Annotated in this window: 59 protein-coding genes and 1 pseudogene (1 of these 60 only partly in view); 23 read left to right on the top strand and 37 right to left on the bottom strand. The window is 70.3% G+C overall.

The genetic code is table 11. From position 1 onward, the window contains the following. Positions 1 to 365: the end of a class A beta-lactamase gene (gene bla, locus IFT45_RS12485; RefSeq protein ID WP_192128494.1), read on the top strand. 652 nt of this gene lie to the left of the window's left edge; the window shows 365 of its 1,017 coding nt (coding positions 653-1,017); its start codon lies beyond the left edge, outside the window; it ends in the stop codon at positions 363 to 365. Between the two features lie 232 nt (positions 366 to 597). On the opposite strand, the gene IFT45_RS12480 is transcribed toward bla, so the two are convergent. Beyond that, positions 598 to 1,566, bottom strand: a complete 969-nt coding sequence (locus tag IFT45_RS12480; protein WP_192128492.1) for a nuclease-related domain-containing protein — start codon at positions 1,564 to 1,566, stop codon at positions 598 to 600. A 223-nt stretch (positions 1,567 to 1,789) separates the two neighbouring features. Here IFT45_RS12480 and IFT45_RS12475 point away from each other — a divergent pair, with 223 nt between their 5' ends. Next, positions 1,790 to 2,143: a hypothetical protein gene (locus tag IFT45_RS12475; protein WP_167257974.1), complete on the top strand. Its 354-nt coding sequence runs from the start codon at positions 1,790 to 1,792 to the stop codon at positions 2,141 to 2,143. Between the two features lie 109 nt (positions 2,144 to 2,252). On the opposite strand, the gene IFT45_RS12470 is transcribed toward IFT45_RS12475, so the two are convergent. After that, positions 2,253 to 5,753, bottom strand: coding sequence for a TIM-barrel domain-containing protein (locus IFT45_RS12470; protein ID WP_197982424.1), 3,501 nt, complete (start codon positions 5,751 to 5,753; stop codon positions 2,253 to 2,255). A gap of 270 nt (positions 5,754 to 6,023) precedes the next feature. Between IFT45_RS12470 and IFT45_RS12465 the strand changes: the two genes are divergently transcribed. Then, on the top strand, positions 6,024 to 6,167 hold the full coding sequence (locus tag IFT45_RS12465; RefSeq protein ID WP_156369870.1) for a hypothetical protein: 144 nt from the start codon (positions 6,024 to 6,026) through the stop codon (positions 6,165 to 6,167). A 141-nt stretch (positions 6,168 to 6,308) separates the two neighbouring features. Here the strand turns inward: IFT45_RS12465 and IFT45_RS12460 are convergent, their stop codons facing one another. Continuing rightward, positions 6,309 to 6,788 (bottom strand): nucleoside deaminase, encoded by a 480-nt coding sequence (locus tag IFT45_RS12460; protein WP_192046641.1) that lies wholly within the window; start codon positions 6,786 to 6,788, stop codon positions 6,309 to 6,311. 104 nt (positions 6,789 to 6,892) lie between these two features. Here IFT45_RS12460 and IFT45_RS12455 point away from each other — a divergent pair, with 104 nt between their 5' ends. Both IFT45_RS12455 and IFT45_RS12450 read left to right on the top strand, forming a co-directional pair. After that, entirely contained in the window at positions 6,893 to 7,282 is a 390-nt protein-coding gene (locus IFT45_RS12455) for a hypothetical protein (protein WP_192128491.1), read from the top strand. Positions 7,283 to 7,385: 103 nt separating this feature from the next. Continuing rightward, entirely contained in the window at positions 7,386 to 8,615 is a 1,230-nt protein-coding gene (locus tag IFT45_RS12450) for an AAA family ATPase (protein ID WP_192128490.1), read from the top strand. Here the strand turns inward: IFT45_RS12450 and IFT45_RS12445 are convergent. Beyond that, positions 8,585 to 9,649 carry a GlxA family transcriptional regulator gene (locus IFT45_RS12445; protein ID WP_197982423.1) on the bottom strand — a complete coding sequence of 355 codons (1,065 nt, stop codon included), beginning with the start codon at positions 9,647 to 9,649 and terminating at the stop codon, positions 8,585 to 8,587. The genes IFT45_RS12450 and IFT45_RS12445 overlap by 31 nt on opposite strands. A gap of 114 nt (positions 9,650 to 9,763) precedes the next feature. On the opposite strand from IFT45_RS12445, the gene IFT45_RS12440 reads away from it, so the two are divergent. The 3 genes from IFT45_RS12440 (at position 9,764) to IFT45_RS12430 (ending at position 10,863) form a co-directional block, all read left to right on the top strand. Beyond that, complete coding sequence (locus tag IFT45_RS12440) at positions 9,764 to 10,399, top strand: isochorismatase family protein (RefSeq protein ID WP_192128489.1); 636 nt, start codon at positions 9,764 to 9,766, stop codon at positions 10,397 to 10,399. Between the two features lie 5 nt (positions 10,400 to 10,404). Then, the gene (locus IFT45_RS12435) at positions 10,405 to 10,614 is read left to right on the top strand and encodes a hypothetical protein (RefSeq protein WP_192128488.1); all 210 of its coding nucleotides are present in this window, start codon (positions 10,405 to 10,407) and stop codon (positions 10,612 to 10,614) included. 78 nt (positions 10,615 to 10,692) lie between these two features. Further along, entirely contained in the window at positions 10,693 to 10,863 is a 171-nt protein-coding gene (locus tag IFT45_RS12430; RefSeq protein ID WP_192128486.1) for a hypothetical protein, read from the top strand. 33 nt (positions 10,864 to 10,896) lie between these two features. Here the strand turns inward: IFT45_RS12430 and IFT45_RS12425 are convergent, their stop codons facing one another. Next, positions 10,897 to 11,313 carry a hypothetical protein gene (locus IFT45_RS12425; RefSeq protein ID WP_192128484.1) on the bottom strand — a complete coding sequence of 139 codons (417 nt, stop codon included), beginning with the start codon at positions 11,311 to 11,313 and terminating at the stop codon, positions 10,897 to 10,899. 185 nt (positions 11,314 to 11,498) lie between these two features. Here IFT45_RS12425 and IFT45_RS12420 point away from each other — a divergent pair, with 185 nt between their 5' ends. Next, entirely contained in the window at positions 11,499 to 11,672 is a 174-nt protein-coding gene (locus IFT45_RS12420) for a hypothetical protein (protein WP_192128481.1), read from the top strand. A gap of 20 nt (positions 11,673 to 11,692) precedes the next feature. Here IFT45_RS12420 and IFT45_RS12415 read toward each other — a convergent pair whose 3' ends face one another. Next, positions 11,693 to 12,067: a hypothetical protein gene (locus tag IFT45_RS12415; RefSeq protein ID WP_192128479.1), complete on the bottom strand. Its 375-nt coding sequence runs from the start codon at positions 12,065 to 12,067 to the stop codon at positions 11,693 to 11,695. Positions 12,068 to 12,261: 194 nt separating this feature from the next. Here IFT45_RS12415 and IFT45_RS12410 point away from each other — a divergent pair, with 194 nt between their 5' ends. After that, complete coding sequence (locus IFT45_RS12410) at positions 12,262 to 12,807, top strand: heme-binding protein (protein WP_192128477.1); 546 nt, start codon at positions 12,262 to 12,264, stop codon at positions 12,805 to 12,807. A gap of 36 nt (positions 12,808 to 12,843) precedes the next feature. Here the strand turns inward: IFT45_RS12410 and IFT45_RS12405 are convergent, their stop codons facing one another. The 22 genes from IFT45_RS12405 to IFT45_RS12300 all read right to left on the bottom strand — a co-directional run bounded on the left by IFT45_RS12405 (position 12,844) and on the right by IFT45_RS12300 (position 36,897). Next, the gene (locus tag IFT45_RS12405) at positions 12,844 to 13,458 is read right to left on the bottom strand and encodes a response regulator (RefSeq protein ID WP_192128475.1); all 615 of its coding nucleotides are present in this window, start codon (positions 13,456 to 13,458) and stop codon (positions 12,844 to 12,846) included. Further along, positions 13,455 to 14,630, bottom strand: a complete 1,176-nt coding sequence (locus IFT45_RS17890) for an ATP-binding protein (protein ID WP_192128473.1) — start codon at positions 14,628 to 14,630, stop codon at positions 13,455 to 13,457. Before IFT45_RS17890 ends, IFT45_RS12405 begins: the two co-directional genes overlap by 4 nt. Positions 14,631 to 15,346: 716 nt before the next feature. Continuing rightward, positions 15,347 to 16,405, bottom strand: a complete 1,059-nt coding sequence (locus IFT45_RS12395; RefSeq protein WP_192128470.1) for an ABC transporter permease — start codon at positions 16,403 to 16,405, stop codon at positions 15,347 to 15,349. Next, positions 16,402 to 17,493 carry an ABC transporter permease gene (locus IFT45_RS12390; RefSeq protein WP_192128469.1) on the bottom strand — a complete coding sequence of 364 codons (1,092 nt, stop codon included), beginning with the start codon at positions 17,491 to 17,493 and terminating at the stop codon, positions 16,402 to 16,404. The genes IFT45_RS12395 and IFT45_RS12390 overlap by 4 nt, the downstream gene beginning before the upstream one ends. Then, positions 17,490 to 19,064 carry a sugar ABC transporter ATP-binding protein gene (locus tag IFT45_RS12385; protein ID WP_192128468.1) on the bottom strand — a complete coding sequence of 525 codons (1,575 nt, stop codon included), beginning with the start codon at positions 19,062 to 19,064 and terminating at the stop codon, positions 17,490 to 17,492. Before IFT45_RS12385 ends, IFT45_RS12390 begins: the two co-directional genes overlap by 4 nt. 117 nt (positions 19,065 to 19,181) lie before the next feature. Further along, complete coding sequence (locus IFT45_RS12380) at positions 19,182 to 20,165, bottom strand: ABC transporter substrate-binding protein (RefSeq protein WP_192128467.1); 984 nt, start codon at positions 20,163 to 20,165, stop codon at positions 19,182 to 19,184. Positions 20,166 to 20,344: 179 nt separating this feature from the next. After that, a complete protein-coding gene (locus IFT45_RS12375) occupies positions 20,345 to 21,904 on the bottom strand; it encodes a sugar ABC transporter ATP-binding protein (RefSeq protein ID WP_244637982.1) in 1,560 nt (519 codons plus the stop codon). A gap of 238 nt (positions 21,905 to 22,142) precedes the next feature. After that, on the bottom strand, positions 22,143 to 23,162 hold the full coding sequence (locus IFT45_RS12370) for a substrate-binding domain-containing protein (RefSeq protein ID WP_192042493.1): 1,020 nt from the start codon (positions 23,160 to 23,162) through the stop codon (positions 22,143 to 22,145). A gap of 146 nt (positions 23,163 to 23,308) precedes the next feature. After that, positions 23,309 to 25,330: a serine hydrolase domain-containing protein gene (locus IFT45_RS12365; RefSeq protein WP_192128466.1), complete on the bottom strand. Its 2,022-nt coding sequence runs from the start codon at positions 25,328 to 25,330 to the stop codon at positions 23,309 to 23,311. A 204-nt stretch (positions 25,331 to 25,534) separates the two neighbouring features. Continuing rightward, positions 25,535 to 26,281, bottom strand: a complete 747-nt coding sequence (locus IFT45_RS12360; RefSeq protein ID WP_192128464.1) for a TIGR03943 family protein — start codon at positions 26,279 to 26,281, stop codon at positions 25,535 to 25,537. Then, a complete protein-coding gene (locus IFT45_RS12355; protein WP_192128462.1) occupies positions 26,274 to 27,305 on the bottom strand; it encodes a permease in 1,032 nt (343 codons plus the stop codon). Before IFT45_RS12355 ends, IFT45_RS12360 begins: the two co-directional genes overlap by 8 nt. Positions 27,306 to 27,338: 33 nt before the next feature. Beyond that, the gene (locus tag IFT45_RS12350; RefSeq protein ID WP_192128460.1) at positions 27,339 to 27,986 is read right to left on the bottom strand and encodes a thioredoxin domain-containing protein; all 648 of its coding nucleotides are present in this window, start codon (positions 27,984 to 27,986) and stop codon (positions 27,339 to 27,341) included. Positions 27,987 to 28,042: 56 nt separating this feature from the next. After that, positions 28,043 to 28,723 carry a cation diffusion facilitator family transporter gene (locus tag IFT45_RS12345; RefSeq protein WP_371810997.1) on the bottom strand — a complete coding sequence of 227 codons (681 nt, stop codon included), beginning with the start codon at positions 28,721 to 28,723 and terminating at the stop codon, positions 28,043 to 28,045. Next, complete coding sequence (locus IFT45_RS12340; RefSeq protein ID WP_192042488.1) at positions 28,720 to 29,073, bottom strand: helix-turn-helix transcriptional regulator; 354 nt, start codon at positions 29,071 to 29,073, stop codon at positions 28,720 to 28,722. The genes IFT45_RS12345 and IFT45_RS12340 overlap by 4 nt, the downstream gene beginning before the upstream one ends. 413 nt (positions 29,074 to 29,486) lie before the next feature. After that, complete coding sequence (locus IFT45_RS12335) at positions 29,487 to 29,888, bottom strand: DJ-1/PfpI family protein (RefSeq protein WP_213016693.1); 402 nt, start codon at positions 29,886 to 29,888, stop codon at positions 29,487 to 29,489. A 195-nt stretch (positions 29,889 to 30,083) separates the two neighbouring features. After that, a complete protein-coding gene (locus IFT45_RS12330) occupies positions 30,084 to 30,884 on the bottom strand; it encodes an ABC transporter ATP-binding protein (RefSeq protein ID WP_197982421.1) in 801 nt (266 codons plus the stop codon). After that, positions 30,851 to 31,891 (bottom strand): FecCD family ABC transporter permease, encoded by a 1,041-nt coding sequence (locus IFT45_RS12325; protein ID WP_371810995.1) that lies wholly within the window; start codon positions 31,889 to 31,891, stop codon positions 30,851 to 30,853. Before IFT45_RS12325 ends, IFT45_RS12330 begins: the two co-directional genes overlap by 34 nt. A 13-nt stretch (positions 31,892 to 31,904) precedes the next feature. Continuing rightward, entirely contained in the window at positions 31,905 to 32,999 is a 1,095-nt protein-coding gene (locus tag IFT45_RS12320) for an ABC transporter substrate-binding protein (protein ID WP_192128451.1), read from the bottom strand. A gap of 118 nt (positions 33,000 to 33,117) precedes the next feature. Continuing rightward, complete coding sequence (locus tag IFT45_RS12315) at positions 33,118 to 33,963, bottom strand: DJ-1/PfpI family protein (RefSeq protein ID WP_192128449.1); 846 nt, start codon at positions 33,961 to 33,963, stop codon at positions 33,118 to 33,120. 47 nt (positions 33,964 to 34,010) lie between these two features. Next, complete coding sequence (locus tag IFT45_RS12310; protein WP_371810993.1) at positions 34,011 to 34,712, bottom strand: ABC transporter ATP-binding protein; 702 nt, start codon at positions 34,710 to 34,712, stop codon at positions 34,011 to 34,013. Positions 34,713 to 34,786: 74 nt separating this feature from the next. After that, positions 34,787 to 35,794, bottom strand: a complete 1,008-nt coding sequence (locus tag IFT45_RS12305; protein ID WP_197982420.1) for an iron ABC transporter permease — start codon at positions 35,792 to 35,794, stop codon at positions 34,787 to 34,789. Positions 35,795 to 35,850: 56 nt separating this feature from the next. Further along, positions 35,851 to 36,897: an ABC transporter substrate-binding protein gene (locus IFT45_RS12300; RefSeq protein WP_192128443.1), complete on the bottom strand. Its 1,047-nt coding sequence runs from the start codon at positions 36,895 to 36,897 to the stop codon at positions 35,851 to 35,853. A gap of 133 nt (positions 36,898 to 37,030) precedes the next feature. Here IFT45_RS12300 and IFT45_RS12295 point away from each other — a divergent pair, with 133 nt between their 5' ends. Next, positions 37,031 to 37,264, top strand: coding sequence for a hypothetical protein (locus tag IFT45_RS12295; RefSeq protein ID WP_192128441.1), 234 nt, complete (start codon positions 37,031 to 37,033; stop codon positions 37,262 to 37,264). A gap of 89 nt (positions 37,265 to 37,353) precedes the next feature. Continuing rightward, positions 37,354 to 38,298: a PDR/VanB family oxidoreductase gene (locus tag IFT45_RS17885; protein WP_192128439.1), complete on the top strand. Its 945-nt coding sequence runs from the start codon at positions 37,354 to 37,356 to the stop codon at positions 38,296 to 38,298. A gap of 57 nt (positions 38,299 to 38,355) precedes the next feature. Here the strand turns inward: IFT45_RS17885 and IFT45_RS12285 are convergent, their stop codons facing one another. Continuing rightward, positions 38,356 to 38,967 (bottom strand): DUF5134 domain-containing protein, encoded by a 612-nt coding sequence (locus IFT45_RS12285; protein WP_192128437.1) that lies wholly within the window; start codon positions 38,965 to 38,967, stop codon positions 38,356 to 38,358. A 77-nt stretch (positions 38,968 to 39,044) separates the two neighbouring features. Here IFT45_RS12285 and IFT45_RS12280 point away from each other — a divergent pair, with 77 nt between their 5' ends. The 5 genes from IFT45_RS12280 (at position 39,045) to IFT45_RS12260 (ending at position 45,474) form a co-directional block, all read left to right on the top strand. Beyond that, entirely contained in the window at positions 39,045 to 40,496 is a 1,452-nt protein-coding gene (locus IFT45_RS12280; RefSeq protein WP_192128435.1) for a PepSY domain-containing protein, read from the top strand. A gap of 91 nt (positions 40,497 to 40,587) precedes the next feature. Next, complete coding sequence (locus IFT45_RS12275) at positions 40,588 to 40,806, top strand: heavy-metal-associated domain-containing protein (RefSeq protein ID WP_244637981.1); 219 nt, start codon at positions 40,588 to 40,590, stop codon at positions 40,804 to 40,806. A gap of 108 nt (positions 40,807 to 40,914) precedes the next feature. Continuing rightward, positions 40,915 to 41,121, top strand: a complete 207-nt coding sequence (locus tag IFT45_RS12270) for a heavy-metal-associated domain-containing protein (RefSeq protein WP_192128433.1) — start codon at positions 40,915 to 40,917, stop codon at positions 41,119 to 41,121. Further along, positions 41,114 to 43,177, top strand: coding sequence for a cytochrome c oxidase assembly protein (locus tag IFT45_RS12265; RefSeq protein WP_192128431.1), 2,064 nt, complete (start codon positions 41,114 to 41,116; stop codon positions 43,175 to 43,177). The genes IFT45_RS12270 and IFT45_RS12265 overlap by 8 nt, the downstream gene beginning before the upstream one ends. After that, entirely contained in the window at positions 43,174 to 45,474 is a 2,301-nt protein-coding gene (locus IFT45_RS12260; protein WP_371741067.1) for a heavy metal translocating P-type ATPase, read from the top strand. Before IFT45_RS12265 ends, IFT45_RS12260 begins: the two co-directional genes overlap by 4 nt. 20 nt (positions 45,475 to 45,494) lie before the next feature. Here the strand turns inward: IFT45_RS12260 and IFT45_RS17880 are convergent, their stop codons facing one another. The 5 genes from IFT45_RS17880 to IFT45_RS12235 form a co-directional block, all read right to left on the bottom strand. Then, a complete protein-coding gene (locus tag IFT45_RS17880; protein WP_192128429.1) occupies positions 45,495 to 46,337 on the bottom strand; it encodes a M56 family metallopeptidase in 843 nt (280 codons plus the stop codon). A 50-nt stretch (positions 46,338 to 46,387) separates the two neighbouring features. Then, entirely contained in the window at positions 46,388 to 46,768 is a 381-nt protein-coding gene (locus IFT45_RS12250) for a BlaI/MecI/CopY family transcriptional regulator (RefSeq protein WP_192128427.1), read from the bottom strand. 63 nt (positions 46,769 to 46,831) lie between these two features. After that, the gene (locus IFT45_RS12245; RefSeq protein WP_192128425.1) at positions 46,832 to 47,713 is read right to left on the bottom strand and encodes a thioredoxin domain-containing protein; all 882 of its coding nucleotides are present in this window, start codon (positions 47,711 to 47,713) and stop codon (positions 46,832 to 46,834) included. Between the two features lie 189 nt (positions 47,714 to 47,902). After that, positions 47,903 to 48,415, bottom strand: coding sequence for a hypothetical protein (locus tag IFT45_RS12240; protein ID WP_192128423.1), 513 nt, complete (start codon positions 48,413 to 48,415; stop codon positions 47,903 to 47,905). Positions 48,416 to 48,553: 138 nt separating this feature from the next. Then, positions 48,554 to 48,937, bottom strand: a complete 384-nt coding sequence (locus tag IFT45_RS12235; RefSeq protein ID WP_192042472.1) for a helix-turn-helix domain-containing protein — start codon at positions 48,935 to 48,937, stop codon at positions 48,554 to 48,556. Positions 48,938 to 49,002: 65 nt separating this feature from the next. Between IFT45_RS12235 and IFT45_RS12230 the strand changes: the two genes are divergently transcribed. Both IFT45_RS12230 and IFT45_RS12225 read left to right on the top strand, forming a co-directional pair. Then, on the top strand, positions 49,003 to 49,851 hold the full coding sequence (locus IFT45_RS12230; RefSeq protein WP_192128421.1) for an SDR family oxidoreductase: 849 nt from the start codon (positions 49,003 to 49,005) through the stop codon (positions 49,849 to 49,851). A 46-nt stretch (positions 49,852 to 49,897) separates the two neighbouring features. Then, positions 49,898 to 50,410 (top strand): GNAT family N-acetyltransferase, encoded by a 513-nt coding sequence (locus IFT45_RS12225; RefSeq protein WP_244637980.1) that lies wholly within the window; start codon positions 49,898 to 49,900, stop codon positions 50,408 to 50,410. A gap of 77 nt (positions 50,411 to 50,487) precedes the next feature. Here the strand turns inward: IFT45_RS12225 and IFT45_RS12220 are convergent, their stop codons facing one another. Both IFT45_RS12220 and IFT45_RS12215 read right to left on the bottom strand, forming a co-directional pair. Then, entirely contained in the window at positions 50,488 to 51,156 is a 669-nt protein-coding gene (locus IFT45_RS12220) for an HAD hydrolase-like protein (protein WP_192042470.1), read from the bottom strand. Positions 51,157 to 51,225: 69 nt separating this feature from the next. Continuing rightward, on the bottom strand, positions 51,226 to 52,173 hold the full coding sequence (locus tag IFT45_RS12215) for a helix-turn-helix domain-containing protein (protein WP_192128419.1): 948 nt from the start codon (positions 52,171 to 52,173) through the stop codon (positions 51,226 to 51,228). 119 nt (positions 52,174 to 52,292) lie between these two features. Between IFT45_RS12215 and IFT45_RS12210 the strand changes: the two genes are divergently transcribed. The 3 genes from IFT45_RS12210 to IFT45_RS12200 all read left to right on the top strand — a co-directional run bounded on the left by IFT45_RS12210 (position 52,293) and on the right by IFT45_RS12200 (position 53,874). Further along, entirely contained in the window at positions 52,293 to 52,928 is a 636-nt protein-coding gene (locus IFT45_RS12210; protein ID WP_192128417.1) for an isochorismatase family protein, read from the top strand. A gap of 225 nt (positions 52,929 to 53,153) precedes the next feature. After that, entirely contained in the window at positions 53,154 to 53,612 is a 459-nt protein-coding gene (locus IFT45_RS12205; protein ID WP_192128415.1) for a hypothetical protein, read from the top strand. Positions 53,613 to 53,736: 124 nt separating this feature from the next. Beyond that, the gene (locus IFT45_RS12200; protein ID WP_192128413.1) at positions 53,737 to 53,874 is read left to right on the top strand and encodes a hypothetical protein; all 138 of its coding nucleotides are present in this window, start codon (positions 53,737 to 53,739) and stop codon (positions 53,872 to 53,874) included. 134 nt (positions 53,875 to 54,008) lie between these two features. On the opposite strand, the gene IFT45_RS17540 is transcribed toward IFT45_RS12200, so the two are convergent. Further along, positions 54,009 to 54,410, bottom strand: a complete 402-nt coding sequence (locus IFT45_RS17540) for a MerR family transcriptional regulator (protein ID WP_192128411.1) — start codon at positions 54,408 to 54,410, stop codon at positions 54,009 to 54,011. 95 nt (positions 54,411 to 54,505) lie between these two features. On the opposite strand from IFT45_RS17540, the pseudogene IFT45_RS12190 reads away from it, so the two are divergent. After that, a pseudogene (locus tag IFT45_RS12190) lies at positions 54,506 to 55,062 on the top strand (arsenic resistance protein); the annotation flags it as partial.

Genomic DNA, 55,062 nt, shown 5'->3' with positions numbered 1-55,062 from the left:
ACCGCCCGACGGCCGGGAGCACGGCCGACACCACCACGCCCGCCGCCGTCCGGGGCCTCCTGGCCGGGGTGGTCGCGGGCGAGTGGCTCGACGAGGACGACCGCGCCCAGCTGCTCGACTGGATGTCGGGCAACGCGACGGGCGACGCGCTCGTCCGGGCCGGGGCGCCCGAGGGCTGGGCCGTGGCCGACAAGTCCGGAGGCGCGGGGCCGGTCCGCAACGACGTCGCGGTCGTGACGCGGCCGGGTGGTGACCCCGTGGTGATCGCCGTGCTGACGACGCGCACCGGCCCGGCGGCGGCGTACGACGACGCGCTCGTCGCGGCGGCGGCGCGGGCGGCGTTCGAGGCCGTGCAGCGCGGCTAGCGGCGGCGGGCGTGCCTGCCGGGCCCCGGGCGGGCGCCGGGCCAGGCTGTCTCGGGAAAGCGAGAGAGATCCGGGCTGCCGACCCGCGACTCCCCCAGTTCTTGGCCCGTGTCGAGCCGATCGCTCTCAAATTTGAGCGTGATCGGGCCCGGAGGCAGCGGCGGCGATGCGGGGAAGGGCGCCGCGGGCGAGAGGCTGGGGCCGAGGGGCGGGCCGCGCCAGCCCGGGACGGCTAGCGCCCCTCCGGCACCGCCATCGCGCCGAAGCGACGCACGTCGGCGCCGTGCCGGGCGAAGAGCTCGGCGAGCTCGTCGATCCGGGTGGGCGCGAGGGTGCGCGGCCGGTCGCCGACCCGCTCGAGGAAGCTGCGCAGCTGACGCCCGCCCGCGACGATCGTCGTCGTGACGCCGGCCTCGGTGGCGTCGGTCTCGGCCGCCCAGACCTCCGCGTCGGGGTGCGAGTAGAAGACGGCGGTGTCGAACCACTGGGTGCGGCTCGTCTCGGCCCCGACGAGGTCGGAGACGCGCTGCGCCTGCCGCCGCACCTGCGCGGCCGGCGACTCGCGGCCCTCGTGGCTCGTGATGCGGAACGACGTCGGCGACTCGCGCGAGACCTGCACCGCGAACGGCGGCTCGAAGGTCGCGTCGCCGAAGAGGGTGCCGATCGACGAGTGCACGTCGCGCGGCTGGACGCCGTCGAGCACGACGCCCTTCCAGCCCTTGTTCTCGATGACGACGGCCGCGGAGCTCAGCAGCAGCACGTGGTCGACCTGCGCGACGAAGCGACGGGTGCGCGGTGCGTCGACCGGCACGAAGACGACGTTCGTGACGAGCACGCCGTCGAGCCCGAGCTCGGTGCAGGCGTCGACGACGGCCCGCTGCGAGGGCTCGTCCCAGCGCATGCTGCGGGTGGCGAACTCCTGGCTCTGCTCGGCGCGCTCCTCCGCGTCGCGGCGGCGGGCGTCGAGCTCGTCACGCTCCCGGGCGTGCTGCGCCTCGAGGCTGCTGACGCCCTCGTCGTGCGAGGCCGAGACTCGCTCGAGCTCCTGGCGGTGGGCCGCCTCGGCGGCCTCGACCCGCGCCGTCGCCGCCGCGGCCGCGGCCCGGCTGCGTCGACGCCCCACGACGATCGCGACCACGGCCCCCACGAGCGCCAGCACCAGCAGGGCGACCAGCACCCACGTCGTCGTCTCCTGATCCATGTGCCCAGCACAGCACACGCGAGCGGCGACCCCGGGGAGGCGCCCCCGCCCGGCGACGGACGCGCGCGCCCGGGCCGGCACAGCACGACACTGCACCGGACGGCACGGCACGACACAGCACCGCGCCCCGCGACCCGACGAGCCTCCGCCGACGGGCTACCCCCTGCCCCCGCCTCCGTCAACCCTCGGTCGCGCCCGGCGTCGCCTGCCTAGCGTGGTCCGCATGAAGCACATCACCTTCGCCGACAAGGACTTCCTCGTGGGGGACGCGATCGCCGACGCCGTGCTCGAGTACGCCGCGATGCTCGGCGAGACGGGCTCCGCCGACTCCATCGACCTCACCGCCTACGGCGCCGACGGCGACGTGGTCTCGGCCACGCTGTTCCTGTCGGCCGGGGTCGCCCTCGTCGCCGAGAGCACGAACAGCCCGCTGCCCGAGCCCGACAACGCCGAGACGGTCGCCTACATCGAGGGGCGCCTCGCGCAGCGCATCGCCCCGCACGACGTGCAGCCGTCGGCGCTCCCCGCCGAGGGCGCCGACTTCGACATCGACGACTGGGTGAGCACGCAGGAGTGACCCGGGCCCGGCGGTGCCGAGGGGCATCGACGTCGCCGGGCCCGGGGCACGCACGACGGAGGCGCGGTGCAGGTCGACCTGCACCGCGCCTCCGTCGTCCCTCCGGCTGTCAGCCCTCCCGACGTGCCCGTCGGCGCGACGCCCGCGTCACCAGCAGGCCCGTGCCCACGAGGGCGGCCGCGACCAGGGCGAGCACCCCGGCGACGTCCGAGCCCGTGAAGGCGAGGGGCCCGCGGTCGCCCGCGGTGCCGGCGGCCTGCCCGGGGGCGGTCCCGTCACCGGGAGCCGCCACGGGAGGCACGGGCGTCGGGTCGCCACCGGGTGCGCCCGGGTCGACGGGGGCGCCCGGCCCGGCGCCGGGGTCGCCCGGCTGGCCCGGGTCGACGACCGCGGTCGTGGAGAACGACACCGACGTGGCCTGCGCCACGGGACGGCTCGCGACCGGCACCGTGAGGCGACGCGTGGCCTCGTCCCAGCTCCAGGCCTCGGCGGCGACGGGCGTGCCGTCGACCCGGACGACCGCGGGGCGCTCGGCGTCGGTGAAGACCGCCGTCAGGGCGCGGTCGGAGACCTGCCCGTCGAAGCTGCCGTCGACCGCGGCGACGTCGAGCACGCCCCCGTCGGCCTGCTCCGTGTACGTCACGGCCGTGCGGGCCGAGGCGGTGAGGTCGGCGCTGACGCCGTCGTCCTCGTAGAGCGAGAAGGCGCCGTCGCTGCCGGTCGCCGCCGTGAGCGTGAGCTCGGTCAGCGGGGTCGCGTCGTTCGCGACGTCGGTGCTCCGCGTCGCGACGACGCCGCCCGAGCGGACGAACACCGGCATGGCGTCGAGGCCGGTCGTGACGTCGGCGGTGGTGCCGCCGGCGTGCGTCTCGCCCGTGAACCAGTCCGTCCAGGTGCTGCCCTCGGGGAACCACACGCGGGTCGTGGCGGTCTCGCCGGGCGTCACCGCCGGGGCGACGAGCACGTCGGGGCCGAACAGGTACTCGCTGCCGGCCATGGCGTAGGCCTCCTGCTGCTCGGGGTACTGCACGTAGAGCGGCCGGACGACGGGCACGCCGGTGCGCGTGGCCTCCGCCGACAGCGTGTAGGTGAGCGGCATCAGCGCCTCGCGCAGGTTCAGGAACGACGTCGCGGAGGCGTCGGCCGCCGCGCCGTACTGCCAGGGCAGCCGGTCGCTGTGGTTGCTGTGCAGGCGGTCGATCGGCTGGAACGTGCCGAACTGCACCCACCGCGCGTAGAGGTCGTCGGCGAGCTTCGTGCTCTCGGCCTCCGCACCCGGGAAGGTGGTGCCGCCGGTGTGGCCGCCGATGTCGTGGCTGATCGCCGAGAGGCCGGTCGCCGCCGACTCGCCGGGGGTGTAGCCGACCTGGGCCTGCAGCATCTGCCACGTCGACGTGGTGTCGCCGGTGAAGTGCAGCGTCGTGCGCTTGTCGGCCCACGGGCCGGTCGGCACCGGCTGCGGGTTGCCGTAGCCGCCCGCGGTCAGGGCGCCGTACGCCCGCGAGAAGGCGAAGCCTCGGCCGATGCGGTCGGCCGTGCGCTGCGCGTACTGGTCGTTGATGAACGCGTCGGGCGTGACGCCGGGCTGCGAGTAGCGCGACGCGTCGCTGCAGCACCAGTCGAGCCAGAACACGTCGACGCCCTGGTCGGCGATCTCGTCGTGCAGGTCGAAGTAGGCCTGCAACTGTGCCGGGTCCGACCAGTCGAACAGGAAGCGGTCCCCGTCGGGGACGAGGTTCCCCTGCGCCGTGGCCTGGGCCGCGGGCAGCTGCGGGTCGCCCTGCGTGATGCTCGGGTGCACGTTGAGCGTGTTGTGGACGCCCTGCTCCTCGAGCCCGGCGAGGAAGCCCGCCATGTCGGGGAACCTCGTCTCGTCGACCTCCCAGCCGTTCCACTTGTCGGGCGCCTTGTAGTCGGTGTCGACGGCGAGCACGTCGAGCGGCACGCCCTCCTCGGCGAAGCGCGGCACGATCCTGTCGGAGAAGTCGGACTGCGTGCGGTCGTAGTACTCGGAGTACCAGACGCCGTAGGCCCAGCGGGGCAGCAGCACCGAGGGGCCGGTGAGGGTGGCCAGGTCGCCGAGGGCCGTCTCGTGGTCGTCGCCCGCGGCGAAGAGGTAGCCGTCCTGCCCGTCGGCGACGGGTCGCGGCGTGAGGGTCTCGGTGGCCTCGTCGTACTGCGCCGAGGCGCTGTCGTCGACGAGCGACCAGCCGTCCTGGTAGAGCAGGCCGGCGTTCGTGTCGACGGTGCCGTTCGCGGTGTCGAGGTCGCGACGGTAGCCGCCGAGCGCGGCGTGCGGGGCGAGCAGCGGCGCGGCGGCCGAGGCGACGGCGACGGTGTCGACGTTGAGCTGGCAGCTCGCGTCGTCGGGGCAGCCGACGGTCACGTCGTCCTCGCCCTCCGTCAGGGTGACGGGCACGCTGACGGTCCGCCAGTGGTCCCAGCCGCTGGTGGGCTCGAGGGAGGCGGTGGTCACGGTGCCGGCACCGGTGCTGACCGAGACGGTGCGCGCGTCGGGCTGCGCGCTCGCGTAGCGGATCTGCAGCACGTGCTCGCCCGCGGGCACGCCCGTGACGTGCGCCGTGAACGACGCGCCGCGGCCGAGGCCGGCGGCGAACGCCTCGGCGGAGGCGCCGTCGTGGTCGTCGCCGACTCTCGCACCGCCGGCCAGGGCCGTCGTCTCGGCCTCGCACGGGGCACCGTACGCGCAGTCGACGGTCTCGACGGCGGCGGGCGCCTCGGCGGGGTACGCCGCGCCGGGCTCGACGACGGCGACGCCGTCGAGGTTGAGGTTGCCGGAGTCGCCGGAGGCGCGCTCGACGACGACGTCGTGCTCGCCCTCGGCGAGGTCGAGGGTCGCCCGGGCCAGCGCCCAGTCGTCCCAGCCCGCGGTCGGCGGCAGCGAGATCGTCTGCGCGGCGCCGCCGTCGACGGTGACGCTGAGGGTGCGCGTCGTGACCTGGCCGTCGCCGCCCTGCGAGTTCGCGTAGCGGAGGACGAGGTCGTGCGGGCCGGCCTGCTCGGCCGTCACCGAGAAGCTCGCGGCGTCGCCGACGCGCTCGAACCCGGCGACGAAGCCGTCGCCGGTCGCGCCGGTGTGGTTCGTGGCGGGGGCGAGCCCGACGAGGTCGAGGGTCTCGGCCTCGCAGCGGACGCCCACGACGCAGCGCGCGGGGTCGTCCTGCTGCCAGGGCGCGGCCACGACCTGCTGGCCCGAGCCCGTCGTGAGGCTGAGCTCCAGGTTGCCCTGGTCGAACGAGCCGGAGCCGATCTCGTACCGGACCCGCGCCTCCCCCGTGTCGATGGTCAGCCAGCCGTCGTCGCGCGTCGTGGTGAACGGCGTCGCCGCGAAGGAGTCGCGGCCGACGACGGTGAAGGTCGCGGCGTCGGTGAACGCGCCGCCCGGCGCGAACTCGGTGCGGATGAGGGTGGGCGACAGCACCTGGAAGCGGGCGTCGCCCTCGGTGACCGTCTGCGCCGCGGCCACCTCCCCGGCCGTCGGCGCCGCGGCGGCCGGGGCGACCGTGCCGAGGCCGGTGAGGGCGGCGAGGAGGCCCGCCGTCACGATCGAGGTGGCGGCGACCGTGCGGCGCCGAGGGGATGAGGGCATGCAGGACTCCGTCGTCCGAGGGGTGTGAGGGGAAGCGCGAGGTGATCGACAGTGATCCTGACAAGGTTGTCAGGTGCCTGTCAACGATCGATGCGCGTGAATGGGAGCCGTGACTGTCCGCGGAACGCAGTAGTTCACGTCGTTAACCATCTGGACCCCCATCGATGCGACGATGTGGCCGTGCCCGCGACGCCGGCACATGCCCGGTTCACGGCGGGCAGACACCGCAGGAACAGGCAGCGCCGCAGGGCTGCCGGAGACGAGAAGCTCATGAGCTTCCACACCGCCAGGAGCCCCTTCACCGAGGTCCGCGACCGCGACCGCCAGGTCACCCTCTTCGTCGTCGCCACGTCGGCCGTCGCCACGTGCGGCACCTTCGTCGCCGGGGTGCTGTTCGTCCTCGGCCTCTCGTGACCACCGCCCTCGCGGCGCTCCGCCACGAGGAGCTGCTGCGTGCCGTGTCGGCTCGGCTGGTCGGCGCCGTCGACCTGACGGCCGCCGAGCTCGAGGGCTACTGGGGCTGAAGGCTCCCGGGCGAGCGTCGCCCGCACGGGCTCAGGACGCGTGCCGCGCCGCCCACGCGACGAACGGGGCGGTCGCGTCGTCGGCCGTGCCGTGCTCGGCCGGCAGGGCCCTGTCGTCGATGCCCTTCGTGTACTCGTCGTAGAACGTCGCGAGCGACATGAGGCGGTTGCCGTCCTCGTAGTGCTCGCCCTCCTCCTCGCGCGACACCGCGTAGACGACGCGGTCGGGCTGCGCGTAGTAGAGCGCACCGAGGCACATCGGGCACGGGTAGGCGGTGACGTACGCGACGACGCCGCGCAGGTCGGTGATGCCCTGCTCGGCGGCCGCCCGGATCGCGCGGATCTCGGCGTGGGCGGTGGGGTCGCCGGTCTGGGCGACGTGGTTCACGGCCTCGACGACGACCTCGCCGTCACGGACGAGGAGGCACGCGAACGGCTTGCCGCCGGCCTCGACGTTCTCGAGGGCGCGCTGGACGCTGAGGGCGGTGAAGGTGTCGTCTCTGTCGGTCATCGGTCGAGACTGCTCCTCCGCCCCTCGGAGGTCGCCGGGCAGCCGGCCGGGCCCCGCCGGGGTCGAGGGGGTTGAGTGGCGTGGTCTACGAAAGGACCCCCCACATGAAGTTCATCGTCTACGGCGAGAACCGCGTCATGACCGGCGACGCGATCGCGGAGGCGGTGCTCGCGTACGCGGCGGCCCTCGGCCAGAACGGCACGACGGACATCGTCGAGGTGCCCACCGCGGACGAGGACGGCGTGGCGGTGACGGCCGAGCTGCTGCTCGGCCCGGCGAGCCAGGTCATGGTCGAGGTCGCCCCCGAGGACGCCCTGCAGCCCGAGGACGACGCCCTCGTGGCCGAGCTCGTCCGGCGCACCGCGGCCGTGGGCGGGGCGCGCTTCGTCGACGCCGCCTCGGGCCACTCGCAGGACGAGGAGGACCGACGAGGCACTCCGGCGCCCGGCCCGAACGACCCCTTCCCGACGAGGTCGCGGCCCGCGGAGGGCTGAGCGACAGCTGGGGGTGCACGGAGCTCGATAAGTTTATCGTCGGCTCGACTCCTTCTTGATAAATTTATCGATCTAGCGTCGACGGTCTGATAAATTCACCATCGTGCGTTCTCCTCTGACCAATCCCTTCCAGGCCGGCTCCGACGTCGTGCCCGACGTATGGGCAGGGCGCGCCGACCAGCTCAGCGACTGGCGCGACGTCCTGCGGCCGCGACGGCTGGCCGGCCTGTACGAGACGGGCCGGACGATCCTCGGCGAGCCGGGCACGGGCAAGTCGAGCCTCGTCCGCCGCATCGCTCGCGACGCGGCGGACGCCGGGGACTGGGTGACGCCCCAGATCCGCATGCCGTCCGGAGCGGACCCCCTCAAGCTGGTCGCGTCAGCGGTCCTCCGCCTCGCCGATGCTGCCGGCCTCCGAGCGTCGGCCCGTCAGCGCGTGACCGACATCCTCGACAGGGTCGAGCAGGTCGCGATCTCGGGCTTCGCCCTGTCCGTACGGGGCAGCGACGGGCCCGAACCGTCGACGGCGCTCTTCGACCTCCTCGTCGAGCTGGGCGACGCGGCGATCCGGCAGGACGTGGTCGTCCTGATCCACATCGACGAAGTGCAGAACATCTCCGACGACGCCGCCCTGTCACAGCTCCTCATCGCCCTCGGTGACGCGCTGTCGCACGAGGTCGAGGTCCGGCTCCCCGGCGGGGGCTCCGCGCTGCGCTTCCTGCCGATCGTCGTCTACCTCACCGGCCTGCCCGACTTCGAGGACAGGGCGGGGGCGCGCAAGGGCGCCACCTTCGCTCGACGCTTCCGCACGGTCACCTTGGCGGCCCTCGACGAAGGAGACCTGCTCGCCGCCCTCCAGCCCTTCGTCATCTCTGGATGGGAGACGGCCGATGGTGACGGCGGCGTCGACAGGGTCACCATGCGCACCGAGGCCGCGCGGGCGATCGTGGAGCTCTGTTGCGGGGAGCCCTTCCTCTTCCAGCTGGCTGGGCAGGGGGCCTGGAACGCTGGCCAGGCAGACGTCGTCACCGAGGACGACGTCCTGGCGGGCTGGCGATCGGCAGAGGGCGAGGCGTCGGCCCACGTCGAGCGGATCCTCGGCCGCCTCCCCCCGCGCGAGCACGAGTTCATCGAGGCCATGGGCGCCCTCGCGCCGTCCGAACGGACCCTGACGAACATCGCCGAGTCGATGGGGCTGGCGTCGGCCACCCAGGTCGGCCCGTTCTCCCGCCGCCTCGACACCACTCGCGGCATCATCACTCGGGGAAGGCCGTACTCGTTCCGCAACCGCGCGGTCGAGGCCTACCTGACGACGGACTGGCCTCGGGCCTGATCCCGGACCGTCGACAGCGGGCGGTTGCTCGACGAGGAGCCACCCGTCACGTCCGCGCCGGCCCCCCGCGCGTCGAACCGCCGCCGGTAGCTCGTCGGTGTGCTGCCGAACGCCTTCACGAAGGCCTGCCGCAGCGTCACGGGGTCGCCGAACCCGCACGCCGCCGAGACCTGGTAGACGGTGAGGTCGGAGGTCTCGAGCAGCCGCCGGGCCTCGTCGAGCCGTCGCGAGCGGACCCACGCCGCCGGGGTGGTGCCGGTGGAGGCGCGGAACGCCCTCACGAAGGTGCGCCGACTGAGGTGCGCCGCAGCCGCCAGCCGGTCGACCCCGAGGTCGGCCGTGAGGTCCGCCAGTGCCCACGCCGTCGCGACGGCGATCGGGTCGGCGGCCGCGCGCGGGGCGACGGGCCGCTCGATGTACTGTGCCTGGCCGCCCTCGCGGTGCGGGGCGACGACGAGGCTGCGCGCCACCCTGTTCGCGGCCTCTGCGCCGAGTCGCGTGCGGACCACGTGGAGGCAGGCGTCGATGCCCGACGCGGTGCCGGCCGACGTCAGGACGTCGCCGTGGTCGAGGTACAGCACCGTCGGGTCGACGGTCACGCCCGGGTGCCGTGCGGCGAGCCCGTCCGCGGCGCGCCAGTGCGTCACGGCGCTGCGCCCGTCGAGCAGCCCGAGGTCGGCGACGGCGATCGCGCCGAGGCACAGGCCGGCGAGGGCGGCGCCGCGGGCGTGGGCGGCGAGCAGGGCGCGACGGAGCTCGGGCCCGAGCTCACGTCCGTCGTCCGTCCACGACGGCACGACGACGAGGTCGGCGTCGTCGATGGCCGCGAGCCCGGCGACCCTGCCGACCGTGTAGCCCTCCGCGGTGACGATCGAGCCCGGCCGGTCGGAGAAGAGCACCGTCGTCCAGTCGCCGAGCCCCAGGCGGGCGACCTCGTCGAACACCATCTGCGGCACCGAGAGGTGGAACATCGTGACGCCGTCGACGGCGTGGACGGCGATCTTGATGGCGTGACCTCCTTGGCCCGGAACCATCGTAACGGTGCACACGTGCCAGTCGTGGAGTCGCGGGCCGACAGCGAGGATCGTCACGACGCACCCGCGCCGCCCCGTCCAGCCCCATCCCGTCCCGTTGAGCCAGGAGGCACCATGACCACCCCCACCCGCGCCCTCGTCGTCGTCGACGTCCAGCAGGAGTACTTCGACGGTCCCCTCGAGATCCAGCACCCGCCCGTCGCCGACTCGCTGGAGCGCATCGGGGCGGCGATCGACGCCGCCGCCGACGCCGGGACCTTGGTCGTCGTCGTGCAGCACACCGCCGGCGAGGGCGCTCCGGTGTTCGACCCCGACACGGACCGCTTCGCGCTGCACCCCGAGATCGAGCGGCGTCGGCGGGACGACTGGCACGCCGTCACGAAGCAGTACAGCTCCGTGTTCGCGCACACGGACCTCCTGGGCGTCCTCCGCGCCTCCTCGGTGGACACCGTCACCCTGGTCGGCTACATGACCAACAACTGCATCATCGCGTCAGCCGCCGACGCCGAGGCGCACGGCGTCGCCGTGGAGGTCCTCTCCGACGCGACGGGGGCGATCAGCATCGCGAACGCCGCCGGCACCGTCGACGCCGAGACCGTGCACACGACCCTGATGGCGCTGCTGCACTCGAACTTCGCCGCCGTCGCGACGACGGACGCGTGGACGGCCGCCCTCGGTGCCGGCCAGCCACTGGAGAAGAGTGACCTCGCGACGTCGGGCGCCGCGGGCGCGGAGGCCGCCGTACGCTGACGACCATGAGCCTGGACCGCCTCGTCGCGAGCACCGAGACGGCGTTGGCCGACCTCTCCTCGAGCCGCCTGTCGGAGCCCTACCTCGTCAGTGCACTGCGTGCGCTGCAGTCGGCCCGGGAGGCACCCGACGACGAGGCGGCGGCTCGGCGGCTGGCTCCACTGGCTCACCAGATCTCTGACTCGTGGCCGCACGACTCGATGCTCGGGTCTTAGATCCTGGCCTACGTCCAGTCCCGCAGGTCCTCGTAGGCGAGGACTGCGTCGGGCCCTGACCCCTGGCAGGATCAGCCCGTGGGCATGTCCGTCGTCGTGATGGTCCTGGCGTTCGTCGGGATCGTCGTCAGCATCCGGTCGATGCGAGACCTCGAGGCCAGCAGCATCGTCCTGGGGCTCATCTCGATGATCGTGTGCCTGGCCATGCTGCTCATCGGCGCAGTCGTCTTCGCCTGGGCGAGCTCGTAGTCGGCCCGCCACCCGGACGTTCCAACGACTCGGTCACGGCGCAGCCGGCCGACTCCAGAAGTCACCACGAACGTCGAGGCCGCTCCCCGACTCCTCCACGGAGACGCTGATGCTCCGGGGATCGAGGAGGGTGCCCGGAAGGCGGTCACCGAGCTTCGCGTCGACCTCGGCCCTGAGCTCCTCGTGCGTCACGCCGTCCGCTGGTCGGACACCGAACACGGACCAGCAGCCACCGGACCCGCACTCCTTACTCGTCGACGTGACCACCGCGGTCGCCGGGAAGCTCATCTGCGCCTCGGTCGGCACGTCGCCTTCTGTCGCCCCCAGCGCCTGCAGTGTGTAGCGTCCGAGGAGCAGGACGACAGCGATCGCCAGCAGCGCAGCGGCTGCGAGCCCGACCCCCATGGCGACCCACCGCCTGGTCGCCACGTTCGTCGAGTTCCCCGTCACGTCGACAGCGTGTCAGGAACGGGGCTCTGCCGTCATCAGCCTGCAGGACGAAGAGCTCGCGGCTCGTCCCGCCGTACGCTGTAGTCGCTGATGCCGCTCCTGCTCAGCGCTGCTGCGCTGCTGGTGACGGCGGCACGAGGCATCTCCATCACGCCGCCAGCCTCGGCGCGCCGGAAAGGACCCCCATGGTGCTCTCGTGGACCTGCATCATCGTCGGCGCCCTCGGCGTCGTCGGCGGCATCTGGCTGGCCAGGGACAAGCGCCCCGCGAGCGTCATCGGTGGCATCCTCATCGCCCTGCTGTCCCTCGTGCCGATCCTCTTCGGGGCAGTTCTCCTCGCGTACATCACCTCCCCGTAGCTGCTCATCCCCGAGGCCCGTCAGCCTCCGCCGACGGGCGGACGCACGCTGCGCGCCCGCCTCGGCCGGCAGTTGCTCCTGCTCGTCGGCCTGTACGTGGTCATCGGGCTCATCGTCGCGGGACTCGTCGCGGCGCCGATCCTGGCGGTGGACGCGAAGATGAACGAGCCGGGCGAGTACGGCATGTGCGATCCGTTCTCGATGCGATGCCACGATGTGCCCCTCGAGACGATCGCGGCCACGGCGGGCGTCGACTTCCCCGAACGTACGGAGGTCATCTCCTCCGCCACCTCTCGCCCGTCGAGCATGAGCAGGTACTGGACGCCCTCCAGGACGTCCGTGATCATCTCCGTGGAGTCGCGGTGGAGGTCGCCGACCTCGATCGTCGTGAGCACCCCCTCATGATGACCCACTCGAGAGCGTCGCCCACGGATCATCGCCTCGTGGGCAGGGGTCGCATCGGCAGTCCGGAGGACGCGCCGGTGCATGGCCCGCTCGGTCGCAGATCGGTGACCGGACGGACGATGTGGGGGGAGGCGCCCCCACGAGACGCTGGGGACGTCCACCGCACAGAACAGGAAGAACTCCCATGCGCCTCCCCCGTACCGCCCTCGCCGCCGCCGCCCTCCTCACCGTCGTCACCACGGCCGGCTGCACCACCGCGTCCGCCCCGGCCCCCGCCGAGGCCGACGCGCAGCTCTCCTCCGTGGTGACGGAGTCCTCCGTCGTCCAGTCGACCCGGCTCAGCTCTGCCCAGGCCGTGACGGCCGCCTCCGCAGCCCTCGCCGCCGCGGAGGCGGACGGGACGGGCTTCGTGAGCGTCTCGGTGGTCGACCGCGACGGCCAGCTCCAGGCGTTCGTCCGGGGCGAGAACGCCGCCTCGCACACCATCAGCGCGTCGCGCGAGAAGGCCTACACCGCGGCCGCCTTCGGCGCCGCGACGTCCGAGCTCGCGGAGCGAGCCAGCGGCGACGGTGCCGGCCTGAGGGACCTCAAGGGCACCCTCTTCCTCGCGGGGGGCGTCTCCGTCAAGGCCGGCGAGTCGTCGATCGCGGGCATCGGCGTGGGCGGCGCCCCGTCGGGCGGGAAGGACGAGGAGTACGCGCAGGCCGGGCTCGACGCGATCGCCGAGTGAGGCCCGGGGCTGGGCACCGCGCCCGGCCCCGCCTGCTCAGCGGAGCCCGATGACGCCGCGCCGGGTCGCCTCCGCGACCGCCGCGGCTCGGGTCTCGACGCCCAGCTTCGCGAAGACGCGCGCGAGGTGCGTCTTGACCGTCGACTCGCTGAGGAAGAGGCGATCGGCGATGACCCGGTTCGACGCCCCGACGCCGAGGAGCTCGAGCACCTCGCCCTCTCGGGGCGTGAGCGTCTCGTCGGGGCGTCGGGCCCGGTCGAGGAGGCGGTCGGCGACGACGTGCGAGAAGACCGCCGTGCCCGCGGCGACCGCTCGGACGGCGGCGGCGAGCTCGTCGGGTGACGCGTCCTTGAGCAGGAACCCCGTCGCGCCCGCGGCGAGGGCGCGCGTGATCGCCACGTCGGTGCCGGAGGCCGTGAAGACGAGCACCCGCGCCGAGCCGACCAGGGACGGGATGAGCTCCCCGCCGTCCTGCCGCCCGAGGTGGAGGTCGAGCAGCACCACGTCGGCAGCGGTGTCGGCCACGAGCGTCGCGACGTCGTCGGGTCGGCCCGTCGCCCCGACGACGTCGAGATCGGGGAAGGTCGCCAGGACGGCCGCGACGCCGGCGCGCAGCAGAGGATGGTCGTCGACGAGGACGACGCGGATCACGACCTGCTCCCCGGGACGGACGCCTCCACGAGGGTGCCGATCGCGCTCGACCGGACCACCAGACGGCCGCCCACCGCTTCGAGGCGTCGGCGCGCGATCGCCAGCCCGTGCCCGCCACGGGGCCCCGGCGCCGGGAGGGCGTCGGGGTCGAAGCCGACGCCGTCGTCGCTCACCGTCAGCACGACGCCGGCCTCTTCGTACCGGACCTCGAGCTCGATCCTCGCGGCCGCGGAGTGGCGCTCTGCGTTGCCGAGCGCTCCCTGTGCCGCCCGGAGGACGGCGAGCGCCCCCTCCGCCGAGAGGTCGCGACGGACCCCGGTCGTCGACCACGTCGCCCCCACCCGCGCCGCCGCCGATCGGAGCTCCGCCTCGAGTCCGAGGGCTCCGGACAGGTCCTGCTCCAGGTCGTCGACCAGCGCCCTGGTCTCCTCCACGGCGACCCGGAGCGCTCGACGCGCAGCCGTCGCGTGGCTCGCGTCGCCGGTGCGCTCCGCCGCCTCGGCGAGGAGGAGTGCTCCGGCGACCGACTGCACGACGGTGTCGTGCAGCTCGGCGGAGAGGTGTCGACGGGCCTCGAGGTGCTCGGCGCGGCGTTCGGCCTCGGACGTTTGGGCACGGGATGCCGACAGTTCCTGGACCGTCCGGTCGCGCGCGTCGAGGGACGCCCGAGCGAGTGCGACGGCGACCAGGAACACCAGACCGGCCAGTGCGCAGGCGACGAGCATCCCGACGTCGGCCGAGGCGGCGAGGCGCGGCACGGAGACGACGACCGCCGAGACCGCCAGGCCGCCGGCCACGGTCGCCACGACCACGGAGGTGGTGGCCTGGAGCGTCACGACGAGCGGGACGACGACCCAGGCGGTGCTGGGCGCGAGCAGGACGAGGGCGACCGTGCCGAGCGCGAGGCCGAGCGCGAGGGCCCTGGCGACCTGCCGGCGGGACGCCCCGAGCGCCAGCCCCGCCGCCCCCAGTGCCACCAGGGCCGCGAGCGCCACCACCGCGTGGTGATCGACGTCCGCCGCGTGGACGGAGTGGTACCGCACCCCGCCGACCGAGGCCGTCAGCGCGAGCGCGACCGACGAGAGCTGTGCCGCGCGGTGCTCGGCCCCGGCCCAGGCCCAGGCCCGTAGCGGGACTTCCCTCCGCGCACCGACGTCGGCTCTCCTGGTCACCCGCACAGCATCGGGCACACCGAGTGGGAACCCCCCGTGAATCCCACATCCCACACATCACGACCGGCCGCCGCACGGACGACTCGCCCTGCCCGCAACGTGCGAAGCGCCGTCGCCCCGTCTGTGCGACGCGCGAAGCGCCGTCGCCCCCGCCGGTGCGCGAAGCGCCACCGGCACGCCGCCGGCAGGCGGCCAGACGAGCACCGAGAACGAGAAAAGCCCCTGCCGTGTAGGGCAGGGGCTTTTCTCGATCTCGTGCGCCTGGAGGGACTCGAACCCCCAACCTTCTGATCCGTAGTCAGATGCCTCGAGGGGTGACCATCACGCCAAGAACAAGAGCTCATTGCATCGTGGGCTTCAAGACGGCCGGGCAGCCTTTGCTACCGAGAACCATCGAGATGCATCTGCGTGGAGCCGTTTAAGACGAGCAAAACGGAGAGCGGGACGGATGTGGGGCAGCCTCAGTGTCGACCTTCCGCAGCCGAGAGTCCGACAGAAGAGGCGCGCTGCAGGCACAGTGCCGCGAGACCGTCGTGCTCGCCCCGAGCAGCACGTTCTACGTGGTCCTGTTGCGCCGCCCGTCAAGCCTGTTCGCGCGCACGGTGGTCAGCGATCTCCGCGCGCCGGCCCTCGAGGCAGCGAGGTCGTTCGTGGTCGCACCGGTCAGCGACGTCGGGGCCAGACGCCGAGCGTGTCGGATCAGCTCTGTCGTGTCGTCAGGTCTGCCGCCGTCTCGCCATCACGGCGCGCTGCAGGAGCACGAAGACCAGGAGGATCCCGCCGGTGATGATGGTGGTCGCCTCGGGAGGGATGCCTCCGTCCCGCGTGATGAGCACGTTCATGAGTCCGAGCACGAGCGCCCCCACGACGGACCCGAGCACGAAGCCGACGCCTCCGGTGAGAAGGGTGCCGCCGATCACCGTGGCGGCGATCGAGTCGAGCTCCCAACCGATGCCCGTGATGTTCTGCGCGCTCCCGAGTCGTGCCGTGTAGATGACCGAGGCGAGCCCGGCGAGCGAACCGCTGATGACGTAGACCGCGAGCTTGGTGCGTTGGACGGGGAGCCCCATGAGGGCGGCCGACTGCTCGGATCCGCCGATCGCGTAGACGGTGCGGCCGAGGCGTGTGCGGTGCAGGACGAAGAAAGCGACTGCCACCACAACCAGCGCGATGAGCACGCCCGGCGTCGTGACGATGTCGTTCACCTTCGGGCCGTCGACCACCTTCATGTTCGTGGCGAGCGACCGGATGGGCGACTCGTCGCCGAGTCGCTCGGGCACCGTGCTGAGGATGGAGGCGAGACCGCGGCCGAGGAACATCATCGCGAGCGTCGCGATGAACGGCTGCACGTCGAAGAACTGGATCAGCACGCCGGACACGACGCCGGACGCCGTGCCGATGAGGATCATGAGCACCATCACTGCCCACGGGTTCCAGCCAGCGTTGGCGAGTAGAACGCCGGCGACGCTGCTGACGGCGACGATCGCGCCGACGGACAGGTCGATGCCGCCCGTCAGGATGACGAACGTCAGCCCCACGGCCAGGACGATCACGTGCGCGTTGTTGATGAGCAGGTTCGACAGGGTCGCGGCTTGCACGATGCGGCCGTAGGCGATCTCCCCGTAGGCCAGCATCGCGATCAGGATCACCAGGGCGGCGACCGTCGGCAGGGAATCGAGTCGGAGTCGCATGCGGCGTCGCGGCTCGAGGGGCCCGCTGCCGGGACCAGGTGCCGGCGTCGGGGTGAGGGGCGGGCGGATCGTCGTGGCGCTCATGCGGACACGGCCTCCTTCTCGGTGGGCACGGGTGTGGGCACCGGACGCCGGCGCCTCGTGAACAGGGCGCGGACGCGCCGGGACTGCAGGAGCACGATCGCGACGATCACGATCGCCTTGAAGGCGGGCGTGGCCGAGGACGAGACGCCGAGGAACACGACGGTCTTGTCGAGCGTCGCGATCAGCAGTGCACCGACGGCGGCTCCGAGTAGGTGGAATTTGCCGCCCGCCAGCGACGTGCCGCCGATCACGACGGCCAGAATGGCGTCCAGCTCGAGTTGGTAGCCGGTCCGGGAGACGTCGACTGTCATGACGCTCGATGTGGCGAAGATCCCGGCGACGCCAGCGAGCAGGCCGCTGCCGACGTAGGCGGTGAAAAGGAGCGCCCGGCGGTCGAGTCCCGCCAGGCGCGCGGCCTTCGGGTCCATGCCGATCGCCTCGATCATGAGGCCCAGGGCACTGCGTCGCACGAGGGCGGCGACGCCGAGCGTGATCAGGACCGCGAGCAGGAACACGACCGGCAGCCCAACGAGGTAGCCGTTGGCGACCCAGCGGAACGGCTCGTTGGCGGCGGCGGTGTTCTGGCCGCCCGTGATCACCTTCGCCAGGCCGCGGCCGGCGAGCATGATCACCAACGTGCTGATGAACGGCTGCAGCCCCACCACCGAGACGAGCATGCCGTTGACCGCGCCGAGGATGCCGGCTATCAGGAGAGCCAGGCCCATCGCCGCGAGCGCGACGCCGAGGGAGTCGGAGCCGGCTGCCTTCAGGAACTCCATCGAGACGGCGCCGGCAACGACCATGATCGAGCCGACGCTGAGGTCGATGCCGCCGGTGGCCACGACGAGGCACATGCCGACCGCGATCATGAGCACAGGGGCGGCTGCGCGGAGGATGTCGATGAGGTTGCCCACGAGGTTGCCGGTGTCCGGGTTGACGGACAGAGCGAGGTAGCCGGGGTCCTTGGCCACGTTGATCGCCAGCAGCAGGACGATCGCGACCGTGCCCCAGACCCAGGGCCGGTGCAGCAGGTCGCCGAGGCCGTGCAGGCCCAGGCGCCTGGTCCTGGGGATTGTCGGGTCACTCATCGGACTGCCTCCTCAGGCGTGGTGTGGGGGACGGTCTCGAGAGGGACCTCGGAGACGCCCTCGTCAGCGATGGCGGCGACGATGGACTCGGCAGTGACGTCCGGCCCGGCCTCGAGCTCCGCGATCTTGCGGTGGTCCTTCAGGACGACGATCCTGTCGCTGAGCCGCACCACCTCCTCGAGCTCCGAGGAGATGAACACGACGGCGACTCCCGTGTCGGCGAGGGCGGCGACCTGCTCCTGGATCTCGGCCTTGGCGCCCACGTCGATGCCGCGGGTGGGCTCGTCGAGGATCAGCAGGTCCGGCTCGGTCGCGAGCCATCTGCCGAGCAGTACCTTCTGCTGGTTGCCGCCGGACAGGTTCCGGATGGGCCGATCAGGATCGGCCGGTCTGACGTTGAGCTCGGTGAGGTACTTCTTGACGACCCTGTCCTTCTCCTTCGCGGAGAGCGGCCGGGCCCAGCCGCGCTTCGCCTGGATGGCGAGCACGAGGTTCTCGCGGACGCTGAGGTCACGGATGATGCCCTCGTCACGGCGGTTCTCACTCGAGAACGCGATGCGGTGCTTCAGAGCCTTCGCGGGAGAGGAGATGGTGACGGGGACGCCGTCCATGGTCACGCTTCCTGTGTCGGGTCGGTCGACGCCGTAGAGGAGGCGAGCGAGCTCGGTGCGGCCGGAGCCGAGGAGCCCTGCGAGGCCGACGACCTCGCCGCGACGGAGTGCCACGTCGGTCGCGTCGAGCGAGCCCTTCCGGCCGATCCCTGTCGCTCGGTAGACGGGCTCGCCCTCGGCGACCTGTCGGCTGGCTCGCTCACGGTCGAGGGAGCGGAGGCTCTGCAGGTCTTTCCCGATCATCTCAGCGATGAGCCCGGCCCGGTCGATGTCGCGGGTGAGGTGCTCCCCGACGAGCTTGCCGTTCCGGAGCACGGTGAGCCGGTCGCTGATGGCGAAGACCTGGTCGAGGAAGTGGGAGACGAAGAGGATGGCGACTCCTTCGTCGCGGAGCCGTCGCATCACTCGGAAGAGACCCTCGACCTCGTCGGCGTCGAGGCTGGAAGTCGGCTCGTCCAGGATCAGCACTTTCGCATCGACGACCGTTGCGCGGCTGATGGCGACGAGCTGCTGGAGCGCGAGGCTGAGGGAGGAGAGCGGGGTGCGGGGGTCGAGATGACCCAGCCCCACACGGGCGAGGACCTCGGAGGCGGCGGCGTGCGTCCCCTTCCAGTCGATCCCGAACCGGCCGCGCCGCTCGTGGCCGAGCATGACGTTCTCGCCGATGGTGAGGTTGCCGCAGAGGTTGACCTCTTGGTAGACCGTGGAGATCCCGGCGGCCTGCGCGTCCGCGGTGCCGGAGAGGCGGCGTTCGGTGCCGTCGACGACGACGCGGCCGGAGTCGATGCCGTAGACGCCCGTGAGCGCCTTGATCAGCGTCGATTTCCCGGCGCCGTTCTCGCCCATGAGCGTGTGGACCTCTCCGGGGAAGAGACGGAGGTCGACCCCGTCGAGGGCCTTGACCCCGGGGAAGGCGATGGTGATGGCTTGCATCTCCACGATCGGACTGGATGCCTGCATGGCGTGTGCTCCTTGTCTGCCGACTCCCCCGCCCGCTGCCGTGGCAGCGGACGGGGGTGGCGGGGGCGGCGAGGCGGTCAGGTCCGCCTCGCCGCCGGGTGTGGCCGTGCGGACTGGTCAGAACTTACGGTCGGGCAGTGCCGTGGCGGCCGCCTCGGGCGAGTCGAACGTGGCCGACTCGACGACGATCGACGACTCGACCGTGTCGCCGTCGAGCAGCTTCTGCACTGCCTCGAGGGCCGTGTCGCCGAACAGCGGGTTGTACTCGGCGACGAAGCTGAGCTTGCTGTCGGCCAGTGCCTCGAGTGCGCTCTTCGTTCCGTCGATCGTGGCGATCTTGACGTCCAAGCCGGGCGTGAGGCCCGCCTCCTCGACGGCCTGGACGGCGCCGAGGCCCATCTCGTCGTTCTGCGCGAAGACGAGCTGCACGTCGTTGCCGTTCGACTTCAGGACCGTCTCGAAGACGCTCTTGGCCTCCTCGGTCGACCAGTTGGCAGTCTGCGCGCCGATCTTCGTGAACGAGCTCTCGGCACCGATCACGTCGTCCCAGCCTTCGTTGCGCTCGTTGACGACCGAGACGCCGGCTGGGCCCTCGAGCGTGAAGTAGTTGCCGCCCTCGGGGAGCGCGGTCTTGGCCCACTCGGCGACCGACTCGCTGACGGCGATGTTGTCGGGAGCGATCCGAGTCGCGTAGAGCGAGGTGTCGTCCGGCTCGATGCCGCGGTCGATGAGGACCACGGGGATCTCGGCCTCTTGTGCCCGCTTGAGCGAGTCCTCCCAGCCGGAGCCCTCGGTGGCCGAGAGCAGGATCACGTCGACGCCCTCGTCCACGAACGACGTGAAGGCGTCGATCTGCGACTTCTGGTCGTTGTTGGTGGCGGGGGCGTACTTGAGGTCGAACCCGGCGTCCTTCGTGAAGGTGTCCTGGATGTTCGACTCGTTGGCCTGACGCCAGGCGCCCTCGGGGCCGACCGCGACGAAGCCGATGGTGGCCAGATCGTCACCGCGGTCGGTCGAACCGGTGCCGGAGCTGCAGGCCGCCAGGCTGAGGGCGATGGCCCCTACGGCGGCGATTGTGGCGATGCGCCTCTTCGTGGACATGGATCTCCTCCTTGAGATGACGGGACGTCTGTGTCCGGTCGTGGCCATGGGCCGGTCGTGCGGCGGGGGCTCGGATGCTCCCGGGTGATGCCGATGTTACCGGTAACAGTCTTGCGAAGACAAGAGTCCCGGGGAACATCCGCGCGCGGATGGAGGAGGGCACGTCAGGCCAGGCGTCGCTACGGCACCAGGCGCGGGAGGGGTGCGTCGGGCCAGGCCGGAGAGAAGTCGTCCTCGTCGTCCTCGTCGTCCGGGGCGGCGATGAGCTCCACGAGCGTGTCGACCGTGACGCCGGGCCCGTTGCTCAGCTCCCCGATCTTCTCCCGGTCCTTGAGGACGACGATCCGGTCGCTCACACGCACGAGCTCGTCGAACGCGCTCGAGATGAACACGACGGCCACGCCCTCGAGCGCGAGCTGCGCGATGTGCGCCTGGATGTCGACCTTGGCGCCGATGTCGACGCCGCGGGTCGGCTCGTCGAGGATGAGCACGCGCGGTCGGATCGCCAGCCAGCGGGCGAGCAGCACCTTCTGTTGGTTGCCGCCGGAGAGCGCGCCGGCGGGTGTCGCCGGGTCGACCGGCGTGATCCCGAAGTGCTCGATGTGCCGCTCGACGAGGTCCTCGCGCTCGGCCCTGGAGAGCGGGTGCGCCCAGCCCCGCAGGGCCTGCAAGGCGAGGACGATGTTCTCCCGCACGCTGAGCTCGTCGATGAGCCCCTCCGACCCTCGGTCCTCTGCAGACAGCGCCACCCGGTTCCGCAGTGCATCCGAGGGGCGGTCGATCACGACGGAACGCCCGCCGAGCGTGACCACGCCGCCGTCAGCTCGGTCGGCGCCGGCCAGCAGGCGGGCGAGCTCGGTCCGGCCGGAGCCTCTGAGCCCTGCGATGCCCACGACCTCGCCCGCGTGCAGCTCGAAGTCGACGGGCCGCAGCATGCCGCGGCGTCCGACTCCGGTGGCCCGGTAGAGCGGCGGGCCGATCGGATCCACACGATGGGCCCGACGCTCCGACCCGATGCGCTGCAGGTGCGCGAGGTCCTTGCCGATCATCCGCGCGACGAGCTCGGCCCGGCCGATCTCGTGAGGCAGGTAGTCGCCCTTCTTCACGCCGCCGCGGAGGATGGTCATCCGGTCGCTGAGCGCCAGCACCTGCTCGAGGAAGTGCGAGACGAAGAGGATCGCGACGCCCTGGTCGCGGAGGCGGCGGATCACCTCGAAGAGCTGCGCGACGTCCACGGCATCGAGGCTCGACGTGGGCTCGTCCAGCACGAGCACCCGTGGTCGGTCGACCATGGCGCGGGCGATGGAGACGAGCTGGCGGCTGGCGGGGGTGAGGTCCGCCAGGAGGGCTCGTGGGTCCAGCTCGGCCAGTCCGAGCTCGGCGAGCATCGCGGCGGCGCGTGCATGCGTCGCACGCCAGGAGATACCGACGCGACCGCGTACCTCGTGGCCGAGCATGACGTTCTCACCGACGCTGAGGTTCTCCACCAGGTGCGTCTCCTGGAACGCGGCTTGGATGCCGAGGGCCCGCGCGTCAGCCGGCCCGCCGAGACGGACGGGTTCACCGTCGACGAAGACCTTCCCTGCGTCGATCGGGTAGACGCCGAGCAGCGCCTTGATGAGCGTGGACTTCCCCGCTCCGTTCTCGCCCAGGAGAGCATGCACCTCGCCCGGGTGGAGGTCGAGGTCGACCCTGTCGAGCGCGACGGCGTTCGAGAACGCGACGGTGATGCCCCGCATCTGCACCGTGGGACGGGCGGGTCCGTCCCGCCGCTCGCCGCGATCGGGCCAGGTCGGGCCCGCGGCCTTAGGGCCGATCGGGCGCATCGTCGTCGATGCCCGTACGTGACGCACGTGGTGCTCCTCGGGTCGGAGGCCGTGACGGCCTCGTGCCGGGCGGTGCCCGACGTGCACGACTGTAGCTGTCGCCATGCCCTAGGGCGAGCGACGACGAGCAGGACTACCCGAGCTGGCCGTCTCAGTCGACCGGGCGCGCAGCCGCGCTGGAGTCACGCACCACGAGCTCGGCGGGGATCCGGCTGTTCTGCGGGATCTCGCGGCCCTCGATCGCTGCGATGAGCACGTCCACCACGAGCGACCCCAGCGCCGGGAAGTCCTGCCGCACGGTCGTGAGCGGAGGGAGGAAGTGGCGCGAGACTGGCAGGTCGTCGAAGCCGACGACGCTGAGGTCCTCAGGCACGCGGATGCCGCGGTCGTGGAGACCGTGGATCACCCCGAGCGCCATCTCGTCGTTCGCCACGAACACCGCGGTGTACTCGGGGACGCTGGCGAGCCCGCGTGCGAAGTCGTAGCCGAAGTCACTCGACCAGTCGCCGATCACGATGGGCCTCTCGTGCATGCCCCAGGCCCGGGTGCGGGTGTGGAATGCACGCTCGCGAGCGCGCGCGTCGAACCAGTCGAGGGGCCCTGAGAGATGGAGTACGTCGCGGTGGCCGAGCGACGCGAGGTGATCGACGGCCAGCTTCGTGCCCGCAGCCTGGTCGACGGAGACCGTGAGGAAGGCCGGGTCCTTCTCGGCCTTGACGACCAGGGTCGGCAGCCCCGTCGTGATGGTCCGGAGCACGGCCACTGACGACGAGCGCGGAGCGACCACGCAGAGTGCGTCGATGCCCTGGCCTGTGAGGTGGCGCACGGCCTCCTCGGGCGTCGCCGAGTCGTCGCGGAGCGCGAACGACGCCACGGAGTACCCGCCGTCGCGCGCCGATCGCTCGATGGCCCGCAGGATGCTCGACGGGCCGAACTCGACGGCGCTCTCGATCAGCACGCCGATCCGGAGAGCCCGCTGGGTGACGAGCTCGCGCGCAGCGCTGTTGGGCCGGAAGTCGAGCTCGGCGACGACCTCGAGCACGCGTTGGCGCGTGGACTCCTTCACCTGCGGATGGCCGTTGAGCACGCGGGACACGGTCATGTGCGAGACGCCGGCACGCTCGGCCACCTCGCGAAGACCCAACCGCTCACCGCCGCCTCTGACGCTCACCCACACTCCGTCCTGCACGCTTCGCAACGCAGCTCGGCGTCATCTGCGCCGGCGTGGAGGTCCTGGATGGCGCGCGCCCATCCTACGCGGGGCCCTTCTTCGACAACGGAACACCGATCCGGTCGTGGAAGCCGAGATCGCGCAGGTCAGTAGGAGATGTCGGGGAGCAGCAGGCCACCGGTCACGGCTGCGTAGCCGAGCCCCATGAACGCGAGGACCAGCAGCGCATGACCGGCGACGGCGACGACCTTCCGGAGGCGTGGAGGCGCTCCGCCCCCGGCTGCCGGCTCAGCAGGCGCGCGCCTCACCCTCCCGACGAGGATCGCCGTCGCCGGCAGCGCCCCGGCCACGGCGACGGCCGTCAGGACCTGCGCCGTCCGCAGCACGAACGCAGCAGGCGGTCCGGCGTCGCTGAGGAGGGCGGACGCGACCGTGGCCCAGAGCACGCCGGCGACCACGAGCGCCAGCAGGGCGACGGCGACCCCGACTCGACCGATGGTCTCTGCACGCGACTCGACGGACCCCGTCACGCGCCTCCCGGACCAGACCCGGCGGACGGCCCTGACGATGGTGCCCACCAGGGCGAGCACCAGCACGGCCAGGGACGCGACGAGGACGAGGGGCAGCACCTGCCGCGTCGCAGGTATCGGCTGAAGGGTGAACGCCGGGTTGAGCCCGACGGCCTGGACGGCACCGTCGACCTGGTCGACGGCGACCCTGCGGTCGCCGTCGGTCTCCTGCCAGACCCACGGCTCGACCTCGACCAGCTCGACCGGCGCCCCCGAGGTGTCCGTGAGGGCCGAGATGAGGACGGAGTCGCCGGGGCCTCGGGAGATGTCCACCGCCGAAAGGGCGTAGAAGAGCCGGACGAAGGTCGACTCCGCACGCCTCGACACCTGGTAGCTGCCCACCAGGGCGTCCGCGTGCTCACCGGCAGTCTCCGTGGCGGTCACGGCCGCCCCCTCCGCGGCGTCGGACGGGAACCACCGGTCGGCGAAGCCGTCCACCAGGGCTTCGCGCACGGCCGTCGTGGCGTCGCCCCGAGCGCCCGTGCTGTTGAGGGAGACGTAGATGCCTGCGTCGTCGTCGGGCCAGAGGTCCATCTGGGCGTGGAAGGCCGTGAGGTCGCCGCCGTGGCCGAGGACGCGGTGTCCGTTGCGGTCCTCCTCGAAGAGGCCGAGCGTCATGCGAGGCCCGGAAGCGAGCCCGCCGAGGTCGTCACCATCGAGGGCAGGTGCGTGCATCTGCTCGAGGGCCTCCGGCCCGAGCATGCCGTCGGCGTGCCCGAGCTGGGCGAGCATGAACGCGCTCATGTCCGATGCCGTGGCTGAGACCGCGCCGGCAGGCGCCGGAGAGACGATCTCGAAGGGCACCGCCGCTGCCCCAGCAGCGTCCCAGCCCCCGGAGGCCACGGCAGCGTCGCCGGAGGAAAGGGGCTGGTCGAGCGTCGCGGACACCATGCCTGCGGGGTCGAAGACCCGCTCCTGGACGAGATCAGCCCACGGGCGTCCGGTGGCCCGCTCGGCGACGTACGCCGCGACTCCGTTCGACCAGTTCGAGTACGCGGGGGTCGTGCCGGGCTCGTAGATCTGCTCGGGCGGGTCAACGGCCACGGCGTCCCGCAACGTCGTCGGCCCCTCCCCCGGCCCTGCGATGACCCCGGCCAACTCGTCCTCGAAGCCCGCGGTGTGGCTCAGCAGATGTCGGAGGGTGACCGGACGGTCGAAGGCCCTGGGCAGCGTGACGTCGATCCTGTCCTGGACGGGGTCGTCGAGGTCGAGGACGTCCTCCTCGACGAGCGACATGACGACGGTCGCGGTGACGACCTTCGAGATCGACCCGATCCGGAAAAGTGTGCTGTCGGGGTCGACGGGACGTCGGTCCGCCCGCTCGTCACCGAGGTCGGACCAGCCCCAGCCCCGTTCGGTGACGACCTCGCCGTCAGCGACGATCGAGACGGTCGCACCGACGATGCCCTCCCTCTCCAGGGCGGCCGGGACGAACCCGTCGAGCCATGCATCCGCCTCGGCGGTCGTCAGCTCGGAGGCGCCTCCCCCGAGGCCCGGGACGACGGAGGCGCGAGGCGCGGTGGCACAGGATGCCACGAGCAGGCAGGCCAGCAGCGTCGAGACCACGCCTCCTGCGGTCCTGAGGCGGGCGTTCGTCACGGGCGTCCTCCTGGGGCGCGAGCGAGGGCGGACCGAGCGTCACACCTCGACGACCATATCGGTCCGCGACGAAGCCTCACATGCCGGCTCGTGGTCGCCCGGCCGTGCTGGTCGAGTCGGAGATCGGTGTCACGTACTCCGAAGGTCCCCTCATCTCACGGGGAGTCGCGTGTCGGACACGACGTGCGCGATCTCGGGTCGTGCCTACTTGTAGATGTAGGGATCGTCGGGCTGGGCGGCCCTCCGCACGGCGTCGGGCGTCACAGCGATGCCTTGAGCACTGCTCGTGCTGGCGTTCACGGCGAACTCGCCCTCCAGGTCGATCCACTCGTCGGCGTCGTACGTGTCGTCCCAGTCGGGCATGTAGACGGGGACGCCGACGGCTTGGGCGTCGATGGCGCAGTGGCTGATGTAGAACCGCGAGACGTAGAACACGTTGCCGGGGTCGTCGCTGTCGGGGGTGATGAACCCCGTGGCCTGAACGGTCTTGCCCTCGTAGAAGCCGAGGTCGCTGGTCTGCCTGAGAAGGGACGCCCAGTCGAGTAGTGACAGATTCGCGGTCGAGGCGTCGGGCTCGGATTGCGCGTCAAGGGTCGCGGTGTCCGTGAGCGGGGCTGTGCTGTTGACGTCACGCTGCGCCGCCGTGGCAGAGGTCAAGGTCGCCGGCGGCAGGAGGACCATCGCTGCGGTCACAACTGCCGCAATCGTGCCGCCGATGCCTGCAGCGACGCGGCCGAGCATCCGCGGCCGCGCCTCGGCGTGGTGATGGACGGTGACGCGCATGGCGCTGACAAGGACAGCGGCGAGGCCGAGGCTCGACATGACCACGGCGAAGATCGCGTGCTTCGGGGCGACGTAGAGCTCGAGTTGCCCCGTGGCGGCGAGCCACAGGGTCGAGGCGGACATGACGCCGATGAGGGCGAGGCCTTGGTAGCGCTTGAGGTCAGGCATAGAAATTCACCATGAATCCGATCGTGGCGCTCATGAGAGCGACGACTGTCGTGATCTGGACGAGGGTCGTGGTCGTGAAGGTGGTCCGCATCATGGCGAGCATCTTGATGTCGACGATGGGGCCGAAGAGGAGGAACGCGACGACGCCGCCGGGCATGAACGTCGTGGCGAACGGGAGGATGAAGAACGCGTCGATGTTCGAGCAGATCGAGATGACGAACGCGAGGGCCATCAGTGCCAGGACCGACCACACCGGGTTGCTGCCGAGCGTCACCAGCACAGAACGGGGAACGGCGACCTGCACGAGGCCGGCGATGAACGCTCCGAGGATCAGGGCCGGCATCACCGCGGCTGCCTCCCGGGCGAACAGGTCCCGGCTCTCCTGCCAGCGGGATCCGCCGTGGTCATGGTCGTCCGCGGCGGGGAGGGCGCACTCCGCGGCGAACTTCTCCGTGAGCAGCTTCCCGGGGGTCGGGTGCTGGCTGAACAGCCAGCCGACGAGGTTCGCGATCAGGAACCCACCGACGATCCGGGAGACCAGGATGCCGTCGGTGAAGCCGAACACCTGGTAGGTGGTGAGGATCGTGACCGGGTTCACGATCGGCGCCGCGACGAGGAACGTCATGGCCTCCGGGACCGAGAACCCCTTCGCGATGAGGCCGCGCGACAGGGGCACGTTGCCGCACTCGCAGACGGGCAGGAGCACCCCGAGGACCGAGATGACGACCCGCCGAGCTGCCGCGTTCCGAGGAAGGACCTTCACGATCCACCGGTCGGGTATCCAGACCTGCACGAGGACCGAGATCAGGATCCCGAGGATCACGAACCCGAGGGACTCGATCATCACACTGACGGTCAGGGTGACGAGGTCCTGCGCGGCATTGGGCAGGTCGACGAGGGCGATGTCTCCCGTGAGCGTGCGGACGAGGAACACTGCCGTGAGCACGCCGGCAGCGACGAGGAGCCCGATGCGCTGAGCGCGGCGGGCGACCTTGGGTCGGGTGCGCGTGAGCAGGTCAGTCATGGGCCAACCTCCTCAGTCCCGGGCGGCGGGCCGTCAGTTCTGGTCAACGGCGTCTCGGACAGCTTGCCTCAACGCGTCGGGTGTCGACAGCTCGATCGGCTCGTCGCCGAGGAAGATCGTCGGTGTCGCCTCCACCCCGAGCGCCACGCCGGCGTCGAAGTCCTGTTGCACCCGCGCCTCCGTCGACGGATCACCAACGGCGTGGTCGTACTGCTCCATGTCGAGGCCCAGCTCCACGGCGTAGCCACGGAAGACGCCTGCCTTCGACTCCTGCTGCTCGCCCCACTCAGCCTGGGTCTCGAACATGCGCTGGTACATCGCCTCGAACTGACCCTGCTCGGCCGCGGCCTCCACGGCGACCGCGGCGTTCATCGAGTTCGCGTGGCCCGGCAGCGGGAAGTACCGAGTGACGAAGGTGACCTCGCCGGCGTGGGTGTCACGCAGTTCCTCGACGATCGGGTGGACGGCCGCGCAGACCTCGCACTCGAAGTCGAGGAACTCGGTGAACACCACCGACCCGTTAGATGCGGTGTCGAGGCGGTGGCTGTTCTCTGCGACGACCGTCACCTCCGCCGGCTCTGCCTGTGGCGCTGCGGGTCTGATCAGGACGACTGCGGCGATCGTCGCTGCGGCGACGAGGGCGCCGATCAGGGCAAGGTTGATCTTCGTGGTGCGCTTCATGGTTCTCCTGGCGGTCGCGGCACGGACGTCGTGCCGTCAGGGGTGGTCGGGGTAGGTCAGCAGCAGTCGCAGGTCTCGACCTGGCGCTCGCCTGTCAGGGCCGACACGGGGGTCTTGCAGGCGTCCCCGCGCCAGGCCTCGAGGCCCTCGCGGACGGCGAATACGACGATGACGAGCCCGGCTACCGGATCAGCCCATGTCCACCCGAACGCAAGGTTGAGGACGAGGCCGATGAGGACCGCCGCGGAGAGGTAGGAGCAGATGAGGGTCTGCTTCGAGTCGGCGATGGCTGACGCGGAGCCGAGCTCGGTGCCGGTGCGGCGCTCGATCAGGCTGAGGAACGGCATGATGGCTAGGCTCACCGCGGCGAGGACGATCCCGACAGGAGAGTCCTCGGGCTCACGAAGACCCGTGAGTGACAGCACTGCGTCGACCGTGACGTAGGCGGCGAGGCCGAAGAACGATACGGCGATCACCCTCAACGCCACCCGCTCTCGCTTCTCGGGATCGGGTGCGGCGAACTGCCACGCGATCGCGGCGGCCGACAGCACCTCCACGATCGAGTCCAGACCGAACCCGATGAGAGCCGTCGACGAGGCGACGGTGCCGGCAGCGATCGCCACGATGGCCTCGACGACGTTGTAGGCGATCGTCACGGCGACGATGATCCGGATGCGACGCTGCAGCAGGAGCCGTCGGGCCGGTACGAGCACGGCAGGGAGCGTGGTCGCGCTCACGCGCCGGTCCCACAGCAGAGAGGGACATCGCAGGCGTCGTCCGTGCAGGGCTCCCCGTCGTCGACGGCGAGCACGACGTCGACCAGGGCCGTCAACGCCTTCGTGAGGTGAGCATCGGCGATCTCGTAGCGGGTCGATCGGCCCTCGGGCACGGCGACGACGATGCCGCAGCCACGGAGGCAGGAGAGGTGGTTCGACACGTTGGACCGGGTGAGTTCGAGCTGATCGGCGAGTGCGCCTGGGTAGCCAGGTTCATCGAGCAGGTGCAGCAGGATGCGCGATCGGGTGGGATCGGCCATGGCACGCCCGATGCGGTTCATGACGTCGGCCCGCGTCGAAAGGGTCAGCATGTGCTGACTATACAGCCAATACTGACGATTTGGTCTGGGACACCACACAAGTCAATTGGGCCTTCGAGCGCCGGACACAGTGCTCTGCGGCAGTCGTCCTGCGCGAGAATGACCAGTCATCTGATCCCCCAGGACAGAGACATCGAAGGCGAGCTCGAGCCTCATGGGCTTCGTGACGGACTGCGTCCAGATGACGCGGGCGCCCTTGTCGCCGCCCTCGACGCGAAGGTCCCGCAAGGGCACTTCCTCCGACTTGCCTGAAGCCCTTCCCCTCACCGTTCCGTCATCGACAGAGAAGACCAGCACGGCTCGCATGGTCCCGATGGGCGTTCGCATCGAGATGTCCCATGTGCCGGCGACGCGGCCGATGGAAGCGCCACCCGGGTCGCCAGCAGTCGGCGCGTTCGGGGCCGTCACAGCGCGAGCGCCTCAGGTCCGCGCGCGGCCCAGACGGTGCCTCGGCGCTCGTACTCGAACAGCTTCTCGACTGCATGGGCGATGCGGGGCCCGAATTCCCGCTCCAGCAGGTAGAGAGCGAGGTCGAGGCCAGAGGTCACACCTCCGGCACTGACCAGGTCGCCGTCGTCCACGACGCGAGCTCTGACCACGGTCGTCCCGGTCGCCTCGAGGACGTTGTTGCCCTGGGTGTGCGTGACTGCCGTCCTCCCTTCGAGGAGGCCAGCCATGCCGAGCGCGAGGCCACCGACGCAGATGGTGGCAACGAGTGTGTCGGGGGCCGCTAGGGCTCGACGCATGAGGTCGGGCAAAGCAGTCTCGCCGAGGCCGGCGAGGATGACGGGGATGGTCCTGACCATGTCCGGATCCCCGACGGTGGGTCCTGACGCTCCGGGCAGGATCACCATGCCAAGTGCTTCTGGTCCAGGACGTGGCTGGCCGTGAGCGTCATCCCTCGGGTGCCGCTGACGACGGATCCCGGTTCGTCGAGGGCGACCCGCCTGGGGAAATGAGCTCTGCCGCTCTCGTGACGTGGTCCTGGTGTGTCCCGTCTGTCATCGGCCTATCGGCGCCGTCACGAGGTGCGGGCGCCCGGTCAACGGGTGTTCGATGATCGACGAACGGCAGCCGAAGACTTCTTCCGTGAGCCTTGAGCTGAGCACCTGAACGGGGTGCCCGGAGGCGCGGATGCGGCCTTCGTGCACGACGAACAGATGATCCGCGTGGGCGACGGCGTGGTCCAGGTCGTGCAGCACCACGACCCTGGTCAGGTCGACGTCCTCGAGGAGGGCGAGCAGGTCGTGCTGCGCCCGGACGTCGAGGTGATTGGTGGGTTCGTCGAGCAGCAGTACAGGCGCATCCTGGGCGAGGGCCCTGGCGAGGAGCACTCTCTGACGCTCGCCGCCGGAGAGCGTCAGGTAGCGACGGTCGAGGAGGTGCGCGGCGCCGCATTTCTCGAGGGACAGCCGCATGACCTCGCGATCCGCGGCGGACTCCACGGCGAACCATCTCTGGTGAGCATGGCGTCCGGTCGCGATGACGTCTCGGACGAGGAGGCTGTCGTTCGTCGTTTGGTGCTGGGTGACGACTGCGCGAAGTCGTGCGGCGTGGCGAGGCGTGATCGTCGAGACGTCGGTGTCACCGATGAGGATGCTTCCCGAATCGAGCTGGAGGGCTCGATACATCGCGCGGAGGAGGGTCGACTTCCCTGAGCCGTTCGGACCCACGATCGCGACGAACGAGCCCTGCTCCACCTCAAGGCTCAGGTCGTCGATGAACGGGCGTCCGCCCAGGCTGATGGTGACGTGGTCCAGGGAGACCCTCATGCTCGCTTCCCCTCGGAGTTCATCAGCCAAAGGAAGAAGGGGCCGCCGATGAGAGCCGTGAACACGGTGAGCGGGTACTCGTTGGGGCTGCCGACGGTGCGTGCGACGAGATCGACGAGGATGAGGAACAGCGCCCCCGCGATCGCGGAGACCGGCAGCAGGCGCCTGTGGTCTGATCCGACGAGCAGCCGCATCGCGTGCGGGATGATGAGGCCGACGAAGCCCACTCCCCCGGCCACGCTCACCGCCACCGCGGTGAGGACTGCCGAGACCAGCAGCAGCCCGAGTCGGGTGCGCCGAAGGTCGACGCCCACTGCGGTGGCGTCGTCGTCACCGAGCGCGAGAGCATTCAGGCCCCGCGACTGGGCGAGCAACCACGCCCCCGCAACGACGAGGACCACCGCAGGCAGGGCCAAGGCCGACCACCGTGCCCCGGCGACGCTCCCCATCATCCAGAACAGGATGCCTCGCAGCTCACCGGGGTCCGCGTGGAGCTGGACGAAGCTCGTGCCGGCCATGGCAACGTAACCCAGGGCCACCCCCGACAGGACGAGCCTCATGTCGGTGAACGAGCCGGAGCGCTGCGCGAACGCGAAGACCAGTCCGAGCAGCCCGATCGCCCCGACGAAGGCGGCGACGGAGGTCGTGAGGCCCAGCAGGGCGGCCGACCCGAGGGCCATCACCAGGACGGCGCCGAAGGAGGCGCCCGAGGACACCCCGATGATGTACGGGTCCGCCAGCGGGTTGCGGAGCAGCCCCTGGAGAGCTGCCCCTGCGAGGGCGAAGGATGCCCCGACGATCCCAGCGAGGACGACCCTCGGAGCTCGCAGCTCCCAGATGATCCTCTGGTCGAGGGGATCGATCGAGCCCCTGTCCCCGCTGAGATTGCCGGCGACGGTCCGCACGACCGCCTCGGGGCTCACGGAGACGCTGCCGATCGAGACCGCCACGACGGCGATGACGGCCGTCGCGGAGGCCAGGACGACCATCCACGCGAGCAGCGAGCCCCGTCGCGCCTGCGACGCACGAACCTCCACGAGCCCCGGCCAATCAGAAGGCGTCGGGGTGCGCAGCGCGAGCGATCTTGTCGATCGCCGCGGCGTTCGTCGGCCCGACGTACACCCCGTCCGACACGGTCACGTAGCTGTTGTTCTTGGCTGCGTCCCACTGCGGGTACTCGGCGAAGAGCGCTGCCGCCTCAGCGTCAAGGTCCTCGCCCCGAGTGAACCCGCCGACGACCAGGATGTCCACATCGGCGGAGGAAAGCTGCTCTTCGTCGATGGCCGAGGTGAAGGTCAACCCACTGTCCTTGAGTGCGCCCGAGACGCCTGCGCGGGCGAGGACGTCGTCGAAGATCCCCCCGAGGAACACGGCGGGCATCCCGTTGGGCGTCATCATCGACATGCCGGGGAACACGATCAGCCCCGTGGGCTCCTCCTTGCCTTCGACGGCTGCCGACACGGCGTCGATCTGACCGCGCAGGTCGTCCACGAGGACCTGCGCCTCGTCCTGCACGTCGAAGACGTTGCCGACCAGGTTGAGGAAATCGAAAGACGACTCCACGGTGGCCTCGTCGAACGCGCCGAGTTCTTCCTCTGTCGCGTCTTCCTTGCCCATGGCGCAGTTGGCAGGGTTGACGAGGGTCTCGATGCCCGCCTCGGCGAGCTCCTCCCGCGACGACTGACCGGAACTCGGGTCGAACCCTCCCGAGGTCGTCGCGATGACGAGGTCCGGCTCGAGCGCGAGGAGCTGCTCGGCGGGGATCTCGAAACTGCCGGCCATGTCGACGTCTCCCGTCGGGAGCGCGTCGATCTGCTCGACCAGTCCCGGCATGTCGGACATGCCGTAGTTCTGGGTGTTCGCGAGGATCGTGTCCTCGAGATCGAGCATCACGAGCGATTCCACCTCGGAGACCGATGCTCCGTTCATCAGGACGACTCGAGAGGGCCGCTCGTCGAACATCTGGGTGAAGCCGCAGTTCTCGATGCTGAGGGGATACGACGTCGGCCCGCCCGTGAGCGTCGTCCCGTCGCTCGTCGGGCCTGCCGAGTCGATAGGAGACGGAGTGGCCGAGCACCCCACCAGGGCAGTGAGGGCGACGAGTGATCCGAGGGCCAGCGCGGTACGTGATCTGGCGAAGTGCATGGGGAGGCCTTTCTTCAGAGGGAATGATTAACTCTACAAGTTGTAGAACACGGCGACATACGGATTCCTCCACGTCGACACACCGTGCGCCGCGTGGCGAACGGGTGCCCGTGCAGTGTCAGCGTGCGGGGGCGCGAAGCTCTTCGACGAGCGGTGCGAGGAAGTCACGCGAGAGGTCGGTCAGGGCCGGGCCCGCCTTTTCGGGAGTGCCTGCGTCGAAAGAAGGCTCGGGTGCGTACTCGGCACCCAGCACGGCAAAGCGCGCCATCTCCTCCCCGCACAGGTACGAGACCAGCGTGATGGCGAGGTCCATGCCAGCGGTGACTCCTGCGGCTGTCAGCCGGTTGCCGTCCTCCACCACGCGCTCGTCGACCTCGACGGCGCCGTAGCCGGCTAAGAGGTGCCGGACGGACCAGTGCGACGTCGCACGTCGCCCCTCGAGGAGGCCTGCGGCGGCTAGAGCGATCGAACCGGAGCAGACGCTGGTGACGTAGGTCGCTTGGTCGCCGAGGCGTCGCAGGTCGGCCATGGCACGGGCGTCACGGAGGAGGATGCCCGTGTCGCCACCGGGGACGAGGAGGACTTCTGGTGCGACGCGCCTGTCCTGGAGTGCCAGCGCGGGCACCAGGGCCACACCGCTGCTGCTCAGCACCGCTTCGTCCGCGGAGCCCGTCGTGACAAAGTGCACATCCGCGCCCGTCGCTGCCAGGAAGTGGAAAGGACCGACGACGTCGAGAAGCTCGAAGCCGGGGTGCAGGACGATCAGAATCGTCTTGCCCGTGGCGAAGCGCATCCCGGGCCGCGCGGCGAGGGTGTGGTGAGCAGCGACGGAACGGTCGATGGCGTCCTGCTTGGCGGGGTCGTCGCCGACCACGCTGAACAAGGTGCTCCCGGTCGGGTCGTTCCCTGCCGTGTGTCCGGGCAGCACCGCAGTCTCGGGGGTGTCGTTGAGTTCGTCGTTCACGTGTGGTTCTCCTTCTCGTAGTGGTCGTGACCTGTCGGGGTCGGCCGTCAGCTGTCTGCGTAGACGAGCTGGAGGCGGCCGGTGAGCGGGTTGACGAGCGTGTCGGCGCGGACGCCGAACACGCGCTGCAGCAGCTGCGGGGTGAAGACCTCGCCCGGCAGCCCCGAGGCGACTACCCGGCCGTGCTCGAGCACAACGATCTCGTCGCAGTAGGACGCCGCAAGGTTCAGATCGTGCAGCGTGATGAGGGTCGTGACGTCGAGCGCCCGGACGAGAGCGAGCAGCTGGAGCTGGTGTCGGATGTCCAGATGATTGGTGGGCTCATCGAGAACGAGGAGCCGCGGCTCCTGCGCGAGCGCACGGGCGAGCTGAACTCGTTGACGCTCTCCACCCGACAGTGTGCTCATGCCACGGTCGGCGAAGTCCTCGACTCCCGCCCTCCTCATGGCCAGCTCGATGACGCGCCCGTCATCGGCTCGGCCTGATCCGAGCAGGCTGCCGTGCGGTAGGCGTCCGGTTGTGACGCAGTCGATGACGGTGAGCTCGAGGTCGACGGGGCTGTCCTGGACGACCGCTGCGGTGATGCGCGCCGCCTCCTTCGCTGACATCGACCAGACGTCGCGATCGTCGGCGAGCACGGTCCCCTCGGCCGGCCGCAGCATGCGGTAGATCGTCCGCAGGAGCGTCGACTTGCCGCTCCCGTTCGGGCCCACGAGGCCAACGACGTTCCCGTGGGCACTCAGGGCCACCTCTTCGATGATCCGGTGTCCGGCGAGATCGACGCTGACGCCTTCGACTCGGAGCGCTCCGCTTGCCCTGACGCTCATTGTCCGCTCCGCCCGGAGCGGCGCAGCAGCCAGAGGAAGAACGGTGCACCGACGACGGAGGTGAGGAGGCCGACCGGCACCTCGGTCGGCGCGAGTAGCAGCCGAGCACCTATATCGACCAGCACCAGGAGGAGTCCTCCGGCGAGAGCGGACGCAGGCAGCACCCAGCGGTGGTCGGAGCCGATCACCATGCGGACCGCGTGCGGCACGACGAGGCCGACGAACCCGATGGAGCCGCTGACCGCGACGACGACGCCGACGAGCAACGACGTGACGACGAACAGACCCAGTCGCACCCGGCCGACGTCGACGCCGAGGCTCGCGGCCGTCTCGTCGCCGGTGAGGAACGCGTTGAGGACGGGGGCGAGAAGAACCAGCACGGCCGTCGATGCGACCAGCACGAGTGCCGGTACCCCCAGGTCGCTCCAGGTCGCCGCGGCGAGGCTGCCGGCGAGCCACGAGAGCACCGGCCCGACACCTTGGTTCGTACCACTCGACCGGAGGACGAGGTAGCTCGTGACGGAGCTCAGCAGGTACGACAGAGCGACGCCCGCGAGCAGCAGCCTGTTCGGCGTGACGCGCCCTTCCTGCTGGGCGAGCACGAAGACAAGGAGAGTCGTGACGAGAGCTCCGACGAAAGCGGCCACTGGGGTGGACACGGCGGCGAGGGCACCGGTCGTGAGGGTGAGCGCGGCGACCGCGGCGACGGAGGCGCCCGACGAGACGCCGAACACGAACGGGTCCGCCAGGGGGTTCCGCACGACGGCCTGCAGGACGGCACCCGCGACCGCGAGGGCCGCTCCGACGACGAGGCCGAGGAGGGCGCGAGGAAGACGGAACTCCCACACGATCTGGTCGTCGAGGCCCTCGACTCGGCCGAGAGCCCACGGTGCCAGCCGCCCAGCGACGACCTCGAGGACCCGGCTCGGCGCGATGCCGACGCTGCCGACGGCCACGGACAGGACGACCGCGACGAGGCAGGCCGCCACGAGCACGCTGATCATCAGCTTCGGGCGGTGGGGAGCCAGAGCCGGTTGCCGAGTGACGGCGGCCCCTCGACTCATGACGCGGGAACCGGAAGGTCCAGGTCGGGGTGGATCGCGTTGGCGATCTTCGTCAGCCCGACCATGACCGAGATGGAGGAGTCGGTCTCCTGCGTGGGCACTTCGGTGATCCTGCCGGCCTGCACGGCGGGCAGATCGGGGAAGTTCTCCTCAAGGAAGGACTTCTGGGACGCGAAGTCCTGTCCGGTGAAGGTCCCCACCAGGACGACATCGGCGTCGGAGGCGGCAAACTCCTCCTTGCTGACGTAGACGGAGTCCGACGAGAACACGTTCTCGCCTCCAGCGGTGGTGATCAGGTCGTCGTAGATGCCGCCCGCGAGGACGATCACCGGGCCGGTCCCGCCGTTGAAGTAAGCCGTCTTGACGATCGGTTCGCCCTTGACGGCCGAGACGACAGCCGACCTCCTGGCCTCAAGCTCCGCGACTACCTCGTCGGCCCTGTCTGCGACATCGAAGATCGTCCCGTAGTCGCGGAGCGTCTTCTCGACGGACTCGATGTTCCAGGTCTCGGTGCTCTGCGAGTCGGTCGAGCCGCAGAGGTTGGCGCCGTAGACGGCCGCCCGGGCCTGTTCGAGCTGCTCGACGGACGCGTAGCCCTGTGAGGGGTCGAACGCGAAGCCGTCGAGGACCTGACCGGTCACGAAGTCGGGCTTCTCGCTGAGGAGGACCTCCTTCGAGGGGAAGCCCATCTGGCTGCCGACGCCTTTCAGCCCTGCCGCCTGCGACGCGACCGACTCGGGATACGGCGCGTAGTTCTCCTGGACTGCGACGATCCGGTCCCCCAGGCCCAGGGCAAGGAGCGCCTCCGTGTTCGACTGCCACAGGCTCACCACACGCTCCGGCGGGGCGTCGATCGTGATCTGTCGACCGCAGTTCTCGAGGGCGAGGGGGTATGTGGTCGACGTCGCGTCAGTCGACGTCGCACCTGGAGATGAACTCGGGGGCGTCACCTCGCCGCCCGCGGCCGTGCATGCGGTGGTCAGGAGCAGGAACGCCGCCGCCGCCCCGGTTCCGGAGAGGACGCGTCGGACGGTGGGTCGCATGGGACTCCTTCAGTCGGTGATGACAGCTATTCTACGTCTCGTAGAAGTGTGCGCAGAAGTACCTCTCGACGATGAACGACATCCTGTAGAACACCGTCGTGACGACACCGAAGAATGACTCGAGGGAGCATCGATGACCACCGCCAACGAGGTTGACCACCTCCCGTGGCTCGACACTGCGACGAGCCTCACGCAGGTGGTCGCCATCGCCGTCTTGATCGCGTTGGTGCTCGCTCGACCTACGCCGGACGACGACGACCCGAGGGCCGTGACCCTCGGCGACGATGTCGCCTCCCTAAGGCACGTCGCCGACCGGCTCGCCTCCCGATTCGCTCGAACGCATCGAGCACCGAAAGACCCGTCGTGACCCCGCCGCTGTTCCGAGGCCTGCGCGCCCGCCGAACGCACAGCTCCTCGACTAGGGGAACGACCCGGCCTGGAAGGCAGCCCGTGCGGGTGCACGACATCTCCCGCGCGGCCCGCGACGCGCTCCTCGTCGAGCTACGGCCCGTCGAGCCAGACCAGGAGCTCGAGGCCTTCGAGGCCGGGGCGCATATCGACCTCCACCTCGACGAGCGTCTCGTGCGCCAGTACTCACTCGTCAGCCACGGCGAGGACACGGCGAGGTACCTCGTCTGCGTGCAGCGCGACCCGAACGGTCGCGGCGGATCGGCGGCGGTGCACGAGCGCCTGACCGTGGGCGACGTGGTCGACGTGTCGCTGCCCCGCAACACGTTCCCCCTCGGCGGATCGGACTCGTCGGCGGTCCTCCTGGCAGGAGGCGTAGGCGTCACGCCGTTTGTGACGATGGCGGAGCAGCTGCACCGGCGAGGCACCCCCTTCGAGCTCCACGCCTGGTCCCGCGACACCGATGCCCTCCCCCTCATCTCCCTCCTCACCGCCAGCCCGTGGCGTGATTGCGTCACCCTGCACCACAGTGACGAAGGCGACTCCTTCCGGACGAGCTGGCCACAGTCGCTCGAGACGGTCGACGAAGGAGGCGCGGTGTACGCCTGCGGGCCCGAGGGCTTCGTCAGCTTGGCCCGGGACCGCGCCCTCGCGGCAGGCTGGCGGACGGACCAGGTGCGATCCGAGAGCTTCGGCCCACCCGCCGAGACCTCGCGAGACGGCGACAGGAGCTTCACCGTCGTGGCCCGCTCCACGGGCGAGAGGATCGAGGTGGGGGCGGACGAGTCCCTTGCGGAGGCCTTGGAACGGCGAGGCTATGAGACCTACCGCTCCTGCGGCCAGGGTCATTGCGGGTCATGCCTGACCGCCGTGCTCGCCGGCGTCCCTGACCATCGGGACGACTTTCAGACGGAGGTGGACCACGCCGCAGGCACCCATATCAACACCTGCTGCTCGCGGTCGCTGTCTCCCGTCCTCGAACTAGACGTGTGAGCCGTGGGCGGTCACGTGGGCCTGTGGAACTGGGCCAGTGGCGGCGGGAGGTGGGCTCTACACGTTCATCAGGACGAGCATCCACGCCATGCCCGCGGCCATCACGACGTGGCAGAGCAGGTGGACGCGGTGCCCTCGGCTGACGCACATCTGCCCGAACCACCAGAGAGCCGCGGCCGCTGAGACTACGACGAAGAGGACGTTGACGACGTCAGCCCAGATCGGGGTCGCCATCAGCATGTCGGCACCGGCATCCGCTCCGGCGTGCTCGGCGTGGATCGATCCTCCGCCGGCACTCATGGCACCAGCCATCAGCAGCGGCATCGCGGCGAGCATCCAGATCATGGCCGCGTCCAGCGCGATGTGGCCTATAAGGTCGGTGCGTCCACGCCGGGACGACGCGCGCAGGAGCGGCGGCACGAGCGAGAGGCCGAGGATCCCGAACAAGAGGACCTGCGCCCACGTCACGACGTCCATCGCGAAGAACCAGGTCATGGCGATCATGGCGATGCTCATGACGCCGTGGTTGACGTCGACGAGCTCGCCGTCGGTGATGGCTGCTCGCCGATCCGTCGCACGGAGCCTTCCCACCAGGGCGTCCCCCACACAGATCACGAAGGTGAACGCGAAGGCGATGGTCAGGACGATGTTCCAGGGGTAGTCGATCACGTCGCCAGGGTAGTTCTACATCTTGTAGAGTGCCAACTCGACGACCGGACGACCCCGGTCCCGACCGAGAGGCTGGCATGACCGCGACCGAGATGGACCGCCGCACCGGAGCCGACGTCCCGAACAGACCGACAGTCCGAGCGGGCCGTCCAGGCAAGCGTCCGACGAACTGGTTCGCCGCTTTCTGGCGGTGGCACTTCTACGGTTCCATCATCGTCATCCCGGTCCTGTTCATCCTCTCGATCTCGGGCCTGACCTACATGTTCCGAGCCGAGGTCGACTCGTTCACCCATCCCGGCGTCCTCACCGTCACCGCCCCCGAGGGCGCAGAGCGCGCCTCCCTGTCGAGCCAGGAGGCCGCCGTGCGGGAAGCTTTCCCGGACAGGAAGGTCCTCTCCGTCGTGGACGCGACCGGCGACCGTTCGACCGTCTTCGTCACGGAACGCGCCGACGGTGTCGGGAGCAACGTCTACGTCGACCCGTACTCGACCGCCGTGACGGGGGACCTGACCGAGAACGAGCTCGTCTCGAACTGGGCCGAGCGCATCCACGGCGACCTTCTGCTGGGCGACGAGCAGATCGGCGACCGGATCGTCGAGCTCGGGGCCAGCTGGGCGATCGTCCTGACCGTCACGGGCTTCATCATCTTCTTCCTGGGCCGCCGTCCCCGAGGCGCCGCTCGGGCGAAGAAGGTGCCGGGATCCAGGCTGCGCGGCATGCACGCGATCGCCGGCCTGCCGGTGGGGCTGGGCATCCTGATGCTGGTCGTCTCTGGTCTGCCGTGGACGGGCGTCTGGGGTTCCCTCGCCGAGCAGGTCGCGGCGGGCGACGGAGGATCCCTGTGGGGCGCGGACCCCGGCGCCGAGTCGACCCTCGGCGACCTGATCGAGGACACCAACGGTGCGACGGCGCCGGCCGGCTGGGCGATCGCCGGTGGCCCCCTGGGGACGAGCCAGGGCGCCGGCCCGATGATCTCGATCGACGAAGCCGTCGACGCTGCTCGCGACGAAGGCGCGCCCGAGCCGTACTCGATCGTCTACCCAGAGGGGGACGACGGCGTCTTCAGCGTGATGGGCAGCCAGTGGAACGACAACGGCAACCCCTCCGAGTCCGACGTGGCCCTGGAGAAGACCGTCCATGTCGACCAGTACACCGGCGACGTCGCCGGCACCTACGGCTACGACGACTTCAGCGCCACCGCCAAGACGGTGTCCCAGGGCGTCGCGCTGCACGAGGGACGTCGCTTCGGCACCGTCAACACGGTGCTCACGGTGCTCTTCTGCCTCGCCGTGATGTTCCTCTGCATCTCGGGACCGCTCATGTGGTGGACCCGTCGAGGACGCGCCGCCGGACTCTCGGCCCCCCGGGCAGCGCTCCCCGTCTGGAGCAGCAGGGTCCTGCTCGTCGCGATGGTGGCCCTGGGGCTCTTCCTGCCGATATTCGGGCTGTCCCTGATCCTCGTGCTGGCACTGGACCAGCTGGTCATCCGCAGAGTCCCGCGCCTGCGCAAGTTCTTTGGCTCGGTCTGATCACACAGCCGAGTCGCGAGATGTCGGACGAGACTGCCGACGACCGCTCGGGCATCACGCCCGCGCGGCCCACGATGGAAAGGAATGCATGATGACCACTTGGACAGGGCCCGTGAACGGCCTCACCTGCAACGGCTGCGTGACGACGGTCACCGAGACTCTCACCGGCCTCGACGGCGTCGACTCGGTCGACGTCGACCTCGCCCCCGGGAAGACCTCGACGGTCACCGCGCACGGCACGCGCGAGCTGAGCGACGCCGAGGTCGGCGCCAGCCTCTCGGCGGTCGGAGCATTCTCGATCGCTCGCTGAGGAACCGGTCGACGTCGAGAGAACACGCTCCCCACCACGTTCTACAGCACGTAGAGTAGGAGGTGCGTGAGGCGTCGACCGGGAGGCCTCCACACGAGAGGACCCCCTGTGCAGACCACGTTCACCGTCGCCGGCATGACCTGCGAGCACTGCGAGAAGCGAGTCGCCGGGGAGGTGGGCGACGTCGTCGGTGTCGAGACCGTGACCGCCGACCACGTGACGGGCCTGCTCTCGGTGACCAGCACCTCTGCGCCCGATCCCGAGGCTGTCCGCGAGGCGGTCGAAGAGGCGGGCTACACCGTCGTCGATGGCTGAGACGGTCTCGCCACAACCGGCAGCCGACCCCGCCCAGAGAACTCGCGATCGGCGCACGGCCCTCGGCTCCGTTTTCGTCGGCATCCCGCTGCTCGCCGTCGTCGTGACCGTCGTCGTGATGGGCCCGTCCGGGTACGAGTCCCTGCACCGACCTGTGCCCGACCTCGTCACGTCCCTGACGAGCGGCCTGCTCCGGGTCGTGGCCGAGTGCGCCAGCTCCGTGACGGTGGGCGCCTTGTTCTTCGCCGCCTTCGTCCGAGCACGCTCGGGCGCACGCCGGCTCGTCGTCGACAACGGTCGCGACCTCGGCACCATCCGGTGGGCCTCGCTCCTCTGGGCCCTCAGCGCGACCAGCCTCGCGGCCGTCGACGCCGCAGACGCCAGCGGACAATCGCTCGACCGACTGCTGGAGCCTGGCTCGCTCTCGTACCTGATGTCCGCCTCCTACTTGCCCGGCGCGTGGGTGGTGGCAGCTGTAGTCGCGTGGACCATCTACCTGATGGCGAACTTCCTGGGCACATGGCAGCCGCTTCTCGTCATGCTCGCCCTCAGCCTCGTCGCCGTCCTCGCCCCTGTCGTCGTCGGGCAGGTCCTGGTCGGACCGCAACACGACTTCGGCGGCGACGCTGCCATCATCGGCACACCTGCCACGACCATCCTCACGGGGCTCGTGTTCCTGGCGGCCTGGGCTGCTGCGCGGGGGGATGCCCTCCGATCGGTCGAGGCCCGTCGGCTGCGGTGGACGGCGGTCGTGACCGGCGTGATCGCGGCGGGCACCCAGGTGATCATCGCCGCGTTCATGCTGGCGGGCTCGGCTCCGTGGGAGAGCGCGACGGGGTCGCTGTTCCTGGTGCGGTTCGCCCTCCTCGGCGCCCTCGGCGTGCTCGGTTGGCGGGCGACACGACCCGATGCCGCTCAGAAGAACTCGACCTGGACGATCACGTCGCTCGCCGCCCTGCTGCTCTCTGCACACCTGGGGATCGCCAGCGCCATGACGCGCATCCCGCCTCCTCAGTACTTCGTCCCCACCTCGGTGGACCAGGTGTTCCTCGGCTACGACGTCGACAGCGAGCCGAGCCCGCTCGTGCTCCTCCTGGAGTGGCGACCCAACATCCTCTTCGCCGTCCTGACCGCGGCAGGAATCGGCCTGTACCTCTGGGGTGTCCGACGGCTCCGACAGCGCGGCGATGCCTGGCCCGTGGGACGCACGATCGCCTGGGTGCTCGGCTGGGCCACGGTGTTCCTCACGACGTCATCCGGCCTCGGCAAGTACTCCAGCGTGTCCTTCAGCCTGCACATGATCCTGCACATGTCCCTCAACATGCTCGGGCCGCTGCTGCTCGTGATGGGCGGCGTCGTGACGCTCGCCCTGCGAGCCAGCACCGCGCACCGGAGGAACGAGCCCGCAGGCGTGCACGAGTGGATCACCGCGGTGCTGAACTGGCGCCTGACCCACGCGTTCTACCACCCGGTCCACGTCTTCGTCTCGTTCGTCGGCACCTACTACCTGCTCTACCTGACGCCGATCTTCGGGGAGGCACTGAGGTACCACTGGTCACACCAGCTGATGAACCTCGACTTCCTCGTCATCGGCTACGTCTTCTACAGCCTCGTCATCGGCGTGGACCACCCGCCACGTCCGCTGCCCCACATCGGCAAGCTCGGCCTCGTCCTCGCCGCGATGCCGTTCCACGCCTTCTTCGGCGTCGTCATCATGTCGAGCGAGACCGTGATCGCACAGAATTACTACGAGTACATCGGCAAGTGGTGGATGACCGATCTCGCCCACGACCAGTACGTCGGCGGCGGCATCGCCTGGGCCGCCGGCGAGCTTCCCCTGATCGCAGTCGTCATCGCCCTCGTCACCCAGTGGTCGAGACAGGACTCCCGACGCGCGAAGCGGGTCGACCGCCACCTCGACAGCGGCATCGACGACAGCTTCGAGGCCTACAACGACATGCTCCACCGGCTCTCCGGCCGGAGCACCACCCCCTCGGGACCGCCCGAGACGACGGCGACCGCCGAGCGGGTGCCCGAGATGAAGGACCAGACGTGACCACCACCTCCCAGCCCACGGCAGCCGTCGACACGACCACCGGCCCGTCGGAGGCGTACTTCGAGCTCGACGTCGGCGGCATGACCTGCGCTTCGTGCGCGAACGCCGTGGAGCGGAAGCTCAACAAGCTCCCCGGGGTGACCGCCTCGGTCAACTACGCCACCGAGCGCGCGCTCGTCTCGGGGCTGGCCCCCGCGCAGGTCGACACGGCCATCGCCGCGGTCGAGAAGGCGGGCTACGCCGCCGCGATGCGACAGGGCGACGACGACAGCTGGACCGCCAGGGCCACCGAGACCACGATCACGTCGCTGCGTCGCCGACTCGCCGTGGCGGCGCTGCTCACCATCCCGCTCTGCGACCTGACGATCCTGCTCGCGCTCGTGCCTGGTTTCCGGTTCCCGGGCTGGCAGCTCGTCTGCGTCCTGCTGGCCGTGCCCATCGTCACGTGGGCGGCGTGGCCGTTCCACAAGGCGACCTGGCGCAGCCTTCGTCGAGGCACGTTCGGCATGGACAGCCTGGTCTCGCTCGGCAGCATCGTGTCCTTCGGGTGGGCTGTCTACACACTCGTCTTCGCCCCGAGCACGGAGCCCGGCTACTGGCTCGGCTTCGGCGTGACCCCCGCCGGCGCCGACGCCATCTACCTCGACGTCGCCGCCGGCATGGTCACGTTCCAGCTCGGCGGGCGCTACTTCGAGACCCGCTCGCGCCGCCGCGCCGGTGACGTGCTGAACGCCATCGGGAACCTCGCCGTCCGGCAGGCCCGCATCCGAGACGCCGACGGTGCCGAGCGTGTCGTGCCGTCGACCGAGCTGCGTGTCGGAGACACGGTCGTCGTCCTCCCTGGCGAGCGGATCGCCGTTGACGGGACCGTCTCGTCCGGGACGTCCACCGTCGACACCAGCGCCATGACCGGTGAGTCCGTCCCCGCAGACCTGGCACCGGGAGACGACGCCATCGGCGGAACGGTCAACGTCACCGGGCGTCTGGAGATCACCGCAGTCACCGTCGGCGCCCGCACCCGCCTGGCACAGATGGCGGCCCTCACCGAGGACGCCCAAAGACGCAAGGCCGGAGTGCAGACCTTCGCCGACAAGGTCTCGTCCGTGTTCGTGCCCTGCGTGATCGCCCTCGCAGCCATCGTGACCGCCATCTGGCTCCTGACCGGCGCCGAACCCTCGACGGCCGTCGGCAACGGCATCGCTGTCCTGATCATCGCGTGCCCCTGCGCCCTCGGCCTCGCCACCCCGACCGCGCTCATGGTCGGCATCGGCCGCGGCGGCCAGCTCGGCGTGCTCATCAAGGGACAGGACGCCCTCGAGGCGAGCGGCGTCATCGACACCGTCGTCCTCGACAAGACCGGCACCGTCACCACCGGCGGCATGCGCGTCGTCGACGTCGTCGTCACCGGGACGCTCGATCGGGAGACCCTGCTGCACCTCGCCGGCAGCGTCGAGACCGCCTCGGAACACGCTGTGGCCCGCGCCGTCACGGCGGCAGCATCCGCCGAGGTCGGTGCCCTGTCCACGCCCGAGGGCTTCACGGCGCTGACCGGCCTCGGAGCACGCGCCGTCGTCGACGGCCACCAGATCCTCATCGGCAACGCCCGCCTCCTTCGCGAGAACGGGATCGAGCTCGACGCCGTGCTCACCGAGGCGGTCGAACGGCTCGGCTCGACCGGCGCCTCCGCGGTCCTGCTGGCGGTCGACGGCATCGCCTCGGCAGTGTTCGGGGTGCACGACGACATCAAGCCGTCCGCACCCGCCGCGGTCGCGGGCCTCCGAGCACTCGGCCTGCGCACCGTGCTCCTGACCGGGGACACGGACGGCGTGGCACAGACGGTCGGCGCAGCCATCGGAGTCGACGAGGTAATTTCGGGCGTCCTGCCGACCGACAAGGCCGCCGCGATCTCCGCCCTCCAGGCCGACGGGCACAGGGTCGCGATGGTGGGCGACGGCGTGAACGACTCCGCTGCCCTCGCGACCGCCAACCTGGGGCTCGCGATGGTGCAGGGCACCGACATCGCGATGAAGGCCGCCGACATCATCCTGGTCAGGGACGACCTCCGTGTGGTCGTGGACGCCGTCCAGCTGTCACGCCAGACGCTCAGGACGATCAGGCTCAACCTGGTCTGGGCCTTCGGGTACAACGTCCTCGCCATCCCGCTGGCTGCAGTCGGCCTGCTCAACCCGCTGATCGCGGCGGCGACGATGGCCCTGTCGTCGGTGCTCGTCGTGTCGAACAGCCTGCGGCTGCGCTCGTTCGAGCCGAACCGCAGCGGAGGCGCACCCCGCGGGTGATGCGCCTCCGCTGACGTCGGTCAGCCCTGCACGCGTACCGCCAGCGGAGACCGCCGGCGGGAGGGTGCGTGCCGGTTGCTGGCGTCCACGAGTCGACGAGCGCGGAGCGTCAACGACTCGTCCTCGGCCATGTGCGCCATCTTGACCAGCGCGTTGGCGGTGTGCACGGCTCCCAGGCGCCGCGCGGCCGCGTCGTCGGCGATGAGCTCGACGAGCATCCTGGTGGTGCGCTCGAGGTGTCGGGCTCCAGCCAGGCCCGGAGTGCACGCCCTGTTGAGCTGCGCGAGCTGCGCGATCACGCCGTGGTGTTGCCGCAGGTGCGTCCGCTCATGCTCGACGACCGCCGCCAGCTCGACAGCGGTCAGAGCCCGCTCGAGCGCCGTCGTGACGAGCACGCGGTTGCTCGGGGCCGGGATGCTCATCGCGAAGGCGCGGTCGAAGGGCACCACGGTCACGTCCACCCCTCGCACCCGTGTGCTCGGGTGGCAGGCGGCCACCAGCGCCATCTGCTGGTGCAGGGCCCGGTCCGTCGCCGCGAGCGGCTCGAAGCGCGTCGTGACGAGCGCTACTAGCCCCCCGACGGCGACGAGACCGCCCCAACCGACCACGACCAGCACCGTCGACGCGAACCAACCGCCCATCGGGCCCGTTGGGGCATCCCGAGAGAACGCGACCGCGGCCATCGAGTTGACGAGCCCGAGAGCAGCCGCAGCAATGCCGCCAAGGAACGCGGTGTACCAGGAGGCGAGCGCCAGCCGCGGGAAGCGGAACCGCCAGCGGCCATGGGCCAGTACGAAAGGTGCACCGACGATCAGCACAAGTGACGCCCCGATGCAGGCGAGCACGGTGACGGCGACCGCCACCTAGATCACCCCGCCCGAGGTGAGTCGGCCGGGGGTCAGCCCACCAGGGGTCAGTCGGCCTCGAGCGCCGCCCGTAGCGCCTCGACGTCGCGAGGGTCGAGCTGCCCGGCGAAGCGCAGCAGCGCAGCGCTGCGGTCGCTGCTCGCGACGAGTGCGGAGACCATCGTGCTCGCCGCAGACTCCGACTCCGACTGTGCCGCCGAGAAGACGAATCCGCCGCCCGCAGCGGGTGCCTTGTTGACGGACCCCTTCTTGTGGAGCCGATCCAGGATCGTGAGCACAGTCGTGATCGCCGGGGTCGCGTCGGGCTCGAAGGTCGCCTGTATCTCCTTCGCTGAGGCGGGCGCGCCCGCACGCCAGAGGGCTCTCATGACCTCGTTCTCGAGCTCGCCGCGAGAACGCTTGGCGGGAGTGTCGGACTTGTCGGTCATCGCTCGATCCTATCCGGGCGTCAGCTTCCCCGACGGTCATGAGGGCCCGCACTCCCGCGGGGCTCACGGCGCCTCCGTGCCCGTCGCCCCACCCGACACCTGCGCCACGAACTGCGCGAACGCGGCGGCGTCGGTGGGCGAGCCCTGGTACTGCTGCCCGTTCACTAGGACGGTCGGCGTCGCGGACACCGCGGCGAGGTCGGAGTTCGGCACCGGGTCGTTCAGCGCCCGCTCGGTCGCGGAGGCCACCCAGTCGGTGAACTCCCCGTCGGTGATGCAGGAGGCGATGTCAGGGTCATCGGCGCCGGCGCCCTGCACCAGGGTCACCAGCTCGTCGTTCGTCAGGCCGGTCGTGTTCTCGGCCGGCTGCTGCGCGAAAAGGGCGGTGTTGACGTCGAGCGCGGTGTCGGGCTGGTAGTTCGCGACGCAGGCCAGCGCGTTGGCTGACCGGGTCGAGTACTTCGACCCGAGGCTGGCGTTGTCGAGGAACCCGAGGGGGTGGATCTCGAGATCGGCGACGCCCTGCGTCACCCAGGTCTCGAGCTGCTCGGCGTTGGTCGTGTCGAACTGGCCGCAGTACGGGCACATGTAGTCGAGGTAGACGACGATGCTCGGCTTCTCGGCCGTGCCCGCCGCCGACGGGACGGGGGAGCCGTCGGCAGGCGTCGCGTCCGTCGTCACGGCGGACACGGTCGTGCCGTCGCCCGACAGGACGATGCCGTCGCTGGCCATGTTCAGGGGGCCGGGGCCCGCCGGGGCGAACGACCGTGTGATCACCAGGGCCACGACGGCGAGGGCTGCGAGGACACCCACGACGAGGCCGCCCTGCAGGACCCACTTGTTGCGGCGCCGTCTCTTGGCTTCTGCCTCCCGGGTGATGCGGGCCTTCTCGCGGGCCGACTCCCGTCGTTCGCGCTTGGTCTCAGAATTCTGTGTTGTCGACAAGATGACTCGTCTCGTTCTCGTCGGCACGGGGTGCCGGAGTGTCCATGAGGTCTCGTCCGGTCGCGGGGACGCAGACGGGCGCAGGCCGGGACGTCGTCCACGGCGAGGATGCGCGGGGAGCTTCGCCTGCGCGGACGCTTCGGCGAAGCACACGAGGCGCCTTCTCGGCGCATCGTGCATCAATTCGGATCAGGCGGGGAGCGGCGGCCCTCGGAGGGGCTGGGCGGGCACCGCGGCGCGGAGCGCATGGGGGACGATCCGTGCGACTCGCGGCACGAGGTGCCGCACTATCTGCGGTGCTGTGGTCGCAGCGATCCCCGAGACCGTGATCACGGTCAGGAGTACCTGGTCCGCCAGGCCGACGGCAGCGCGGACAGCCCTCTCGCCACGCCAGAGACCGACGACGGTGACGAGCGCAGCCGCGGCATGCGCGATCCACATGGCGCCGCCGTGGTGCATGGCGGGCATCGTGCCCGACGACATCGATGTGTCGGCCGCGAGCACCATGGTCTCGTGCGCGTGGTGCCCGCCACCTGAGACGTCGACGCGAGCGGCGCCTCCTCCGCCCAGGGAGAAAAGCAGGTGGAAAGCCGCCTGGGAGACGGCGACGACGATCGAGAGCCGGACGAGCGACGGCCCTCGTCCCGCCAGGGCGACGCTCAGCGGCAGCGAGAGTCCGATCGCGAGGACGACACCGAGCACGCCAGGAGAGGAACCCCCACCCGCGACGTGCGAGAACGCCGCCAGGGTCACCGCCGCCAGGGTCGCCGATGAGCCACGCGCCAGGCGTCCCCATCTCGACTGCACTGTGGCCGCCTCCCGCTCGTTCCGGCTCTCAGCCTAGATGGCCGACACGGCGCGCTGGTGGGCGTTCGTCGTCGAGGCGTCGTCCTCGGTGTCCGCGACGGCAGGGACGGCCAGGGCCCAGGCGTTCATCGACTCGAGCACGGGCCGGAGACCCAGGCCCGTCGGGGTCAGCTCGTAGACGACCCTCGGGGGGATCTCGGCGTACACCGTCCTGGTGACGAGGCCCGACGTCTCGAACTTGCGGAGGCGGTTCGTCAGGGTGTGAGCGCTGATGCCCGGCAGCGACTCCTTCAGCTCGGAGAACCGCGCCGGCCCCTCGAGCAAGTTCCGGACGATGAGAGTCGCCCAAGGGCCATCGAGCAGGGTCAGGAACTTCGCGATGCCGCACTCGGGCCAGATATCCCCACAGAAAGCCATGAAAAGCGAGCTTAGGCTATTAGTGCAGTTGACGTAACCGATGCACCAGATGCACTAATGGTTTCATGACCTATCTCATCCACGGCGCCACGGGCGCCCAGGGCTCCCCCGTCGTTGCCGCGCTCACCAAGTCCGGCGCCTCCGTTGCCGCGGCTGTCCGCGACCCCTCCACCTACTCGGGAGACGGCACCGCCGTCGCCGTCGACCTCACCTCCGTCGCATCGCTGGCGGCCGCCTACGAGGGCGTGGACGGCGTCTTCGTCCACCTACCGATCGGCACTGGTGAGCAGCAGCTCGCTCACGCCCGCAACATCGTCGCCGCGGTCGACAAGGCACGGCCCGCACGGGTGGTCGTCTCCACCAGCGGCTACTCGGCCGAGGACGACGGCTCGGGTGAGAACCCCGTGGCCGCGCTGGCGGCGGGGCTGACGGCGACGGGCGTCTCGGTCGCGATCGTCGCGCCTCGCCTCTTCCTCGAGAACCTCCTGCTTCCTCCCGTCACGTCTGTCGTCGAGAGGGACGGCGTGCTCCGCTACCCGATCCGAGAGGACTACGCCGTGTCGTGGAGCTCGCACCTCGACATCGCGGATGTGGTCGCACGACTGCTCGCCGACACGTCGGTCACCGGCATCGTCGGAGTCGGCGCGCTTCCGGGACTGCGGGGAGCGGACCTCGCGGCCGGCTTCGCAGCGCAGCTCGGGCGCGAAGTGCACTTCGAGTCCCAGGAGCCCGACGACTTCGGGAGCCTGATCGAGCCGCTCTTCGGTAAGGCCGGCTCCGACCCGGTCGTCGACTCGTACCGCTGGCGCGCCACCCAGGAGTCCGAGCTGATCGACCCGGCGACGAGCGCTCAGGAACGCCTCGGTCTCAGCCCTCGCTCCGTCGAGAAGTGGCTGGTCGACCTGCAGGGCTGACGCTCAGTACGGTTGAGCGCCGGGCCTGCTGAACGACGGGATCACGATGGACGACACGTATGCACTCCGCGCGATGAGCGAGGCGGACCTCCCCGCCGTGCTCTCGATCTACCAGCAAGGGATCGACGGAGGCGACGCGACGTTCGAGTCAGCACCCCCGACTCCCGGCGAGTTCGACGCCTCTCGGCTCGCCGAGCACCGGATCGTCGCGGCCTCAGCTTCCGGCCGCGTCGTCGGCTGGGCTGCTGTCTCTCCCGTGTCTCGCCGGGCCGTCTACGGCGGCGTCGTCGAGCACTCGGTGTACGTCGACGCCGTCGCGCGAGGCAAGGGAGTCGGGCGAGCTCTGCTCCTGGCCCTCGTGGAGTCGACCGAAGCGTCCGGCATCTGGACCCTGCAGGGCGTGGTGTTCCCCGAGAACACGGCCAGCCTCGCGCTCCACGCCGAGCTGGGGTTCCGGGTGGTGGGTCGGCGAGAGCGGATCGCCGCGCCCCTGTCCGGGCCTCAGGCGGGGCGCTGGCGCGACACGATCCTCATCGAACGTCGATCTCCGCTCGTCTGACGAGGTCCTTGCCAGCTCCGGGGCGAGTCGCGACAGGTGCCCGCGGGCTTGCACGCAAGCCCGCGGGGCACGTGTCGTCACTGCGGGACGGACCCGCCCAGGACGAGGTCTCCTACTCGTCGAGGCGCGGCCGCCGTCATCCGTGCGCCCGCGCGGTGGAGCTCATCGGCAGTCCCGAAGCCGTAGAGCACGCCGATCACGTCGACGCCGTTCTCCAGGGCGGCTTCCACGTCGTGCTCGCGATCGCCGATCATCACTACCTGTTCCGGCGCAGCGCGTCTCGATTGCATCGCGCGGCGGAGCGTGACGACCTTGGCGACCACGTCGTCGGGAGCACGACCGTGCACCGTCGTGAAGGAGGAACGGAGTCCTGCCGTCTGCAAGGCACCCTCGGCGAATTCCTGGATCTTGGCCGTCACCACGCCGAGTTCGACCCCGGCAGCGAGCAGGCGCTCGAGGAGTTCGCCGACGCCCGGGTACGGACGGTACTGGGAGATCCCCACGTCTGCGTAGTGCTCGCGGTAGTGCCCGACAGCTTCGGTCACAGCCGCCGCGTCGAACCCGTAGAGATCACGGAACGAGTGCTCCAGGGGCGGTCCGACGAATCGACGCAGAGCAAGGGGGTCGTTCTCGACGAAGCCCATCTGGGCCAGGGCGTGAGCTGCAGCGTCCGTGATCCCCGAGCCCGGGTCGCAGAGCGTTCCGTCGATGTCGAAGAGGGCTACGTCGTACCGCCGGTGTTGCATGTGGTCTCCTGACCTCGCGACGGGAAAGCACCTGTCATCCCCTTTCTCGAGAAAGAGAGAAGCGGAACGTCAGACGACCGTCGCGAAGCGCTTGCGATAGCTCGACGGGGTGCTGCCGAAGGTGCTGACGAAATTCTGCCTCAAGGTCACGGCGTTGCCGAAGCCACATACTGCGGCGACTTGTTCGATGGGAAGCTCCGATGCCTCCAGGAGGCGTCGCGCCTCGTCGAGTCGGCGCGATCTGACCCACGCGGCGGGTGTGGACCCGGTGGCCGCCCGGAAGGCACGGATGAAGGTCCGTCGACTCTGGTGAGCGGCGGCAGCGAGCTTGTCGACCCCCAGATCGTCGCCGAGGTTCTGCAGTGCCCAGGCAGTCGCTCGCGCGATCGGATCGTCCGCCCCGTCCTGAGGAACCGGGCGCTCGATGAACTGCGCCTGGCCACCTTCGCGGTGAGGGGCGACGACCAGGCTCCTGGCGACCTTGTTCGCGGCCTCGGCGCCCAGGCGGGTCCGGACGATGTGCAGGCACGCGTCGATGCCCGAGGCTGTTCCTGCCGAAGTAATGACGTCCCCGTGATCGAGGTAGAGGACGTCGGGGTCAACATCGACCCGCGGGTGCTTTCGGTCGAGGGCGTCGATCGCATGCCAGTGCGTAACGGCGCGGCGACCGTCGAGGAGGCCGAGGTCCGCCACGGCGATGGCCCCGAGGCAAAGGCCTGCGATGGTGGCGCCGCGGTCGTGGGCTGCGAGCAGAGCTTGCCGGAGGATCGGCCTGGGTTCCCGGCCGTCCGCGATCCAGGAGGGCACGACGACGACGTCGGCGTCCGACGTGGCGTCGACTCCTTGCACGCCACTGATGGCGTAGCCCTCGGCCGTCCGGACCGACCCCGCTCGGTCGGCGAAGAGCACCGTTTCCCAGTCGGCGAGGCCCTGCCTCCTCACTTCGTCGAAAACCATCTGGGGAACGGCGAGATGGAACATCGTCACACCGTCGAACGCATGGATGGCGATCCTCACGATGCCCCTTCCTGTTGGCCTGGAATCATCGTAAGTGTGCACGCGTGCCAATGGCAGACGTTCTGTGAGCACCGCAGGATCGTTGTCATCCCCCGAAGTTGATCTGTTAGGAGCACACCATGACCACGCCCGCTCGCGCCCTCGTCCTCGTCGACATCCAACAGGAGTACTTCACCGGCCCCCTGGAGATCCAGTACCCCGCGACCACGGACTCGCTCCCGCGGATCATCGCCGCCATCGATGCCGCCGAAGCGAACGGCATCCCCGTCGTCGTCGTCCAGCACACAGCCGGCGACGACGCCCCGGTGTTCAACCCCACCCTTCCCGGGTTCGCACTGCACCCCGAGATCGAGCAGCGCCGCACCCCCGCCTGGAAGGCCATCACGAAGCAGTACGGCTCCGTCTTCGCCGGGACCGACCTCGTCGACTGGCTTCGGGAGAACGGCGTCGACACTGTCACCCTCGTCGGCTACATGACCAACAACTGCATCATCGCCTCCGCTGCCCAGGCAGAGACCATCGGCATCGCCGCTGAGGTCCTCTCCGACGCGACCGGAGCCATCAGCATCAGCAACGACGCCGGCCACGTCGACGCGGAGACCGTCCACACGACCCTCATGGCCTTGTTGAACTCGAACTTCGCCGCCGTCGAGTCAACAAACGCCTGGATCACCGCACTGGCCGAGGGAGAAACGCTCCCGAAGGACAACCTGCCCACCTCCGCGATGTCCGGTGCCGGGCGCTTTCCGCGGTAACCCGATAGGCCCTGCTCGACTGAGCCGCGTGCCCCGACCGGTCCAAGAAGTGTTCGACCGAATGCGTGTTCCGAACGACTGCCTAGCTCGACGGACTCGTCCGCGAACCGGCTTCATGTGGCCACTGCGCAGGGAGGGATGCGTGCGTGCCGCGGCGAGGTGCCCGCGCGCACGGCGGGGTGCCGCACCCCGAAGTGGACGATGCACCCCGGAACGACGGGGTGCATGGTGCCCGACCTCGTCTTCGACCGAGCAGACGAAGTGCTCGAGAAGATCCGGGCTGCGATCTCCCGGCGAGACCCCCAGCAGCCACCGGCCGACGCGATGCGCTCCCTCGTCCTCGAGGACATCGACAGGTACGTCGAGGACGACGAGGGATTGGCCAAGGGCGAGTTCTCCGCGCAGTGTCGGCTCAGTGCGCTGCTCCGACGTCGGGCCCTGGAGTTCTACGACGACGTCACGACCGCGGTGGCAGCTGAACTCGAAGGCACGGGACCGAACGCGATGTCCGAGCGGTCGTACGCGGCCGCGCTCGTCTCGGTGGTGCAGCAGACCACCGCGAGCATCGGCGATGCGGTCCTCTCGGATGCTCATCGGGGAGACACTCGCGAGCGTCTGGCCGGCGCAGCCACGGCGACCCTTGACCACTTGTCGGCCTGGTGGCACAGGGAGTACGCCACCTGAACGCATCGCTAGGGACCATCCCCTACTGGGACGATATTCGATGCCGGATCATGTCGTGGGGCATGCTCGTCCTATGAGCGACGATGCAGGACTATCGCGTGCTCGCTCCGTCGATGCGACCGCAGTGACTGAGCGCCCGACGCCGTGGCTGCCGGCAAGAACCGTCCTCCTCAACCTCGCCTTGATCTTCGTCGGCGGTGGCCTCTTCTGGTTTCTCATCGACCGCGTGCGACCGCCCGTCTGGGTCGCCTTCCTCGCCTAAGCCGCCATCTATACAGCCGGGTCACTCGCCATGCGCTTCATTCGAAACGCACGAGCCGATCGCACTCATAAGTGACGGTGGTGGCTAAGCCACGCGATCCGGTGAGCGATCTTTCTCCGGGCGCAGGCAGCCACCTAGCCGCTGCAACGGAAGACGCACTCGGTCGAGCACCGCTCAGACCGATCTGGGCACTCGGCCAGATCGTGCTCCGCACGAGCGAGACGCGACCGAAGCCGGTCGAGGCGCGCCTGCTTCGCCTCGATCTGACGCATCTGCTCTGCCAAGAGCGGCCGTAGCGCCTCTCGGACATCGGTACAGGACGTCGACTCCATGGTGCTGAGGTGCGCGCCTATCTGATCGAGGGGCAGGCCGAGTTCCTTGCTGGCTTCGATCAGGTCGAGGCGGCTGAGCACGTCCGGGCTGTAGTCGCGATACCCGTTGTGGGCCCTGGCTGGGGTCAAAAGCCCGATGGACTCGTAGTACCGGAGCGCCGTGGCGGAGACGCCGCTGCGCTTACTGACCTCGGAGATTCGCACACCGCGACCCTAGAGCCGCCGACGCCGCTTGACCTTCAAGCGGCTTGAACCTCTACGGTCACTGACGTGCCTACCTCCTCCACACCGGTCCTGCCGTGAACGCGGTCGTTTCCTGGCTCGAACACCGGCAGATCGGCCTCTACCTGGTGGCGATCGCGGTTGCCGGCATCGTCGGCCTCACCGTGCCGGGAGCACACCACCTAGAGGCAACGATCGAGCCTGTGCTCGCGCTGCTGCTGTTCGCGACGTTCCTCGGAGTCCCGTTCGCCGCGATCGGAAAGTCCCTCCGAGACGGACCATTCCTCGCCGCGGTCGGGGTGCTGAACTTCAGCGTCGTCCCCCTCGTTGCCTACGGGCTGTCCCGGTTCGTTGCGGCCGAGCCGGCACTGCTGTTCGGGGTGCTGCTGGTGCTGCTGACCCCGTGCATCGACTACGTGATCGTCTTCGCCGGCCTTGCTGGCGGCGCGTCAGAACGGCTCCTCGCTGCGGCACCGCTGCTCATGCTGGCGCAGATCCTGCTCCTGCCGCTGTACCTGCTGCTGTTCATCGGCCCCGAGGGCGTCGCGGTAGTCGAGGTCGGCCCCTTCGCCCGGGCCTTCCTCCTCCTGATCGTCGTCCCGCTCACCGCGGCCGCGCTCGTGCAGGCACTCGC

The sequence above is a fragment of the Frigoribacterium sp. CFBP 13707 genome (genome assembly GCF_014842245.1).
GTDB classification, from domain to species: domain Bacteria; phylum Actinomycetota; class Actinomycetes; order Actinomycetales; family Microbacteriaceae; genus Frigoribacterium; species Frigoribacterium endophyticum.
Note: the sequence above shows the minus strand (reverse complement) of the source record. Positions and strands in the feature narration are given on the sequence as shown.

Excerpts from the sequence above, each read along its gene's own strand:
- IFT45_RS12470 (WP_197982424.1), bottom strand. The coding sequence starts at position 5,753 with ATGCCCTCATCCCCTCGGCGCCGCACGGTCGCCGCCACCTCGATCGTG.
- IFT45_RS12250 (WP_192128427.1), bottom strand. The coding sequence starts at position 46,768 with ATGACCGACAAGTCCGACACTCCCGCCAAGCGTTCTCGCGGCGAGCTC.
- IFT45_RS12445 (WP_197982423.1), bottom strand. The coding sequence starts at position 9,649 with ATGGTTCCGGGCCAAGGAGGTCACGCCATCAAGATCGCCGTCCACGCC.
- IFT45_RS12275 (WP_244637981.1), top strand. The coding sequence starts at position 40,588 with ATGACCACTTGGACAGGGCCCGTGAACGGCCTCACCTGCAACGGCTGC.
- IFT45_RS12465 (WP_156369870.1), top strand. The coding sequence starts at position 6,024 with ATGAGCTTCCACACCGCCAGGAGCCCCTTCACCGAGGTCCGCGACCGC.
- IFT45_RS12220 (WP_192042470.1), bottom strand. The coding sequence starts at position 51,156 with ATGCAACACCGGCGGTACGACGTAGCCCTCTTCGACATCGACGGAACG.
- IFT45_RS12340 (WP_192042488.1), bottom strand. The coding sequence starts at position 29,073 with ATGCTGACCCTTTCGACGCGGGCCGACGTCATGAACCGCATCGGGCGT.
- IFT45_RS12420 (WP_192128481.1), top strand. The coding sequence starts at position 11,499 with ATGGTGCTCTCGTGGACCTGCATCATCGTCGGCGCCCTCGGCGTCGTC.
- IFT45_RS12380 (WP_192128467.1), bottom strand. The coding sequence starts at position 20,165 with ATGTCCACGAAGAGGCGCATCGCCACAATCGCCGCCGTAGGGGCCATC.
- IFT45_RS12355 (WP_192128462.1), bottom strand. The coding sequence starts at position 27,305 with ATGACTGACCTGCTCACGCGCACCCGACCCAAGGTCGCCCGCCGCGCT.
- IFT45_RS12210 (WP_192128417.1), top strand. The coding sequence starts at position 52,293 with ATGACCACGCCCGCTCGCGCCCTCGTCCTCGTCGACATCCAACAGGAG.
- IFT45_RS12390 (WP_192128469.1), bottom strand. The coding sequence starts at position 17,493 with ATGAGTGACCCGACAATCCCCAGGACCAGGCGCCTGGGCCTGCACGGC.
- IFT45_RS12300 (WP_192128443.1), bottom strand. The coding sequence starts at position 36,897 with ATGCGACCCACCGTCCGACGCGTCCTCTCCGGAACCGGGGCGGCGGCG.
- IFT45_RS12280 (WP_192128435.1), top strand. The coding sequence starts at position 39,045 with ATGACCGCGACCGAGATGGACCGCCGCACCGGAGCCGACGTCCCGAAC.
- IFT45_RS12265 (WP_192128431.1), top strand. The coding sequence starts at position 41,114 with ATGGCTGAGACGGTCTCGCCACAACCGGCAGCCGACCCCGCCCAGAGA.
- IFT45_RS12225 (WP_244637980.1), top strand. The coding sequence starts at position 49,898 with ATGGACGACACGTATGCACTCCGCGCGATGAGCGAGGCGGACCTCCCC.
- IFT45_RS12350 (WP_192128460.1), bottom strand. The coding sequence starts at position 27,986 with ATGAAGCGCACCACGAAGATCAACCTTGCCCTGATCGGCGCCCTCGTC.
- IFT45_RS12375 (WP_244637982.1), bottom strand. The coding sequence starts at position 21,904 with ATGCGGGGCATCACCGTCGCGTTCTCGAACGCCGTCGCGCTCGACAGG.
- IFT45_RS12385 (WP_192128468.1), bottom strand. The coding sequence starts at position 19,064 with ATGCAGGCATCCAGTCCGATCGTGGAGATGCAAGCCATCACCATCGCC.
- IFT45_RS12230 (WP_192128421.1), top strand. The coding sequence starts at position 49,003 with ATGACCTATCTCATCCACGGCGCCACGGGCGCCCAGGGCTCCCCCGTC.
- IFT45_RS12295 (WP_192128441.1), top strand. The coding sequence starts at position 37,031 with ATGACCACCGCCAACGAGGTTGACCACCTCCCGTGGCTCGACACTGCG.
- IFT45_RS12335 (WP_213016693.1), bottom strand. The coding sequence starts at position 29,888 with ATGGTCAGGACCATCCCCGTCATCCTCGCCGGCCTCGGCGAGACTGCT.
- IFT45_RS12440 (WP_192128489.1), top strand. The coding sequence starts at position 9,764 with ATGACCACCCCCACCCGCGCCCTCGTCGTCGTCGACGTCCAGCAGGAG.
- IFT45_RS12205 (WP_192128415.1), top strand. The coding sequence starts at position 53,154 with ATGGTGCCCGACCTCGTCTTCGACCGAGCAGACGAAGTGCTCGAGAAG.
- IFT45_RS12320 (WP_192128451.1), bottom strand. The coding sequence starts at position 32,999 with ATGCACTTCGCCAGATCACGTACCGCGCTGGCCCTCGGATCACTCGTC.
- IFT45_RS12480 (WP_192128492.1), bottom strand. The coding sequence starts at position 1,566 with ATGGATCAGGAGACGACGACGTGGGTGCTGGTCGCCCTGCTGGTGCTG.
- IFT45_RS12360 (WP_192128464.1), bottom strand. The coding sequence starts at position 26,281 with ATGCCTGACCTCAAGCGCTACCAAGGCCTCGCCCTCATCGGCGTCATG.
- IFT45_RS12455 (WP_192128491.1), top strand. The coding sequence starts at position 6,893 with ATGAAGTTCATCGTCTACGGCGAGAACCGCGTCATGACCGGCGACGCG.
- IFT45_RS12305 (WP_197982420.1), bottom strand. The coding sequence starts at position 35,794 with ATGATCAGCGTGCTCGTGGCGGCCTGCCTCGTCGCGGTCGTCCTGTCC.
- IFT45_RS12395 (WP_192128470.1), bottom strand. The coding sequence starts at position 16,405 with ATGAGCGCCACGACGATCCGCCCGCCCCTCACCCCGACGCCGGCACCT.
- IFT45_RS12410 (WP_192128477.1), top strand. The coding sequence starts at position 12,262 with ATGCGCCTCCCCCGTACCGCCCTCGCCGCCGCCGCCCTCCTCACCGTC.
- IFT45_RS12435 (WP_192128488.1), top strand. The coding sequence starts at position 10,405 with ATGAGCCTGGACCGCCTCGTCGCGAGCACCGAGACGGCGTTGGCCGAC.
- IFT45_RS12475 (WP_167257974.1), top strand. The coding sequence starts at position 1,790 with ATGAAGCACATCACCTTCGCCGACAAGGACTTCCTCGTGGGGGACGCG.
- IFT45_RS12235 (WP_192042472.1), bottom strand. The coding sequence starts at position 48,937 with ATGGCTTTCTGTGGGGATATCTGGCCCGAGTGCGGCATCGCGAAGTTC.
- IFT45_RS12460 (WP_192046641.1), bottom strand. The coding sequence starts at position 6,788 with ATGACCGACAGAGACGACACCTTCACCGCCCTCAGCGTCCAGCGCGCC.